The sequence below is a fragment of the Mesorhizobium muleiense genome, from assembly GCF_900099905.1.
Classification (GTDB): domain Bacteria; phylum Pseudomonadota; class Alphaproteobacteria; order Rhizobiales; family Rhizobiaceae; genus Mesorhizobium; species Mesorhizobium muleiense.
On record NZ_FNEE01000034.1, the window covers coordinates 1 to 50638 of the forward strand.

Consider the following 50638-nt stretch of genomic DNA (forward strand, 5'->3'; position numbering starts at 1 on the left):
CCGCAAGTGCAGCCGTTTCCACCTCCGGCGCGCACTGCGCCGGGCTCGATCGCGGCCGCCGCGACTGCTCGGCCAGTCCTGCCTCGCCCTCGCTCCGGTAGCGCAAAAGCAGCTTGTGGCCGCACGTCCGTCCGATACCGAAGCGCCGACACAACGCGCTCACATTCGCCCCCTCTGCGGAGGCGAGCCTCACGAACTCCAACCTCTGTTTCATCGCGCTTTTGTCCTTGAATGGCATCCCGAACCCCTCGCGCGCAATGCGCAAAACTGTTCGCGATGTCTTCGCACACCTGTTCGCGATGTCTCCGGTCCAAACATCCCGCGGAAGGGGAGAAAAATGATCGTGAGCTGTATTCGCCCCCGGCGCCAAGCGTTGGATGTTCACCACCAGCGTCACGACGTGCCGCCGTCCGGCGTCGAAAGCTGGACAAAGGTCAGGCTTCCTTCAAGGTGACCTGGTCGCCCAGCCCGATCTTGCCCGGTTCGATGATTTGGCAGAGCGCGCCGAAGCCGCCCTCGCCATGGCGCGCTATGGTTTGCAGCACTGCCGGCTCGAAGGCGAGATCGCCTTGCGCCAGCGCCGTGAAGGTGCAGCGCGCGCACGGTTCCGAGATCACGATCCGCGCCTTGCCGATCGCCAGCACTTTCCCGATGATCTGCTGCTCGACGAAACCTTCCCGCGAAGCGTCGGTTTCGATCACGATGTTGGGCCGGAACCGTCTGGAATCCACTTGCGAAGGATCCTCAATCAGGCCGGCGAGCCTGTTCATCGAGGGCTGACGTGACGATGTGGATGTCGGCGCGCTGATAGCGTGGCGCGATATGATCCCGGGCTTCCGAGCCGAAGCGGACATGTGGGTGCAGCGCCGCCGGGAAATCGAGGAAGGCCGAAACCAGCTCGCCTGCGAGGCTGGAGCCGGCATCGATCCAGGAGCCGTCCAAGCCGATTTCCGGCCGGTCGCCCTTCAGCCTTGCAACAAGGTTGGGCAGCGGTCGCCAGTGTTTTCGCTTCTCCGGCGCGGCAACAGCGCCGTCGCGCCGGTCGATGATGCCCCAGATCCGATCGCCCGGAATCCCGCCCTGCGCAAGCTCAGTCCCGTCCAGCCGTTCGCCGCCCATCGAACTGATGGGGTATCGCCAGATCTCCTTGATACGGCCAAACGCTGTCATGATTCGGCGACGAGCCATGCCGTCCTCATCGAGCCACTGCCTTGCGTGCGCCCGCGCCATCGGCGAAATGGCGATCGATCAGCATCGCGGCATCGAGAAGGGCGCGTGTGTAGGCGTGGCGCGGTCGATCGAAGACGTCGTCGCGGTCGCCGATCTCGACAATCCTTCCGTCCTGCATGACGGCGACCCGATCGGCAACCTGCTCCACCGCACCCAGATCATGCGAGACGAACAGGCAGGCGAACCCGTAGCGTTCCTGCAACGACCGGATCAGAAGCAGGATCTGTTTCTGCACCGTCATGTCGAGCGCCGAGACCGGCTCGTCGGCGACGACGAAGGCCGGTCGCCTGACGATCGCCCGGGCGATCGCGACGCGCTGGCGCTGGCCGCCCGAAAGCTGATGCGGGAAACGCTCGAGAAGGTCGCGTGTCAGCCCAACTTCCTCGATGACCTCATCCATGCGCGCGGTCCGCCGCTTGCGGTCCAATTCGGTGTCGAGCTTCAGCGGCTCGGTGATGATCTCGGCAATCGACTGGCGAGGGTCGAGCGACGAATAGGGGTCCTGGAAGACGATCTGCATGCCACGACGCTGCGCACGCGCATCAGCGGATCGATCGTTTGCAATCGCCGTGCCAAGAAACGAGATCGTTCCACTGGCCGGCCTGACGAGACCGACAATGGCGCGCCCGAGCGTCGTCTTGCCGGAGCCCGACGCGCCGACCAGCGCCAGGGTTTCGCCGCGCCGGATGGTCAGGTCGACGCCGTCGACGGCGCGCTTCGGCTGCGCGCGCCCAAACAGCCTGGGACGGCCCGGATAGTCGATGACGACATTGCTGATTTCGACCAGGGGCGGGCCGTCGACGGTTTTTCTCGATCCGCCGGCGCTGCGCTTGGGAAGCGCATCCACCAACCGCTTCGTGTAATCGTGCTGCGGTGCGTGAAGCACCTGGGTGCTGCTTCCCTGTTCGACCGCCTTGCCTTCGCACATCACCGTCACGTTGTTCACATAGTGCGACACCATGCCGAGGTCGTGGCTGATCAGCAGGACGGCGGTTCCGTTCTCCCGCGTCAGCTCGACCATCAGGTCAAGCACGTCGCGCTGCACCAGCGTGTCGAGCGCGGTGGTCGGCTCGTCGGCGATCAGCAGGCGCGGCTTGAGCAGCATGACCGATGCGAGCATGATGCGTTGGCGCATGCCGCCGGAGAATTCGTGCGGATAGGCCGCAAGGCATTTGCCGGGATCCTTGATCTGGATCCTCTCCAGCATTGCCAGCGAGCGGTCCTTTATCTCGGCGCGCGACATGGCGCCATGCAGGCGCAGACCCTCCGCCATCTGCTCGCCGATGGTGACGGCGGGATTGAGCGAGACCATCGGCTCCTGGAAAACCATGCCGATCCGCGCACCGCGTATCCGGCGCAGCGCCTTTGCGGCGAGGCCGGTGAGCTCTTGTCCTTCGAAGTGGATGCTGCTGTCCGGCGTCGTGACCAGCGGGGCAGGGAGCAAGCTCACGATCGAGCGGGCCGCCATCGTCTTGCCCGAACCGGATTCCCCGACCAGCGCCAGCATGTCACTGGGGGCGAGGTCGAAATTCAGCCCGTCGACGATCCGCTTTCCCGATGGCCCGACCGAGATCGACAGGTTGCGTACTGAAAGCATCGTGTTGTTGTCCGCGGTCGGCACGAGCATGTTTCCAGGACCTACATTTTCGGGTCGAGCCAGTCGCGCACCGCGTCGCCCAGCATGTTGATGCCGAGCAGCGTGATCGAGATGCAGAGACCCGGCAGGATGATCAGATGCGGCGCCTGGCCGATATAGGGCCGAGCCGTCGACAGCATGTTGCCCCAGCTCGGCGCCGGAGGTGGGACGCCCAGTCCAAGAAAGCTCAGCGCGCTCTCCGACAGGATGATCCAGCCGAACATGGTGGTGGCGAGCACGATGATCGGGGCGACGCAGTTGGGCAGCACGTGCCGCGCCATGGTGATGATCTCGCTGTTGCCCATCACCCGCGAGGCCTCGACATATTCCCGCTCGCGAATGGACATCACCGAGGCCCGCACCACGCGCACCACGATCGGCATGTAGGCAAGCCCGAGCGCAACGATGATACCCTCGCGGCTGGCGCCGATCACCGCTATCAGGCCGAGCGCCAGAAGCAGGCCGGGGAAGGCGAGGAAGGCGTCGTTGACCATCATGACGACGCGATCGACCCAGCCGCGCAGGAAACCGGCGAGAACGCCGAACACGATGCCTAGGATCAAGGCGAAGGCGACTGTCGCAAAAGCGATCCAGGCGCTGGTCCGCGCGCCGCTGGCGAGGCGGCTGAGCACGTCGCGCCCGAACTCGTCGGCACCGAGCAGGTGCTGGGGCGACGGCCCGCTGAGCCGCGACGGCAGATCGAGCTTGAGCGGATCGTAGGGGGCGATCCATGGACCGAACACAGCCAGAAGGATCAATGCCCCGGTGACGGCGACCCCGAAGGTCGCATTGAATTTCAGGCCGGGCCGGCCGCGCGCACGGGCGATCATGCGGCGACCCTCGGATCGAGCAGCGGATAGACGAGGTCGACGAGAAGGTTGACCACGACATAGATGAAGGCGATGAACAGCATCGTTCCCTGAATCACCGGATAGTCGCGGGCATAGATGGCGTCGACCAGCAGCCGGCCGAGGCCGGGAATGGTGAAGACGGTCTCGATGACGACGATGCTGGAAAGCAGGCTGCCGAGCACCAGGCCGATCAGGGTCAAGGTGGGCGCGAAGGCGTTCTTGAAAGCATGGCGCCACATCACAGCGCTTTCGGAAAGTCCCTTTGCCCGCGCATGGGTGATGTATTCCAGCCGCGCCACCTCGATCGTGCTGGCCCTGGCCATGCGCGCGATCGGGCCGGACTCGACGAGCACCAGGGTGACCACGGGCAGGATCACATAGAGAGCGGCTTGCGCGAAGTCGCGGCTGAAGGGCACGTAGCCGACGATCGGCAGCCAGCCGAGATAGAGGCCGAAGATCAGCATCAGCATCAGACCCAGCCAGAAACTGGGGATCGAGAGCAGGATGGTCGAGGTGGCGACGACGGTGATGTCGCCAAGACTGTCCTGTCTCCAGGCGGCCAGCATGCCGGCCGGCACGGCGATGGCGGAGGCGACAAGCACGGCCAGGAGGACGATGATCGAGGAGACGGCAAAACGGTCGAGGATCAGCGGCAGCACCTCTTGCCCGCTGCCGATCGAGCGCCCGAAATCGCCTGTAAGGACGTTGCCGGCCCAGATTAGATATTGCACCACCACAGGCTGGTCGAGCCCCATCTGATGCCGCATGGCTTCGACCTGTCCGGGCTGTGCGAGGTCTCCCAGCATCAGCGTCGCAGGATCACCCGGGATGAAGCGCATCATCACGAAGACCGCAACCGACACCAGGATCAGGGTCGGTATGGCGCTGGCGATGCGGGTCAGGACAAAGCGGACCATCGTTTCTCCTGTGATATCGAAGGTCTCCCCCGTGCCGGCATCGCCTTCTCGGCGCGCTCGCGGACCTCGTCGTCGAGGGTAAGTTCGTAGCGGGTGAATTCGCGGTTCTCGGCCGGCAACGGTGCGATCTCCATGATGCCGGCGGCTGGTTCAAAGACGATCATCGCCACCGTCGCCGAGAGGTTGCCGCCTTTCTTCCTGATCCGCGGACGACAGACGCTGAACGGCGAAGCGAAATCGTCGAACAGGGCTTCCTTCAAATCGTCGATCGTGACGTCCCCATGCCGCGCCGACAGGCGACGGCGCACGCGGTGGTCCCGGTAGAGACTGTCCGGCACGTCGCGAAGCCCCGTTTCGCGCAGCTTCGACAACGCCACCGGGCTCTGCCAGTGATTGGCGTGGACGATCATGTCGTCGTCCGGATAGATGGCGAAGGCCTCGTCCGGCGCGCATTCGAAATCGACCGTGAAGCCCTCGGCGGTGCTGAGCATCATGTTGTTGGAGCCGGATTTCGGTGTCGTCGCCACCACCTTGATGGCGTCGGCGAAATGCTGCGCTTCAAGCGCCCGGCGCCGGATGAAGGGCAGCGGAATTCCGATGTCGCGGTAGTCGCGGTCCGATTCGAGATAGTTCGCGGTGATGCCGATGCCGGCGGCGTTGAAGCCGCTGCGCGCCAGTCCGCCGGCTTCGGTGAAGGTCAGGAGGTCCGGCCCGTCCGTTCGCCGGATGCGCAGCACCACCGAGGTCTCGGCGCATTCGGCCTTCCAGTCCCAGTTCTGGCCATGGATGAGCCTGCCGTCGCGGGTCGCCTCCGGCAAAATCACAGCGCCCGTGCAGCCGTCGGGCTCGTCGTCGGAAATGCCTTTCTCGCGCCGGGCGAGCTGCAGGATTTCGGTGCGCGCGTTGACCAGGACGATCGAGGACAGGTCGAGATTGGCGCCTGACGCGATCCCTTGCATTTCCTCGACGAGATCGGGCGCCCATTGCCGCAAGCGAGGCAGGAAGATTTCGGAAAACCGCGCGACATCGTCCCGCCCGAAGCCGAACCGGTCGAGCTGGCCGGCGTAGAGCGCCACCGAAGCGCCGATGCGCCCGCGCGCCTGTTCGCCATAGGCCATGCCGCGCGCTTTCGGCGCTCCTTCGATCTCGACAAGCGGAAAAGGTGCGACTGTTGTCATCAAGGGAAGCCTCAACTCGTTGAGTTCGGATACTAATGCATTTTGATTGAATGAAAAGCAGGAAAATTCGATAGATTGCCAGTTCGAACTGCGTGGCGCATATCTATAATGCGAAGATGCGTACGCCTGAGGAAGTGCCTATGAGTGAAACGATCATCGACCGGCCGGCGCGCGGCGAGGCGGCCAGTCCGCTGCAGATCGATCTGGCGCGGCGGATCCTGGAGCGGATCAGGGATTCGGGCTGGACGGTTGGAACCCGCGTCTCGGTGCCCGACCTTGCCCGCACCTTCGGCGTCTCGCGTTCTCCGATCAGCGCGGCGTTGGAGCTGCTGGTCGCCCAGGGCATCTTGAGCCCGTTCGAGACGAGGGGGCTGCAATTGGCGCGCGAGGTCGCCGACCTCGACCCTGAAGATATCCTGCCCAGTTCACCGCTCGAGGAGCTTTACCGCAGGATGATGCGCGAGCGCGCGCTCGGCCAGCTGCCGCAGGAGGTGTCCGAGGCGGAACTGATGCCGCGCTATCAGGTGTCGCGCGGCGTCGTGCGCAAGCTTTTGCTCCGCTTTGCCGCCGAAGGGCTGGTGCAGCGCCTGCCGGGGCATGGCTGGCGTTTCGCCGACACACTGGTCGGCGAGGACGCCTACAGGGAAAGCTATGAATTCCGGATGGCCGTCGAATGCGCGGCGCTGCGGTCGCCCATGTTCAATGCGGATCCTCAGCAGTTGGCGCCGGTCCGCCGCGCTCACCAGCGCATCCTGGCGATCGTGTCGACGGGCAAGACGCTGATCGGCGGCGACGAATGGTTCCGGATCAATGCATCCTTTCACGAAGGGCTTGCGGCCTGTTCCGGCAACCGGTTCCTGGCGGATGCGGTGCGCCAGCAGAACAATCTGCGCCGGTTGCAGGAGTCGGCGGGTTTCGAGGAACTGCCGGCGGAACGCATCGAGCAGTCCTGCCGGGAACATCTGGCCATCCTCGATGCCGTCGAGGCGGGCGAGATCGAATGGGCCGAGGCGCTGCTGCGCCAGCATCTAAGGCAGGCATCCGAGTTCGCTTCGCCGCAGCGCTCGATCTGATGCCTGCGATGTTGGCGACGATGAGCATTTCCGCCGTCATTTTCCGCGCCGCCTGATCACCGCTGACAGCACCGAGACGACTGCGACCGCAGCCCGCATGCTGGCCGCTCAGTGAGCCAATGCGCTGACGCCATCCGGCATCCATGCGGGACTGGCCGATCTGGAACGAGCGTCTCCGCTCCGTCAAATGCCGGGATTTTTGGGACCGATTTTCAGCGGCGCATCATTTTCATCCGGATTGGGGACAGGAGCTTCGTCGGGAAGTCTGTCCGGGTCCGGCTCACGCACCGGCTTCGGTTCAGGAAACGGCGGCGGTGTGGGCGCGGGAGTGGGCGTTGGTTCGGGAGTGGGAAGAATGGCCATGGTGTGATTTCCTTCCGCTCGCACTCTGCCTGGCGGGTCGCCGACGTCGGCTGGGATTTTTGATGCCACCCCGATCGGTTTTCGCTCGGGCTGACGCACGCAGAACGACCACGCATGCCTATGGTTCCGACGCGAACTCCGATGATCCACGCAGGCATCGGCATTGGTGGCCGGACGGGGCCGTCAGAAAAGTGATCGAATGGTCCGCGCATGAGGGCCTTGCCGGCGTCGTGGAGCGCCATAATTTCCATTTCAGGGTGGGACGAACTCACCTGCTGAATAGGAGGCGGCCGTGAAGCACCAAACACTTGACCAACTGCATACCGTTGCCGACGTTCACGCTGAAGCAACAGACCTCGTAGCGACTCGAAGCCAGCGTCTCGAACGTTGGGCGAAACTGCTGGAGAAAAATCCCGATCGACGTCTCGAAGCGTTGACCGGCACCGAATACAAGTCCCCTGAGATACGCGAGAAAATGCGTTACAACGACTCGCCTCTCACGGTTGCCTTCGAGGACCCGATCTTTCGCGCGCAAGGCTTGAGAGATGACACTTACGGTGAAGCCAAGCGCTTCTTCGAACTGACCGACTGGCAGCTGCACGAAATCGTCTGCCATTGCCATGTCGGCGCCTCGATACGAGCGCGATGGGCTGCCTCTCGAGTCCGCGCGGCAATGTCCGAGAGGTTTGGTTTCTTCGCCTGGCTGCGAGGAATATTCATGCACTGACGCTTCGGGCATTGACGCTACGGGCATTCACGCTGCCGGCATTTGTGCCAGGGGCCGGCATGTTCGGGTGATGGGGGCGGCGAAGTGATTTCCACGCCTCGCATCAGTGGTCGTTGATGAGCGGATAGGCCGTTTCGGCGGCGATCCGCCATCGGCGAAGCTCGAACCATAGGCTCGATACCACAGGGATGGGCGGATTTCAGTCGGCGGGCGCCCTGTACACGCTCCTAGCCGATGATCCTGAATCCGTTCGGCTCCTGGCCGGCATCGACGTCGTGGGATGTCACGCTGGAGACCGACGCTCCGGTCGGCCCTTTCCACAACCGGTCCAACATGGTCGAAACCGCGCCGTCGGCTCCGACGATCAGTGCGGTTACGGATCCATCCTCCTCATTGCGAACCCATCCGGACAGACCGAGCCTCTCGGCCTCGGTCCGTGTCCACACGCGAAACGAGACGCCTTGCACCCTTCCCATCAGTCTGACGCGTACCGCCTTGCGCCCGTTCTCCATGGTCACCTCCGTGCAGTTGGTTTGTTCACACCTTCAACTCACCAGCGGCGAAAAAGGCTCCGCCATCACATTTACGCATGATCTCGGCAACGGAACCATGCGGCGGCGGCTTTGTTTAAAAGACGGACAGCTGCAGGTTGCTGGGCCTCGGAGCCACGATTTCATGACCAACGATTCTCCAACGGGAGGCGCCATCCCGGCATCCGTTCCGACGATCGATCCGAAAGCGGCGCCGACGCTTCAACACGCCGAGGCCGAGGTCTTTTATACAGAGGCGATCCGCGAACTCGCCGCGACGGACATCCCCTTTCTTGTCGCCGGCACCTACGCGGTGAGCGCCTATACGGGCGTCACGCGCCAGACCAAAGACCTCGACATTTTCTGCAAGGCCGGCGACTTTGCCCGCATCCTCGCCCATTTCAAGCAGGCCGGTTTTGCGGTCGAGATCGTGGACGACCGGTGGCTTGGCAAGGTCTTCAAGAGCACGCATTTCTTTGACGTCATATTCGCATCCGCGAACGGCACCATGCCCGTCGGCGACGAGTGGCTGGAGCATGCTCGGCAGATCGAGCTGCTGGGCAGTCAGGTGCGGATCGTCGGTCCGACCGAGCTTATCTGGTCCAAATGCTTCATCCAGGACAGAGGCCGCCACGACGGCGCCGACATCGCTCACACCATCCTCAAGGCGCAGGATCAGATCGATTGGCGCCGGCTGCTTTCCTACCTCGAAGTTCACTGGGAGGTGCTGCTGATGCAGCTTCTGAATTTCCGCTGGATCTATCCGAGCGAGCGCGATCACATTCCCGCTTGGCTGCTCGACGAATTGCTTGACCGACTCGCCAAGCAGAGGGAGCTGCCTACGCCCCGAATGAAGATCTGCCGCGGGCGCCTGCTTTCGCCGACCGACTACGAGATCGACGTCAAGGAATGGGGCTTTGCCGGAGTCGGCGGAACAGGAGAATTTCGCGATGGCTGAGAGGAACGAAGCTGCCATGGCAACAACCGAGACAGGCCGCACCGTGAGGATTGCGGCTGTCGGCGACCTGCATGTGCGGGAAGACGCGCAGGCCTCCTGCCGTGATCTCTTCGGCGAAGTTTCGCGCGAAGCGGACGTCCTCGTGCTCACTGGCGACCTCACCAATCTCGGCAAGCCGCGTGAGGCCGAAATCCTTGCGGAGGATTTGCGCGCCTGCGCAATCCCGGTCGTCGCCGTGCTCGGCAACCACGACTATGAATCCGGCGCGGTCGAGGACGTCGCCCACATCCTGCGGCAGGCGGGCGTCCATCTTCTTGACGGCCAGACCACGGAAATCAAGGACGTCGGCTTTGTCGGCGTGAAGGGGTTCATTGGCGGTTTTGGATCGCGCATGCTCGGCTCCTTCGGCGAGCCGGCGATCAAGGCGATGGTCGCCGAAAGCGTCAGCGAATCGATGCGCCTCGAAAACGCAATGCGGCAGGTCCGCACCGAGCGCACGCTTGTCGTCCTGCACTACGCTCCGGTGGTCGAGACGGTCGCCGGCGAGCCATTGGAGATTTTTCCGTTCCTGGGCTCGTCGCGCTTGGCGGAGACGATCGACCGGTTCAAGGTCAGCGCCGTGGTGCATGGCCACGCGCATCGCGGCGTCTATGAAGGTCGCACGCCCGGCGGCGCCCCGGTGTATAACGTCGCCATGCACGTGGCGAAGCCGACCGGCCGTCCCTATGCCCTGCTCGAAATCTGAACACCCCGCGCCTGGTCAGCGATCGATCTCGCCGAACACGATATCGAGCGAGCCGATGATCGCGGCGACATCGGCGATCATGTGCCCGCGCGACAGAAAATCCATCGCCTGCAGATGGGCAAAGGACGGCGCCCGGATCTTGCACCGATAGGGAGTATTGCCGCCGTTCGAAACCAGATAGACGCCGAACTCGCCCTTCGGCGCCTCCACCGCGGCATAGACCTCTCCGGCGGGCACGCGAACGCCCTCCGTGTAGAGCTTGAAATGGTGGATCGTCGCTTCCATCGAGCGTTTCATCGTCGCCCGCGGCGGCGGGGTGATCTTGTGGTTCGGAATTGCCACCGGCCCCTGGCCTTCCGGCGATCGCAATTTCTCCAGGCATTGCTTCATGATCCGCACCGACTGGCGCATTTCCTCCATGCGGACCAGGTAGCGGTCGTAACAGTCGCCGTTCTTGCCGATGGGAACGTCGAAATCCATCTCGGGGTAGCATTCATAGGGCTGTGCCTTGCGCAAGTCCCACGCCGCGCCCGACCCGCGCACCATCACGCCGGAGAAGCCCCAGGCCCAGGCGTCTTCCAGCCCGATTGTGCCGATGTCGACATTGCGCTGCTTGAAGATACGGTTTTCGGTGAGCAATTCGTCGAGGTTGCCGCAAACCTTGAGGAACGGATCGCAGAAAGCCCAGATATCGTCCAGGAGCTTCGGAGGCAGGTCCTGGTGCACGCCGCCGACCCTGAAATAATTCGCATGCATGCGGGCGCCGGAGGCGCGCTCGTAAAACACCATCAGCTTCTCGCGCTCGGCAAAACCCCAGAGCGGCGGGGTCAGCGCGCCGATATCCATGGCCTGTGTCGTGACGTTGAGGAGATGCGACAAGAGCCGGCCGATTTCACAAAACAGAACACGGATGAGCTGTCCGCGCCTCGGGACCGAGATTTCCAACAACTTCTCGGCGGCTAGGCAGAACGCATGCTCCTGGTTCATCGGCGCGACATAGTCGAGCCGGTCGAAATAGGGCAGGGCCTGCAGATAGTTCTTGTACTCGATCAGTTTTTCGGTGCCGCGGTGGAGCAGGCCGATATGGGGATCGGCGCGATCGACGACCTCGCCGTCCAGTTCCAGCACCAGCCGCAGCACGCCGTGAGCAGAGGGATGCTGCGGTCCGAAGTTGAGGGTGAAGTTGCGAACTGCGGCTTCGACCATGACGCTGCTCCGCTGTACCGGGTTTCAGGGCCGAAGCCGAGTGCTCCGGCCCGCCACGCCCGGACCACCGATCAGGTGCCCGCCAATCACGTGCCCGCCAATCACGTGGTTGTCTGGATGATCAGAGTCAACATGCCGTCGCCGTCGATGTTGGCGGCAACAACCTGCGACGAATCCAGCCCGTTCGCCGCCAGCACCGATGCCGCCTGTGGCGAGGCATCGATCGAGCTCTGCAGGGTAAGCAGATCTTCAACGCTGGTCTGGGTGATCACGGCCTCGGCTTGCGTCTTGAGTTCCGGCGGCAAATCCTCGAGGGCGACAATGGCAATGCCAGTAAAATTCTGGTCGGTGAAACCTTGATCAGGCAGGGCTTGGTCAGGCAGGGCCTGGTCAGGCGTTTGGTTGGGCGAGCTTGGATCGGGCAGGGCTTCCGGAGCCGGAGGTGCGATCTGGGGAAGCTGCGGGTCGGTGGATTGCGCGTGAATCGGCTGCGCCAGGGCCAATCCCGAAAGGGCGGCAATTGTCGTCAACATGCGCATGATCGTTCCTTCCGTTTTTCGTTTGGCTCGAGGAGGATCACCTGGTGACCACACAACCATTGTCCCGGATTATGGTTCCCGTCCGTCACGGATGGAACGATTCCGACAGGCGTACATTCTCCCCTGATCACACCTTCATCACAGGATCGGCGGGGCGCTGCAGCTTGAGGAGAAAGCCATGAGAATCAGCGAGTGCATGACACGGAAAGTTCAGGTCGCCAGTCCGGACCAGTCCTTGCGGGACGCCGCACGAGTCATGGCCGATCTTGACGCCGGTGTTCTGCCCGTGGGTGAGAATGAGCGGCTGGTCGGCATGATCACGGACCGCGACATTGCCGTCCGTGGCATCGCGGAGGGCAGAGGTCCCGACACCAAGATCAGGGATGTGATGAGCGCGGAGGTACAGTGCTGCTATGACGACCAGGAAGTCGGCGATGTTCTTCAGAATATGCGCGAACTCAAAGTGCGGCGAATGCCGGTGATCAGCCGCGACCGGCGGCTGGTTGGCATTGTCTCGCTCGCGACCTCGCCACGAATGGCGAACCCGCATGGGCCGGCGAAGCGCTGGGCGGCATCTCGCAGCCGGGCGGCGACCATTCGCAGACGGCGCATTGATGCATCATAAACAGATTTGAAGTTCCTGCTCGATCGACGGCATCGGCGTTCAGGAACTTCGAATCCACAACCGTACTGGAGTCACCCCTTTGCGCTATAGGGCCGCACGCCCGGAGGCGCGAGCACTTGGTTTGCGCATGATTCCCAGCGAAAATCGATTTCCGGGGTCACCCTGGCCGACGCTACGCAACGGAGAATCGATCGATGACCCACAGCCATGTTCCGTCGTCCTGGCGGCGGGCGACCTCGGCGGTTACGGTGCCATCGGGAAGACGGGTTGACGTCAGCGCCAGGTCTCCGTTGACAACGGCCGGAGCCTGATCTCCGGCAGCAAATTTTCGGCCCGTTGCGGTGATGTCGGCGAAGAGTGCCCGGATCGCTTCGCGACCACGCGTCAGTCGCCCGTCACCGCTGTCGACGACGGCATGCGGCTCAAAAAGCGCGGCCATGCCGTCGATGTCTCTCACCCATTGCCGGGAGATCAGCAGGCGCTCCAGATCCTGGGGATCACGCGCCGGTTCACGGCTTGGTTCATCGGTCATGGCGAGACTCCTCCGACGCTCGGTAGCAAAGCGTTCGATCCTGCGCCAAGTTTCGTTGGAAGACGAGCCGCGGAAGCTCCGCCATGCTGATCGCAAGGTGGAGCAGCCTGGCGATCATCCTACCCAGCCGAGATCGCGGGTCGCAACGCACCATTCGGCGGCGCGGCGCCGGTGGCTGCGGCCGTTGTTGAGAAAGTCGGCGATCCTTGCCGCCGATTTCGCCGAGGCGAAGGTGAGCAGCCGATCGTGATGGACGACAGGCTCGCCGGTCTCATTGTCCCAGATCTCGAACCGGCAGCTTGGGTTCGGTATGGCTTCGAAACGGATCTTCATATCGATGGCCCCGGTGATCGACGGACCGAGGTTCCGCGACCCGGGCTTACGGATGGCTTACGGGCGTTTTGGATTATGCTTTTGGCAGCGGGCGCGCTCGCTCGATGTCGCCTCGGCTAGTTTGCGTTCGGCGCGAGGCGCTGCGCGACATGGTCGGCGATCGCCAGGCTTGAGGTCAGGCCAGGGCTCTCGATGCCGAACAGATTGACCAGGCCCTCCACGCCGTGCACCGCCGCGTCCTGGATGACGAAGTCGGCATTGGCTTCGCCGGGACCGGAGAGCTTCGGCCGGATGCCGCTATAGGCCGGCTGCAGGCTGCCATCGGCCAGGTCCGGCCAGTATTTGCGGATCTCGTCGTAGAAGCGCTCGCCACGTATTGGATCGACGCGATAGTCGAGTTGATCGGTCCATTCGACGTCAGGCCCGAAGCGGGCGACGCCGTCGAGGTCGAGCGTCAGATGGACGCCGAGCCCGCCGGGTTCGGGCACGGGATAGACCAGCCGCGAGAACGGCGCCCGGCCGGCAACCGAAAAGTAATTGCCCTTGGCGTAGCGAAGTTCTGGCACGAATTGCCGATCGAACCCGTCAAGCGAGCCGGCAAGTGCCGTGGCGCCGAGCCCGGCGGCGTTGATGAAGCGCGCGGTGGCGATTTCAAAGCGCTCGCCGCTGGTGCTGTCGACCGTGTCGAGCACGATGCTACCTTCAACGCGGCCCGAGACGATGCGGGTGTTGAGGCTGAGCGCTGCCCCGTGCTCCTCGGCGTCGCCCAGCAGCGCAAGCATCAGCGCGTGGCTGTCGATGATGCCGGTGGCGGGAGACAAAAGCGCGGCCGTGCCGCGCAGCTTGGGCTCCAGCCTGCGCGCCTCTGCTGCGGTCAAGGGCGTCAAATCGCCCGCGCCGCAAGCAGCGGCATTGGTCAGGATCGAAGCGAGCATCGGCTCCTGTTCGGCATTTGTTGCAACGATGAGCTTGCCGCAGCGCGCATGCGGCACCGCCCGCTCCTGGCAATAACGGTAGAGCCTTTCGCGGCCTGCCACGCAGAGCCGGGCCTTCAGCGATCCGGCCGGATAGTAGATGCCGGCATGGATGACCTCGGAATTACGCGAACTCGTCCCGGTGCCGATGGCGTTCTCGGCCTCGAGGATCAGGGTGTCCATGCCACGCCGCGCCATCTCTCGCGCGATCGCGAGGCCGATGACGCCGGCGCCGGCGACGATGCAGTCGACGTGGTCCACGATCAGGCCACCTCAGCCTTGTTGTTGTGCCTGCTGGTGAGCCGTTCGGGAACCAAGTCTTGGCCTTGCGCACAGCCGGCTTGGCGCAGGTTCCCGCGTTCTGCAGCCCCGAAGCTGAAATTCTGCATGTCTTCCGTCCATCCGCCGGCCCTTCCGAAAGGGCTTGACACCCTTACAAGAAACGGATGCAGCAAACAGCATTAATCCAGAGGCCGATGCGCGCGCCGAACGGCGGCAGGACGCACGTCCCGGCATGCAGGACAGGAGCCATCATGGACGCTCGACCGAATTCCCCCGAAGCCCGCGACATCAGCTACCACATGCACGGCTACACCAATGCCCGCAAGCATGAAGAGGCAGGGCCGCTGGTCATCGAGAAGGGCGACGGCATCTATGTCGAGGATCTCGCCGGCAACCGCTATATCGAGGCGATGGCCGGGCTTTGGAGCGTCGCGGTCGGCTTCTCCGAGAAGCGGCTGGTCGACGCTGCGGTGCGCCAGATGTCCAGGCTGCCTTACTATCACGACTTCGGTTCCAAATCGCATTCGCCGCTGATCGATCTCGCCGAGAAGCTGGTGCAGATGGCGCCGGTGCCGATGAGCAAGGCGTATTTCACCAATTCCGGCTCCGAGGCCAACGATACGGCCATGAAGATGATCTGGTACCGGTCGAATGCGCTCGGCCAGCCGGCGCGCAAGAAGATCATCAGCCGCATTCGCGGCTATCACGGCGTCACCATTGCTTCGGCGAGCCTGACCGGGCTGCCCAACAACCACACTTCCTTCGACCTGCCGATCGCCAATGTGCTGCACACCTCGACGCCGCATCACTGGCGCGAGGCGCTGCCAAATGAGAGCGAAGGAGAGTTTTCGAGCCGGCTTGCTGACGACTTGGAAAAGCTGATCCTGGCCGAAGGACCGGAAACTATCGCTGCCTTCTTCGGCGAGCCGATCATGGGCGCTGGCGGCGTCATCGTGCCGCCGGCCGGCTACTGGGAGAAGATCCAGGCGGTGCTGTCGAAATACGACATCCTGCTCGTCGCCGACGAGGTGATCTGCGGCTTTGGCCGAACCGGCGAAATGTTCGGCTCGCAGACCTTCGGCATCAGGCCCGACATCATGGTGCTGTCGAAGCAGATCTCTTCGTCCTACCTGCCGATCTCGGCCTTGCTGATCAACGAGAAGGTTTTCGAGCCGATTGCCGACGAAAGCAATCGCATCGGCACCTTCGGCCACGGCTTCACCGGCGGCGGCCATCCCGTTGCGGCGGCGGTCGCGCTGGAGAACCTGAAGCTGATCGAGGAGCGCGATCTCGTCGGCAATGCGCGCACGGTCGGCGCGCATATGCAGAAGCGGCTGCGCAAGCTCGCTTCGCACCCGCTTGTCGGCGAGGTGCGCGGCGTCGGCCTGATCGCGGCGGTCGAACTGGTCGGCGACAAGGCGAACAAGACGCCGTGGGAGACGGCCGGCGCGCTGGGCGGGCTCGTCAACGGTTTCATGCAGCAGAACGGCGTCATCTCGCGCAACATGGGCGATGCACTGGCCTTCTGCCCGCCGCTGATCATCACCGAGCCCCAGGTCGATCAGGTGATCGACGCGTTTGAGAGATCGCTTGAAGCCGCGGTCAAGCAGGTCCCGTAATTGGCGCGCGCGTAACGGCGTGATCTCGAGCGACGCAAGCGGCGTTATAAGAAAATTGCGAAAAACTTATAACGCTGCAGGAGAGGATCAGGAATCCTTGTTTGCAGCCAAATCACAGAATGGTTTTGCTCATCAAGATCAGCAAAGCCAATCTCTGCCCGACCTGAGACTTATTTGGCTTTGGCCGGAGGACGCTCGTGATTGGCGAAAGCCGAAGCGACATCCAATCTCCCCCCTTGCGGGGGAGATGTCCGGCAGGACAGAGGGGGGTGGGAAGGATCGCAACTTCGACTTCAGCCTTGCCAACCCAGCTTGAGGGCGTGGCTGCGATCGATTGACAGGTCGGAGGGACAGCACCCCCCTCTGCCTGCCGGCATCTCCCCCGCAAGGGGGGAGATCGGCAGCTTCGGAGGCGGCAATTGCCTTGTTAGTCTTGGTTGTCAACGCGTTGCAGCGAGGTCCGCAACGGCGTCCGGAACGACCACCAGCTTGCCGACAAAATCCTTGGCGATGAAATCCGCCTGGGCGCGGTGGAAATCGGAGAGCTTGTAGACACCGCCGACCAGCGGCCGGATCTTCTTCTCCTCGATGTAGCGGACGATACGACGGAAATCGTGTCGCGTGCCTTGGCTGGAGCCGTGCAGCTGCAATTGCTTGAGATACATGGTGCGCAGATCGAGCTGCACGACCGGGCCGGCAATCGCGCCGGCGGTGGTGTAGCGGCCTTCGGGCCGAAGGATGCGCAACAGGTCATTGAAGATGCCGCCGCCGACGAGGTCGGCAACCACGTCGATCGGCTGGCCGCCGGTCGCGTCGTTCACGGCGGCGGGCAGATCGGCGACGCCACGGGTGATCACCGCCTCGGCGCCGATGTCGAGCACCGCCTGTTCCTTGCCCTTGCCGACGACGGCATAGGGAATGGCGCCGCGCGCCCGCGCCAACTGCACGATGCCGGAGCCGACGCCGCCCGAGGCGCCGGTGACCAGCACGCGCTCGCCGGCCTTCAATGCGGCGCGTTCCAGCATCTGTTCGCCGGTAAGGTAAGCGCAGCAGAAGGTGGCGAGTTCGACGTCGGTCAGGTCGGTGGCGACGACATGGGCATTCTCGGCCGGCACGGTCTGGTACTCGGCATAGCCGCCGTCGCGGCCATGGCCCATATAGTCGATGTCGGCGAGTGAATCATCGTCGCGGTTGTAGATCGAGAAATCGACCATCACCCGCTCACCGATGCGGGCCGAAGAAACACCCTCGCCGACGGCAACGATGTTGCCGACCGTGTCGGTGCCCTGGATACGCGGGAAGGTCAGCGTATTGCCCTGACGCCGCCAGGTCGACACGGCGGCAGCATCTTCCTCCGTGCCGTAGGCGCCCTGGCGCACCCAGACATCGGTGTTGTTCATGCCGCACGCCGTGACCTTGACCAGAATCTCGCCCGGGGCGGGCGAGGGCATTTTCACATCGGTGCGATAGACAAGCTTTTCCGGCCCGCCGTGACCGGTCAGAAGCACGGCGGCCATGGTGGCGGGGAGGGCTTTGGAGGTCATTGATGTTGCTTCCAGATATTCCAGGTTGGCGCTGCCCCTCACCCTTACCCTCTCCCCGTGAACAACGGGGAGAGGGGGGCAGCCGGCGCCGGGTGCTTGACCCTTCTCTACCGAGAAGGTGCCGACAGGCGGATGAGCGGCGGCACCAAGGTCGATAATTAGATGCTGGCAAACACGCCATTCACCGCATCGGCCGTCTTCGACACGACGATGTCCGCCTCTTCGCGGGTGAGGCATAGCGGCGGCGCAAAGCCGAGGATGTCGCCTTGCGGCATGGCGCGGCCGATGACGCCAAGCTCGGCAAGCGCGGTCGCGACCTGCGGCCCGATTTTTTGCGCGGCATCGAAGAACACGCGGTCGTCCCGGTCGGCGACGAATTCGATTGCCGCCAGCATGCCGTCGCCGCGCACCTCGCCGACATTCTTGTGGCCGCCGACGGCTTTCGCCAGTTCGGCGCGGAAATAGGCGCCGGTCTCACCGGCGTTGGTCACCAGGTCCATCTCATCGATCAGTTCCAGGTTGGCGACACCGGCGGCAACGCAGATCGGATGCGCCGAATAGGTCCAGCCATGGCCCAAGCTGCCGAGTTTGTCGGAGCCCTGGACCAGCACCTGCCAGACCTTATCCGAGACGATGACGCCCGACAGCGGCGCATAGGCCGAGGTCAGGCCCTTGGCGATGGTGATCAGGTCGGGTTTGATGCCGTAGTGGTCGGAGCCGAACATGGTGCCCAGCCGGCCGAAGCCGGTGACCACTTCGTCGGCGACCAGCAGCACATCATATTTGTTCAGAACCGCCTGGATCTTTTCCCAGTACAGAGCGGGCGGCGGCACGATGCCGCCGGTGCCGAGGATCGGCTCGCCGATGAAGGCGGCGACCGTGTCCGGGCCCTCGGCCAGGATCATCTCTTCGAGCTTGTCGGCACAGTGCTGGGAAAACTGTTCCTCGCTCATCGAGCGGTCGGCGCGGCGGAAATAGTAGGGCGCTTCGGTGTGCAGGATCGGCGCGCGCGGCAGGTCGAAGGCGTTGTGGAACAGGTCGAGCCCGGTCAGCGATCCGGTCATGACGCCAGAGCCGTGATAGCCGCGCCAGCGTGAGATGATCTTCTTCTTCTCGGGACGGCCGAGCACGTTGTTGTAGTACCAGATCAGCTTGATGTTGGTTTCGTTGGCGTCGGAGCCGGAGAGGCCGAAATAGACCCTCGACATGCCTTGCGGGGCGCGGTCGATGATCATCTTGGAAAGGGTGATCGACGCCTCGGTGCCGTGGCCGACATAGGCATGATAATAGGCAAGGTTCCTGGCCTGGGCGGCGATGGCGTCTGATATCTTCTGGCGGCCATAGCCGACATTGACGCAATAGAGGCCGGCGAAGGCATCGATGCTCTTGCGGCCGTTATTGTCCCAGATGGTGACGCCTTCGCCCCCGGCGATGATGCGGGTCGGCGATTCACCCCGCGCATGCGTGCCCATATGGGTCGAGGGATGGAAGAAGTGGTCGCGGTCCCAGGCGGCGAGTTCGTTGGACTGGTCGAGCATTTTTTTGACTCCTTGGAGAAAGATGGTCCCGACGCGGCCTAAGGTGTGTCGAGATTCAGGTCAGGCCGAGTGGACAATGGTGGCTTCAGAGAACCGGAGCGAAGCGTACTTTTTCGTACGTGAGCACCGGAAGCGCAGGACGCCGCCATTTGCAGACCGGCATCACCTGAATCTCGATACACCTTACGCCACGTCCAGGCAGAGATATCTGAGATCGGTAAAGGCTTCGAGCCCGTGGCGCGAGCCCTCGCGGCCGATGCCGGACTGTTTGACGCCGCCGAATGGAACCGGCGCGCCGGTGATCTTGACGCGGTTGATGGCGACCATACCGTAGTCGAGTGCACGGCCCATGCGCAATTGGCGGCCGCCGTTCTCGGTGACGACATAGGCGACGAGCCCGTATTCGGTGGCGTTGGCGCGGGCGATGACCTCGTCCTCGCTGTCGAAGGGCGTCACCGCGGCGACCGGACCAAAAGTTTCCTCGCGCATGATCAGCGCATCGTCGGTGACATCGGCGAGCAGGGTCGGCCGGTAGAACAGCGGTCCGGCCGGATGTCTGCCGCCGCCGGTTAGGCAGCGCGCGCCATGGGCGAGCGCATCGGCGACCTGCTCCTCGACCTTCTTGACGCCGCGCTCGTGCATCAACGGCCCGATGTCGATGTCATCGGCCAGGCCATTGCCGGTCCGCAGTGCCTCGATGCGCCTGGCGAAGGCGGCGCAGAAACGATCATAAATCGGGCGCTGGACATAGATGCGGTTGGCGGCAAGGCAATCCTGGCCGGAAGTGGCGAATTTGGCGTCGACGGCTGTCGTCACCGCCTTGTCGAGATCGGCGTCGGCAAAGACGATCAGCGGCGCGTGGCCGCCAAGCTCCATGACCAGCCGCTTGATCGTCGGCGCACTTTGCGCGGCGATAAGCCTGCCGATCTCGGTCGAGCCGGTGAAGCTCATGGCGCGGACGCGCGGATCTTCGCACATCCGCCCAACGATGGTCGAGGCCTTGCCGGTGAGAACGTTGAAGACGCCAGCAGGCAGGCCGGCGCGTTCGCCGAGCTCGGCCAGCGCCAGTGCCGACAGCGGCGTTTCCGACGAAGGATGCGCGACGATGGTGCAGCCGGCGGCAAGCGCGGCCGCCGCCTTGCGGGTCAGCATGGCCGCCGGAAAATTCCATGGCGTGACGACGCCGACGACGCCGAGCGGTTCGCGCCGCACCATCATCTCGGCGTTTGGCAAATGGCTGGTGACGCTTTCGGCGTTGAGGCGCTTTCCCTCTTCGGCATACCACTCGACGAAGGAGGCGGCGTAGTCGATCTCGCCAAGCGATTCCTTGAGAGGCTTGCCCTGTTCGAGCGTCATCAACAGCGCCAGATCGTCCTTGGCGGCGATGATCAGGTCGAACCATTTTCGCAGGATTCTTGCGCGTTCCTGTGGGAGAGCGGCGCGCCAGGCGGGAAAGGCGCGCGACGCCGCGTCGATCGCCTTGCTCGTCTGCCTGGCATCGAGCGCGGCAACCCAGGCAACGGTGGCGCCTGTGGCAGGGTCGGTCACCCCAAAACTCTCGGCGGCTTCACTCGCCGTCCACTGGCCGTCGACATAGGCGAGTTGGCGCAGCAGCCGGCGGTCGGCGAGCCGGTCAAGCGCTTCGTGGCGTTGTGGGCGAGCAAAATGCGCGGACATGTTCGAGGTCTCCCGGTTTCGGAGTGATGCGAAGAGACTATGCGCGCGGCGCAGACAGAGAGGCTGTTTCGGAGCGCACGCGTAGAGAGATTGTCTCTATTGGACTGCTCGGGCAGACAATCTGTTCAGCTTATAGGCTGGGCTATCTCATCGAGGAAGTGCCCCCTCACCCGGATTGCCAACCGAATTGCAAAGGGCAATTCGGGGCAATCCGACCTCTCCCCCGAGGGGAGAGGAGATCGCAGCGCTGGCACCTTTCTCTTCTCCCCGCCGGGGAGAAGGTGGCCGCGAAGCGGCCGGATGAGGGGGTTCTTTGCGATTTGCCAGGCCTCACGACTGTGCCGGCAACAGATCGGCAACCGGCAAGGCGACCTCCTCCTTCACCGTCTTGGTGACGATGTAGGTGAAATAACGGTCGATGCCGATCTCGCGTTCGAGCAGGGCGTCGACCAGCCGCTGGTAGGCGTCGATGTCGCGCGCCATCACTTTCAGCAGATAGTCGACGCCGCCGCCTACCGACCAGCAGGCGACGATTTCGGGGACGTCGCGGATGACGCGCTCGAAACGGTCGAAATCGGCCTGGCGGTGGCTGGCCAGCGTCACCTCCATCAGGACGGTGGCGACCGGCGCGACGGCGCGCATTGCAACCTTGGCGTGATAGCCGGAGACGATGCCGGCCCTTTCCAGCTTGCGCAACCGCATCCAGCACGGCGTCGGCGACAGGCCGACCTTGTCGGCGAGCGCCAGCTTGGTGATGCGCCCGTCGCGCTGAACCGCGTCGAGGATTTTCAGGTCGATCTGATCCAGTTTCAATGCGGCCATGAGCGTCCACTTTTTTCCGCGACACCATGACGGCGCATTATTTCGATTGTCAATTGCACTGATTTCGATCTCTAATATGTCATGACATTGTGGCGTCCAGATCCCGCGCTTATCCGGCGGCCGGCCTATCAATCGCTCGCCGACCAGTTCGCGCGCGCCATTCATGACGGACGGCTGGCCAACGGCGCGCGGCTGCCGACGCATCGCCGGCTGGCCGACGATTTGAAGCTTTCGGTGCAGACAGTCAGCCGCGCCTATGAGGAACTGATCCGCCGGGGCCTGGTCTCCGGCGAGATCGGCCGCGGCAGCTTCGTGCAGACGCAGCGCCGCGAGCCGGAACCGCCCTATCTGCCGGAGCGCCTTGGCGAGGTCATCGACCTGTCGATCCTGAAGCCGGTCTGCGAGCCGATGCATCTGGAGCGGCTGAAGCAGGCGCTGGGCTGGCTCGCCGAGAACCTGCCGTCGACCTCGGCGCTGTCGTTCCGGCCGAACATGGTGTTTCCGCGCCACCGTGCAGTGGCGGTCGAATGGCTGCGGCTGTGCGGTCTCGACGTGTCGGCGCAGAATGTCAGCCTGACCAACGGCGCCACGGCCGGCATGACGGTGGCGCTGATGAGCGTGGCGCCGCCGGGTTCGACCGTCGCCACCGAGGCGATCGGCCATCACACGCTGATCCCGCTGGCGCGCTATCTCGGCTTCAACCTTGAGGGTCTGCCGATCGACGACAACGGCCTGATCCCGGAGGCGCTCGACGAGGCGTGCCGGCTTTCCGACATCCGCGCCGTGTTCGTGCAGCCCTCGGTGATCAATCCGACTGCAACATTGATGAATGCCGCGCGGCGCGAGCAGATCGCTGCGGTGGCGCGCAGGCACGACATCGCCATCATCGAGAACGACGTGCTCGGGCCGCTCGTCGAGGGCCGTCCGCCGCCGGTCGCCGCCTTCGCGCCCGAGCGCACGCTCTACGTCACCTCCTTCACCAAGATCGTGCTGCCAGGCCTGCGCATCGGTTATCTCGCGGCGCCCGACCGCTATGTCGCTGCCGTCGCCAACCGGCATCTCGTCTCCAACTGGATGGCGACGCCGATGGTGGCGGAGATCGCGACAAAATGGGTGACCGACGGCACGGCGATGGAACTCGTCCGCTGGCAACGGTCGGCGCTGCGGCGGCGGCAGGAGATTGCCGCCCAGGTGCTTGCCGGGGTCGACTACCGCGTCCATCGTGACGGGCTGCATCTGTGGCTGGAACTGCCCGGCGACCGCGCCGAGGAGGGCTTCGTCTCACAGGCCCGCCTGCAGGGCGTGGCGATCGCACCAGGCACATCGTTTCGCATTTCGGCGGCGCCCTGGCAGCCGGCAGTGCGCATCTCGCTGGGCTCGACCACCGAGGGGGAACTGCGCGCAGGCCTCAGTGTTGTCACTAAACTTCTGCTCGGCGACCCGGAGCATCTGCTGCTGGCGATCTAGGCAAGCATTGCCGCGAAATTCTGCGGAGTCAGAAACATTGTCATGAGTTTATTTTCCTGATTGACATGATTTGGCGCGTTCCGCATCGTTAAGGCACAGCTTCTCCAGCACGGGGAAATTCTTTGTCCGCGCCCATCATCAAGATCAACGCCATTTCGAAAAGCTTCGGCACCTTCAAGGTGCTGGACGGACTGTCGATGCAGGTCATGCCGCGCGAGAAGCTGGCGCTAATCGGCCCATCCGGCTCCGGCAAGACGACGATCCTGCGCATCCTGATGACGCTGGAGAGGATCGACAGCGGCCACATCCAGATCGACGGCGAGCAGCTTTACCACATGGAGCGCAACGGCCAGTTGCTGCCCGCCGACGAACGGCATCTGGCAAGAATGCGCCAGAAGATCGGCATGGTCTTCCAGCTGTTCAACCTGTTTCCGCACAAGAGCGTCATCGACAACGTCACGCTGGCGCCGATCCTGACCAAGGGCATGCCGCGCGCCGCCGCCGAAAAGCGGGCCATGGAACTGCTCGACATGGTCGGCATGGCCGACAAGGCGAAAGCGATGCCGGCGCAGCTTTCCGGCGGCCAGAAGCAGCGCGTTGCCATCGCTCGCGCCTTGGCGCTGCAGCCCAGGATCATGCTGTTCGACGAGGTGACATCGGCGCTCGATCCGGAACTGGTCGAGGAGGTGCTGAACGTGTTGTGGCGGCTCTGCTCGGAGACCGACATGACCATGCTGCTGGTCACCCACGAAATGGGTTTTGCCCATGATTTCGCCGACCGGGTTCTGTTCTTCGACCGCGGCAAGATCGTCGAGGAAGGCAAGCCGGACGAGATTTTTCGCAACCCCAAGCAGGAGCGTACGCAAGCTTTCCTGAAGAAGATCATCGCGGCCGGACATCGCGTCTGACTGCCATGCCCCGGGCGGCAACGCCGTCCTCCAGGGCGGCGAAGCCGTCCCGCATACTCAAGAACGACCAAACCAAAAGAGAAACAAGGAGTTGGGAACAATGAAGAAACTTGGCATTCTGGCCGGCGTGGCCGGTGTTGCACTGACCGCAATTCTGGCCGCTTCGACCGCGGGGTCGGCCGACGACAGCAAGCTCGAAGAGCTCAAGGCACAGGGCTTCGCCCGTGTCGCCATCGCCAACGAGCCGCCCTATACGGCGGTTGCGGCCGACGGCAAGGTTTCGGGTGCGGCACCCGATGTGGCCCGTGAAATCTTCAAGCGTCTTGGTGTCAACGACATCGTCGCCTCGATCTCGGAATATGGCGCGATGATCCCCGGCCTGCAGGCCGGCCGTTTCGACGTCGTCACCGCCGGCCTGTTCATGAAACCGGAGCGCTGCGCGGCGGTCGCTTATTCGGAGCCGGTGCTGTGCGACGCCGAGGCAATGCTGGTCAAGAAGGGCAACCCGAAGGGCTTCAAGAGCTATGAGGATGTCGCCAAGGATGCCACCGCAACGATCGGGGCGCCGGGCGGCGGCACCGAGGAGAAGCTGGCGCTCACTGCCGGCGTGCCGCGTGACCGCGTCATCGTCGTGCCGGATGGCCAGAGCGGCCTGAAGATGCTGCAGGACGGCCGCATCGACGCCTATTCCCTGCCGGTGCTGTCGATCAACGATCTGGTCAAGAAGGCCAACGATCCGAACCTCGAAGTCGTCGCCCCGGTGGTCGGCGCGCCGGTCTATTGCGACGGCGCGGCGTTCAAGAAGGGCGATGAGGCGCTGCGCGACGCCTATGACGTCGAATTGGCCAAGCTGAAGGAGTCCGGCGAATTCGCCAAGATCATCGAGCCCTACGGTTTTTCGGCCGCGGCGGCGATGTCGACGAGCCGCGACAAGCTCTGCTCGGCAAAATAGGCGCCTTTTTCCTTCTCCCCGTTCACGGGGAGAAGGTGTCACGAAGTGACGGATGAGGGGCAGCGCCAGTTCTGCCAAATTGGCTCTGCCCCTCATCTGCCTGCCGGCATCTTCTCCCCGTGAACAGGGAGAAGATGCCAAGACTATAACTGTAAAACGCTGGAAATTCGAACTTCATGACCCAATGGTCCGGCTATTTCGGCCTGATATTGCAGGGAGCGCTTGTTACCATCGAGCTGACGCTGATGGGGTCGGTGCTTGCCCTGATCATGGCCTTTCTCGCCGGGTTGGGGCGGCTGTCGCGTTTTTTCGCCATTCGGGCGCTGGCCACCGCCTATATCGAATTCTTCCGCGGCACCTCGATCTTCGTGCAGCTGTTCTGGGCCTATTTCGTGCTGCCGTTCGTCGGCATTTCGCTGACGCCGCTGCAGGCCGGCGTGCTGGCGCTTGGCCTCAATGTCGGCGCCTATGGCGCGGAGGTGGTGCGCGGCGCCATCCAGTCGATCGGCCGCGAACAGTACGAGGCCTGCATCGCGGTCAATCTCGGCCGCTGGCAAGCCATGCGCCATGTCATCCTGCCGCAGGCGCTGCTGGTCATGCTGCCGACCTTCGGCAACAACGCCATCGAATTGCTCAAGGCCACCGCCGTCGTTTCGCTGATCTCGCTCACCGACCTGACCTTCCAGGCGCAGGTGGTGCGCTCGCAGACCGGGAACACGCTGGTGCCGTTCACCACCATTCTCGTCATCTATTTCACCCTTGCGCTGATTATTTCCTGGGGTGTGCGTTCGCTGGAACGCCGCATGGCCCGCGGCCTCGACGGGGTGCGCGTCTGATGGATCGGGCCTCGTAATGGAGTGGGATTGGAATTTCGTCTGGGAGATCATGCCGACCCTGATCGAGGGCGTGAAGATCACCATCCTGGCGACGCTGCTCGGCTCGGTCCTGGCCGCGATCGTGGGGTTGGCCATCGCGCTGGCGCGGCGCTCGCCGAACAAGGGCTTGTCGCGCAGCGTCGGCTTCCTCGCCGAGTTCATCCGCGGCACGCCGCTTTTGGTGCAGCTGTATTTCATCTTCTACGTGCTGCCGGACATCGGTATCCTGCTGCCGCCGCTGGTGGCGGGCGTCATCGGCCTCGGGCTGCATTACGGCACCTACACGGCCGAGGTCTATCGCGCCGGCATCGACAATGTGCCGCGCGGTCAGTGGGAAGCCGCCAAGGCCTGCAATCTCAACGCCAGGCAGACCTGGACCCACATCATCATGCCGCAGGCTATCCCGCCGATGATCCCGGCGCTTGCCAACTACTTCATCGCCATGTTCAAGGAGACGCCGCTGCTGTCGGCGATCACCGTGCTGGAACTGATGAACCAGGCCAAGAGCGTCGCCAACACCTACTACCGCTATGTCGAGCCGATGACCTTGGTCGGTGCGTTCTTCCTCGTCATCAGCCTGTTCTCGGTCGTGCTGCTGCGCTGGCTGGAACGTCGCTACGGACGCATTGAAAAATGACAGTTCCTTCGACCAAACCGTTGGCAAGGAGCGCATGGTGACCGCTCCAGTCGACATCCGCTTGCACTCGACACGGCCGGCGCTCGACGCGCGTCCGCTGGAAAAGCGCGTCGGCCTGATCATCCTTGCCACCGACCATACGACCGAACCGGATTTTCGTCGCATGGTGGCAAGCGACCGGATCGGCGTCTATGTCGCGCGCATCCCCTATGCCAATCCGACGACGCCGGACAATTTGCGCAAGATGCAGCCGTCGCTGACGGCGGGCGCCGCGCTCATCCTGCCCGATGAGCCGCTCGACGCGGTCTGCTATTCCTGCACCTCGGCCTCGGTCGTCATCGGCGATGCCGAGATCGAGGCGGCGGTGCAGGCGGCCAAGCCCGGCGTACCCGTGGTTACGCCGCCGATGGCAGGGCTGCGCGGCTTGAAAGCGCTGGGCGCCAGGACGATCAGTATTCTTACTCCCTACACGGTCGAGACCAGCCGGCCGATGGCCGCCTATTTCGCGGCGCACGGGTTCGAGATCGCCAGCTTCACCTGTCTCGGCCTCGACGACGACCGCGAGATGGCGCGGATTGCACCGGCCACGCTGGTCGATCTGGCAGCCAATACGACCGACGCGCAAGCGGACGCACTGTTCGTCTCCTGCACGGCGCTGCGGGCAGCACTTGCCGTCGTCGGCATGGAAGAGGCGATCGGCCGTCCGGTCGTGACCAGCAACCAGGCAACCGCCTGGAACTGCCTGCGGCTTTGCGGCGACGACGAGCCGCGCGCCGAATTCGGCCGTCTGATGACGCTGCCTTTGGGACAATGAGGCCATGACACCTGCGCCCATCACCCTCGCCGATATCCAGTCAGCCCGCGAGCGCGTCGCAGGCAAGGTCGAGCGCACGCCGACCGTGCTTTCCCCGAGTCTTTCCGGGCACTTGGGCGCGCCTGTTTATCTCAAGCTCGAACATCGGCAGACCACCGGCAGCTTCAAGCTGCGTGGCGCCTCGAACGCCATCGCGTCGCTGAACGCCGAGGAGAAGGCGCGCGGCGTGGTCGCCGCCTCGACCGGCAATCACGGCCGGGCGCTGGCTCATGCGGCAAAGCTCGAAGGCATGCGCGCGACGATCTGCATGTCGCGACTGGTGCCGCAGAACAAGCTCGACGAAATCCGCCGGCTCGGTGCCGAGATCCGCATCGTCGGCAACAGCCAGGACGATGCGCAGCAGGAGGTCGACCGGCTGGTCGCGGAAGACGGTCTGATCATGCTGCCGCCCTTCGACCATCCTGATATCATCGCCGGGCAAGGCACGCTCGGGCTGGAAATCATCGAGCAGGTTGCGGACGCCGCCCTGGTGCTGGTGCCGCTGTCCGGCGGCGGGCTGGCGGCGGGTGTCGCCGCTGCCGTGAAGGGCGTCAGCCCCGGCACGAAGGTCATCGGCGTTTCGATGACGCGGGGTGCGGCGATGAAGGCAAGCCTCGATGCCGGACATCCGGTTCTGGTCGAGGAACTGCCGACGCTGGCGGATTCGCTCGGCGGCGGTGTCGGCCTCGACAACCGGCTGACCTTCTCGATGTGCCGCGACCTGCTCGACGATGTTATCCTGCTCAGCGAGGACGAGATCGCCGCCGGCATCCGCCACGCCTATGAACAGGAGCGCGAGATCGTCGAAGGCGCCGGCGCGGTTTGCATCGCCGCCGTGCTTGCCGGCAAGGCCAGGGCGAGCGGCCCCACTGTGCTCGTTCTGTCGGGCCGCAACATCGACATGACGCTGCACAGGAAAGTCGTTTGTGGCGAAGCAATTGAGGAGAGCGCCGCATGAGCCGGATGACGATACTGACCGAAGCCGAATTGCGCGCGATCGTGAAGCTCGATCTCGATGCCGTCGCCTGCGTCGAAAATGCGTTCCGCGCGCTTGCCACCTTGCCGGTGGCGATGCCGCCGATCCTGCGGCTCGACATTCCCGAGCATCGCGGCGAGGTCGACGTCAAGACCGCCTACGTGCCTGGCATCGACGGTTTTGCCATCAAGATCAGTCCCGGCTTCTTCGACAATCCGAAGCTCGGCCTGCCCAGCGTCAACGGCATGATGGTGCTGCTGTCGTCAAAAACCGGGCTGGTCGAGGCGCTGCTGCTCGACAATGGTTATTTGACCGATGTCCGCACGGCGGCGGCCGGTGCGGTCGCAGCGAAACATCTTTCGCGAGCCGACGCTTCGATCGCCGCGATCTTCGGCGCCGGCGTCCAGGCTGGACTGCAGCTCGAGGCGCTTATGCTGGTGCGGCCGATCGCCGAGGCCCGGATCTGGGCCAGGGATCCCGCCAAGGCCGAAGCCGCGGCGGATGCATTGCGTGAAAGACTGGGCATCGTCGTGCGCGCCGAGCCCGACGCGGCCACGGCGGCGGCCGGCGCCGACATCATCGTCACCACGACGCCGTCGACCGAACCGCTGATCAAGGCCGGCTTCGTCTCCGCCGGCCAGCACATCACCGCGATGGGCTCGGACGCCGAGCACAAGAACGAGATCGCGCCGGCGATCCTGCGCATGGCCGATCTCTACGTCGCCGACAGCGCGAAACAGACGCGGCTGCTTGGCGAATTGCATCATGCCATCGCGACGGGGGTGATGGCAGCCGAAGCCGAGATCACAGAGCTCGGCCAGATCATCGCCGGCGATAGACATGGCCGCCGTTCGGACAGCGACATCACCATTGCCGACCTCACCGGCACCGGCGTGCAGGACACTGCGATCGCCACGCTCGCCCGCGACCGTGCCCAGGCGGCCAACACCGGGACGATTTTCGAAAGCTGATACCGGCCGCAAGGCCCAACAAACGAGGACCAAGAGCAATGCAGCCCAATCTAAAATTCTCGCGCGGCGAATATGAGGATCGCCTCGCCAAGACCCGGAAGGCCATGGCAGCAAAGGGCGTCGATCTGCTTGTTGTCAGCGATCCGTCCAACATGGCCTGGCTGACCGGCTATGACGGCTGGTCGTTCTACGTGCACCAGGCCGTCATCGTGCCGCCGTCGGGCGAACCGGTGTGGTACGGGCGCGGCCAGGACGCCAACGGCGCCAAGCGCACCGCCTATCTCGCGCACGACAACATCGTTGGCTATGCCGACCATTATGTGCAGTCGACCGAACGCCACCCGATGGATTTTCTGTCGCAGGTGCTGGCCGATCGCGGCTGGGGCAAGCTCAGCATCGGCGTCGAGATGGACAATTACTGGTTCTCGGCCGCTGCCTTCGCATCGCTGCAGAAACACCTGCCCAATGCCCGCTTCGTCGACGCCACAGCACTCGTCAACTGGCAGCGCGCGGTGAAGAGCCCGACCGAAATCGACTATATGCGCAAGGCCGCCCGCATCGTCGAAGCGATGCACCAGCGCATCGTCGACAAGATCGAAGTCGGGATGCGCAAATGCGATCTGGTCGCCGAGATCTATGATGCCGGCACCCGCGGCGTCGACGGGCCAGAGGGAAAGATTGGCGGCGACTACCCGGCGATCGTGCCGCTGCTGCCGTCGGGCGCCGATGCGTCGGCGCCGCATCTGACCTGGGACGACCGGCCGATGAAATCGGGCGAGGGCACCTTCTTCGAGATCGCCGGCTGCTATAACCGTTACCATTGTCCGCTTTCGCGGACTGTGTTCCTCGGTAAACCCACGCAGGAATTCCTCGATGCCGAAAAGGCGACGCTGGAAGGCATGGAGGCCGGGCTTGCGGCGGCAAAGCCCGGCAATACCTGCGAGGACATCGCCAACGCCTTCTTCGCGGTGCTGAAGAGATACGGTATCGTCAAGGACAACCGCACCGGCTATCCGATCGGGCTTTCCTATCCGCCGGATTGGGGCGAGCGCACGATGAGCCTGCGCCCCGGCGACCGCACCGAGCTGAAGCCCGGCATGACCTTCCATTTCATGACCGGCCTGTGGCTGGAGACGATGGGGCTCGAGATCACCGAATCCATCCTGATCACCGAGACCGGCGTCGAGTGCCTGGCCAATGTGCCGCGCAAGCTGGTGGTGAAGAATTGAGCCCGATGTCCAGCCTTCGCCCGTCGCCAATCACGCCGACCGTCGATTTCGACCGCGACGGCGTGCAGCACGGCTTCCTGCGGCTGCCGTACAGCCGCGACGATTCGGCCTGGGGATCGGTGATGATCCCGATCTGCGTGATCCGCAACGGCAGCGGGCCGAGCGCATTGCTCACCGGCGGCAATCATGGCGACGAATATGAGGGGCCGCTGGCGCTCTACGATCTCGCCCGCACGCTCGATCTCAAGCAAGTCAGCGGCACGGTCATCATCGTGCCGGCAATGAACTATCCGGCGTTCCGCGCCGGCACCCGCACCTCGCCGATCGACAAGGGCAATCTGAACCGCAGCTTTCCCGGCCGGCCCGACGGCACGGTGACCGAGAAGATCGCCGATTATTTTCAACGTGAGTTGCTCCCCCGTGCAGACATCGCGCTCGACTTCCACTCCGGCGGCAAGACGCTCGACTTCGTGCCGTTCTGCGCCGCCCATATCCGGCCCGACAAGGAGTTGGAGGCGAAGGGCTTCGCCGCGGTGGAGGCGTTCTCGGCGCCGTGGTCGATGAAGATGCTGGAGATCGATGCGGTCGGCATGTTCGACACTGCCGCCGAAGAGATGGGCAAGCTGTTCATCACCACCGAGCTTGGCGGCGGTGGGACTTCGCGCGCGGAAACGGTGCGGATCGCCCGTCGCGGCGTGCTCAATGTGCTGCGCCATGCCGGCATCGTCGCCGGTGCGGTCGAGATGCAGCCGACCCGCTGGCTGGACATGCCTTCGGGCGATTGCTTCTCGTTCGCCGAGGACGACGGGATGATCGAAACGATGATCGATCTCGGCGAGCCTGTCGAACAGGGCCAGGTCCTGGCGCGCATCCACTCCATTGGCCGCACCGGTGCCGCACCTCAGGAGATCAGGGCAAGGATGTCGGGTCTACTGGCTGCCCGCCATTTCCCCGGACTGGTCAAGGCGGGCGACTGCACCGCCGTGGTCGCCGTGCTGGTCGATTGAAGGCAAGGCAATCGAAACTGCTTGCGACAATGCTACTCGATCAGCAGCAAGCCGCGTTTCTTGTCGCCATCGCTATCGATTGTGTCCATGGCTGAGAACAGGCGCTCACGCTCGACCAGCCAAGGCTTGTAGTCCTCGTTTACATCGAGGACGAAGACCATGTCCTCGGCCTCCAGATATCCTCCGACCGGGGAAAAATGGCCAGCACCGGCGCCGAAAATCTTCTCGCGGGTGAAGTTGACGATGTAACGGCGGTCGGGATCGTTGGCGCGCTTCATGTGCTCGCGAAACGCATCGGCGCTCAGATTCCGAAGCACCGAAACCTTCCGCTTGGTGTTCGTTCGAGCGACCTCGGCAAGCTCGTCCAGCGTGAGGCCAATGACGCAAAAACCGGTCCAGCACATTCCCGTTCCCGCGAGGACTTCGGCTTCGGTTGTCTCCTCCTCGCCGATGGAGCGGAATGTGTTTGCGACACTTGCCGGGCCGCACCTTGATCCGTTTGATTGCCATGTGACGTCGGCATTGAAGGTGGCAGCCACGGGCAGCTTCCAGCCGCTGTCGATCAATTCAGGGGTGCGGGTAACCGACGACGGGATTGCGTCTTGCGAAACTCTGGACTGGCCGGCAATCAAAAGTGCGGCGCCGCCCAGCACGCCGACGACGGCGATCACAATCACACCGAAAGCGAGACGGCGCTTCATTGCTGAATCTCGGAGCAGGCAGCAACGGGAGAATGAACAAAAGGCACCGCAACGTCAATCGGCGCCGCACCCGGCCAGTCGCAATCTGGTCCTGCAGCAACCGTAACCGGCCGCTTACCAAGCCGGCTGCCGCCGCTCATCGCCGTGAGCGCTGGGTCTGGGAGAGTATGGATCGGGCAGGGAACTTCGCCGGTGAAAGAGCGGGGTCGTTTCGTTAGCGCCAATAGCTGCTGCGCCTGCAAACCTCAGGCTTCCAGAGACGACCCAAATTACGACTTGCTCGGCGTAGGCGTCGCTAAAGGCGAAACCTAACGAAGCCCAAGGAAGCTGAGTATCGCAATTACGATAACGACGGCCCCGACCAGCCAGATGATATTGTTCATGACAGCTCTCCTTCTCTTTGCCGCGAGCCTTGTGGCAGCTCGCGATAATTATGGCGAACGCCCTCACGGCATTCTCGTTCCAAAACTGAGCCTTAAGCCGCCAATTACTCTTTGGACTGGAGGCCCGCGCCTCTGGAGGAGCGCGGGCCGACCGGGGGCCCGATCAAGCAGCCAATATCCGGGAGATACTCGCTGTCATCCTACAATCGTTAGTATTCGCTAATGTTCCATCGATCAGCAAAAAGACAGTGCCCGGAGAGGGTCGGACGCAGCGGCGCCCCGGCCCGAAGCGCGGGCACTTCGGTGGACGCCTCGGTGATGGAGCCTATGTTCCTAGTGGCCGGCGAACCGGCAACACACAGGCTGAACCTCGGGATGAAATCAGTTCTCAGAAACGTTCATCAACAACACTCAATGCCTGTTGCCCGACACCTGGTGCCGATGACCAAGCAACCTCCGGTGGTGGTCCTGAAAAATACCGTGCGCGACGCCGAGGAGACCGAATATGCCGGCCAAAGCGTATATTAACCGGATCGCGACAGCGGTGCCGGAGCACGAGGTTCATCAATTCTATCTGCGTTTCGCCGCCTCCATGCTTGCGGCCGATCGCCGAAGAATTTTCGAACGCATGGTTGACGTTGCCGGCATCGAGCACCGCTATTCCTGCTTTGCACCTGCCGGCGACCCCGAAGGACCATCAGCAGATCTGGCCGGGAGGTTCATCCGGGGCGCTTTTCCTGGAACGGCCGAGAGAATGGCAATGTTCTGTCATGCCGCACCTGTTCTCGCGCGAAAAGCCGTCGACGGATTGGAGCTTGGTGGCGGCGCTTCCCGCATCACCCATCTCATCGTCACCACCTGCACCGGTTTTTCAGCACCAGGCATCGACCTGGAGCTGGTTGCGCGATGCGGCCTGCCGGACACGGTCGAACGCACGATGATCGGTTTCATGGGCTGCTATGCGGCGATCAACGGCCTCAAGCTTGCCCGCCACATCGTCCGCTCCGATCCGCAGGCCAGGGTCCTGCTGGTCAATATCGAACTCTGCACGATGCATCTGCGGGAAACCAGCGAACTGGAAAAGCTGCTGTCGTTCTGCCTCTGGGGCGATGGCTGTGCGGCTGCGCTCGTCACCGCCGAGCCGCACGGCATCGAGCTCGAAAGCTTCTACGGCATCGTGGCGGACGAGCGGCGGGATCTGATGAGCTGGAGCATTAGTGACCACGGTTTCGAAATGGTTCTTTCCGGCCAGGTCCCGGCAGCAATCCATGACGCGTTGCGGAGCAATCACGACGCCATCCTCGGTGGTCGGCCGACCGAGGCGATCGAACTCTGGGCCGTGCACCCGGGGGGACGTTCGGTGCTCGACGCCGTCGAACGGGCCCTGGAACTCGCGCCCACCGCGCTGGAGCCATCGCGCGAGGTGTTGCGCCGATATGGAAACATGTCGTCGGCGACCGTCATGTTCGTGATGAAAGAGATGTTGAAGGCGCCACCAGGAATGCTCGGCTGCGGCATGTCATTCGGACCCGGGCTGGCGGCCGAAACCATGCTTTTCCGAACGGCGTCATGAGCAGCCTGGAGCACCGCCAGCTTGCGCCGGAAATCCTCGACGGGCTTGCGGGCGACGATCCGCGAGCGCTTGCGGCGCGGCGCGATCTCCGTCGCATCAACGCGCTGATGTTTCAGGCCAGGATCATGGCGTCGCTGCTGCAGAAGTTCGTGCCAGGGCCGCCGCACCGGATTCTGGAGATCGGCGCTGGCGATGGCTCCTTCATGCTGGCGTTGGCGCGGCGCATGGCCGGGCATTGGCCTGGGGTCGAACTGGTAATGCTCGACCGCGTCGACCTCATCACCGCGCAATTGCGTGGTGATTTCGACAGGCTGGGATGGACGGTCGAAGGCGTCGCCGCCGATGTCTTCGACTGGGCGAGAAAGAATGAGGGCACGCGGTTCGACGCGATCACCGTCAATCTGTTTCTGCATCATTTCGACGATGCCGGGCTCGTGCGTCTGTTTTCGCTGATGGCGCCCAAGGCCCCGCTGCTGTTGGCGACAGAGCCGTTGCGGACCAAACTGGCATTGGCCGCGACCCGTCTTCTCCCGGCGATCGGCGCCAATGACGTCACACGAAACGACGCGGCTCAAAGTGTGCGTGCCGGCTTTCGCGGCAACGAGCTTTCCGGTCTCTGGCTCGCGGCAAACGGCAAACCGGTCGAGGAACGGCGCGCCGGCCTTTTTTCCCACATTTTCGTCGGCGCCAGCGCCGGTCATGTCCTATGACGCGATTGTCGACCCATGACGCGATCATCATAGGCGCCGGCCCGGCGGGCACGTCCGTCGCGCTGACGCTTGCCCGGCGCGGATGGGCCGTGGCTATTGTGGAAAAGAGCGTGTTCCCGCGCCGCAAGGTCTGCGGCGAATATATATCGGCAAGCAATCTTGCGCTTCTGGACCAGCTGGAGATCGGCGATGCCTGGCGTGCCAATGCCGGCCCCGAAATCCGCCGCGTCGGCTTGTTTTCCGGCGAGACCTGCGCCGAGGCGCCAATGCCTCCTGCAAGAGATGGGCCTCCCGCAGAGGATGGGCCTCCTGCAAAAGACGGACCTCCCGCAAAAGATGGGCGCCGCGCGAAAAAAGATGGTTTCGGCCGGGCGCTCGGCCGGGATGTTTTCGACTGTCTGCTTTTGCAGGCGGCGCGATCGGCGGGCGTCGAGATCTTTCAGCCTTGCCGCGCCGTCGCCATCGACCCAGATGGCGAGGCGCAATTGGTGCGAATTCAAGCCGGAAACGAAACGACGATGTTGCGCGCGCCGGTGATTGTCGCCGCACACGGCTCCTGGGAGCCAGGACCGCTCCCCAGCCAGCTCGGAAAGACCAACCGCCCTTCGGACCTGTTCGGCTTCAAGGCGCATTTCACCGGGTCGTCCCTGGCGCCTGATTTGATGCCCCTGCTGATATTTCCTGGCGGTTATGGCGGCATGGTTTCGGCGGATCATGGCCGGCTGTCGATCTCGTGCTGCATTCGGCGCGATATGCTCGCACAGTTGCGCAAACACCCCGGCCACCAGAGCCATTTGTCGGCCGCCGAGGCGGTCTCCCGTCATCTGATGGAATCATGTCGGGGCGTGAGGGATGCACTAGAGTCAGCTGACGTCGACGGGCCGTGGCTTGCCGCAGGTCCGATCCGGCCGGGAATTCGCTCCGGCTACGAACGCGACATCTTTCGCGTCGGCAATGCAGCCGGAGAGTCTCACCCTCTCATCGCCGAGGGCATCTCAATGGCGCTCCAGTCCGGCTGGCTGCTGGCTTGCGAACTCTCTTGCGCGCCAGACGGCCGCGCAGGGCGGGAGATGGCCGGCAGACGCTACGAGGCGGCCTGGAAAAGTCTGTTTTCAACGCGGGTCTACGCCGCCGCCGCACTTGCCGGGATTGCCGTTAGTCCAGGCAGCGCAACCTGGATGGCGGCGATTGTCCGGAATTTCCCACAAGCGCTGACCTTAGGCGCGCAACTGAGCGGGAAGACAAAGCCGGTTCCCGGCTTTGTCTGACAGGTGGTGCGGCGCGTTCGTCCGCTCCCAAGGGTAGTCGCGACCTCAACAGCGCTAGCTCACTTGGGGCAATTCTCCATGTCCGCAGTTGCAGTGCCACTGGCGGAGTTTGTATTCGCATCGGCGCCTGCGGTTTCCTTGCACCGATCACCCATGCCGTCGCCGCCGTCGGTTGTTGAACCGGTTACGTTCGGATCGGCAGGAGTTGCATTATCGGTGCCGGGAGCCATGGTGCCAGTGCCTGTCCCGGTGGCCGCTCCCGGATCGGTGGTGCCGGATCCAGTGCCGTCTGATTGCGCCATCGCGGAAGTGGCAAGGGCGATGCTGAGTACGGTTGCAGAAAGAATTTTTTTCATCATGGTGGCTCTCCATTGGAGTTGCATCGCTGGGCGCGATCATGATTATCCAACGAGCTTTTTTTGGAGTTGTTCCGTCAGACAGAAATCGTGATCGACGGGTCGGGGCCGATGGCAATCCAAGCAGCAATGCTGGCGAACGGACGCGGCGCAGACCCTGGGATCATGCCGTTACGCCAGCCAAAGAATGCAACGGCTCAGGATAAAGCCGATCCGTAGTGATCCTTCGCGCCCCCTCTGTCCTGCCGGACATCTCCCCCGCAAGGGGGGAGATTGGCAGCTTTGGCGCACCGCTCGCTCCTGCAACTGTGGCGGTTCGCGAAGGCGCTGGTGACGGCCGATCTCCCCCCAAGTGGGGGAGATGTCCGGCAGGACAGAGAGGGGCGCCTCGCTCCGCCTTCAACGGTTCTGCACTGTCGTGACGCTCTGGTCGCTGCAGATCGGCCCCGTTCAAGGCTCGTCGATATCCTGCTTCGAGGGGTTGCGCGAGAGGGCGCGTTCCTCTTCGTCGTCCGGCAGAGCCTCGTCGCTCTCCTGGTATGGATTGTCGTCGTCTTCCTCGGGCAGTTCAGCCTCTTTCTCTAGTTCGTAGCGGATGTCGGCGTTTCCCGGCACGCTGTCTGGAAGAATTTTACCGCCTTTGATCGCGTCCCAATCCTGCTGTTCGATGGTCGGGCCTTCGGGCGAAACGTCGGGTTTTTTGCGCGGTGCCATCAGAGCTCTCCTCTGCATTGGTTGCTCATACGCCTAACTCCGCGGACCGCTGCGTAGTTCCTCCACTGACCGTTGTGCGGGTTGCGCAATGCCGGCCAGCGAGCGATCAGGAACTTGCGCGACTTCTAATATAAAGGCAGACTTGGAAACGGGTGGAGGGAAAACGGCTCAAAAACAATCGGGAGGAAAGCCATGGATAGCATGAGCCTCACCACGCTTGATCGCGGCAAGACGACGGTCGATGCCGCGGCCCTGGAGGCGCTTTCGGCACAATTGCGCGGCACCGTGCTGAGGGAAGGCGACGCCGCCTATGACGAGGCACGCAGCATCTGGAACGCCATGATCGACCGGCGGCCCGGGCTGATCGTGCGCTGCGCCGGTGCCGCCGACGTTATCGCCGCCGTCAATTTTGCCAGGGAAAACAGGCTGCTCGTCGCCGTTCGCGGCGGCGGCCACAACATCGCCGGCAGCGCCGTCTGCGACGGCGGCCTGATGATCGATCTGTCGCCGATGAAGTCGGTGCGGGTCGATCCGGCGACGCGGCGGGCATGGGTGGAACCTGGCGCGACGCTCGCCGATGTCGACGCGGAGACACAGGCCTTCAGATTGGCGGTGCCGACCGGCATCAACTCGACCACCGGCATTTCGGGCCTGACGCTGGGCGGCGGCTTCGGTTGGATCACGCGGAAATTCGGCCTGACCATCGACAATCTTCTCTGCGCCGATGTGGTTACCGCCGACGGCAAGCTGCTGCGCGCCAGCCAGACCGAAAATCCGGACCTGTTCTGGGCGCTGCGCGGTGGCGGCGGCAATTTCGGCATCGTCACGGCCTTCGAGTTCAAGCTCCACCAGGTCGGTCCGCAGGTGCTGTCGGGGCTTGTCGTTCATCCCTTCGCCGATGCCGAAAACGTGTTGCGGGAATACCGAGCGGCGCTCGAAGCAGCGCCCAATGAGTTGACCTGCTGGGCGGTCATGCGGCAGGCGCCGCCGCTGCCGTTCCTGCCGGCCGAATGGCATGGCAAGGAGGTGCTGGTCCTGGCCATGTGCTATTGCGGCGACCTTCAGGAGGGCGAGAAGGCGACACAGAGGCTTCGCGCCATCGGCACACCGATTGCAGACGTGGTCGGTCCCAACCCGTTCACCGGCTGGCAGCAGGGATTCGATCCGTTGCTGACGCCTGGCGCCCGCAACTACTGGAAGAGCCACGACTTCACCGAGCTTTCCGACACCGCGGTCGAGGTCGTCACGGCGGCGATACCCAGGCTTCCCGGCCCCGAATGCGAGATTTTCATCGGCCATGTCGGCGGTGCCGCGGGCCGGGTGACAGCGGATGCAACGGCGTTTCCGCAACGCAGCGCGCATTACGTCATGAATGTCCACGCCCGCTGGCGCGAACCCGAAATGGACCAGGCCTGCATCGACTGGGCGCGGGGTCTCTATGAAGCAGCCAAGCCCTATGCCGCCGGCACGGCCTATGTGAACTTCATGCCCGGGGACGAGGTCGACAGGGTCGAAGCAGCCTATGGCGGCAACTATCGGCGGTTGTTGGAAATCAAGCAGCGATATGATCCGCTGAACCTGTTCCGCATGAACCAGAATTTGCGGCCGATGGAAGCGCAGCGCGCCGCATAGGCTGCGCAGGCATGACAAGGCCCGCGCCTCCGACGGAGGACGCGGGCCTCATTTTCGGGTCATGCGCTAGAGCGGTTCGCTGAACCGCTCTAGCTATTTGTTTTTTGCGCAATTCCGGGCGGAAACCGTTGCACACTTTGCCTGGAATTGTTCTAGGCAGGTATCAAGATCGCAATGCGATGTACGCCGACCACGGCACTTGTGTTGGTGGAACCGTCGGTCTTGCCCTTGGCGCAAGTGTACATGTCGCCTTCTCTAAGTTTGAATTCCTTGTCCGCTTTCTTGATCGTGAATTCGCCGGCAGCGATCGTGCAGACCATGTCGTTGTCCATGACCTCTTCAGGAGCCACTGCTCCGGGCTGAAAGACAATGTCGACAATTGAGATGCTCTTGTAAGCGGGAATGTCGGAGGTCCCAGTGCCGACCTCCACCAGTCTGACGCCGGGCGCAATCTCCTTGCCTTCATTCGGGCCGTACTCCTTGGCCGTTGCGGATCTCGCCAAAGCGAATAGAGGCGCTACCGCGGCGGCAGCGACGCCGAGCGCTATTGCAGACCTGCGATTCATGGTTTCCATCGCATCCTCCCTTTTGTTGGTCGCGCACAAATGTGCATGACTAAGGTATATTAGCACAAACGAATTTACCTGTAAGGCAGCGCCGGCAACGCAGCCTGCGCGCAGACGATCACGGGTGATGCGACGCTTTCGAACTCGAAACAGCCTTTAACTGAGGCCCGCCCAGGCACGGCCTAGTCCTTTCGGTTTCTTGACTCGGCCGGCAAAAACGGGCAGCAAAGCCTGATACAGAGGGCATTTCCGCTATTTTCATAGTTTTGGAGGGAGCCTTTTTTGACATAGACCTTCGCCTGATCGGCGATCGGTAGAGGGATTGGTTAACCAAGTTTGTCCATCTTTTGATTCAATCGGCAACAGACGTGAAGCGTGCCGGGGGGCACCAGGCGACTGTGATTGTGACGGCTGCGAGCCCGCATGCCGCAAGGCCGATTGAGGTTTGGTTGTATGGCGTTGATGCGTTTGAATAACCGGGGTGACAATCCTGATAGTGGATTGCCCTCGATGAGGCCCGGCCTGCGCTGGGTCGCGATTCCCGTTGTTGGCGCTGCGATCGCGCTGTGGTCGGCTGCGACCGTGGCCGGCCTCCATTCGGTGGGAACTTCGCTCACCGCCGCCTCCAGCAGTCTTCCGCAAAACCTGCTCGCGCCGCGCTCCATGGCGCTCGCCGATCCCCGACACACACTTGTCAACCCACGGGCCAATTCGTGGGCGCCGTCACTGGCAAGCCGGCAGCGTCAGGCGTCGCTGCTCGGCCGATGCAATGCCGACTGCGCGCACGCCGCCGCGAGCTTCGAGCATGAAGGCAAGGTAGCGCGTCTCAAGCCGTTAGCGCGGCCGGATGCTGTGCAGCTTGTCGCCGAAATCTCACCGCAATCGCGCTTCGACAGCGTGGTGGCGAAAGCGGCGCTGTCGCCGCAAAAGATTGCTGCTGCCTTTGCCCGCGCCTCCGGCGGGGCCGCGCCGTTTGCGGTCGTCAGTCTGCCAACGGACCAGCGCTTTGCGGAGCCGGTGCGCCTGGCCGATCAGCATGGTCCCGCATCAGTGCGCTTCGGGCCCGAGATTGCGGAAATCGACCGATCCTCCCGGCTGGCGCTGGCGCTTGCGAATGCATTGCCGGAAGCGATGATCGACGTGCTGCCGCAGGCGACGACGGCCGATCATGCTGCCACGCGAGAGGGCGAGGTGCAGATGGCGTCGCTGCCGCCGCAGGACACAATGCCCGGGAGCGTTCCCTTGCCGACTTGGCGTCCGCAGGCGGAAATCGACCAGTCAGACGAGGCGCCCGAGGTCGAGGCACCCGAGGTTAGGGCACCCAAGGCCAATGCGCCCAAGGTCCAGGCATCGAAGGCCGCCAAAGCCCAGTCTCAGCCATCCAAAGCCAACAGGGTGGAGACCGCCGCCGCGCCGCAGGTCGAGATGCCCCGGGCGCCAGCCTTGTCGCCGAGGAGTTCGTCACCGGCGGCGAAACCAAGCATGCAAGAGGACATGCAGGGCAGCCCGGGCATGCAGGGCAGCCGGGGCATGCAAAGCAGCCAGGGCAAGCCGGCCAAGCGGTCGAAGGCCGCAGACACGCTGGCCTATGCCAAACCCGACAGCCCGGCGGGCGGCGGCGGGGTCTTCGGCAACCTGTTCACCAAGCCCGGCAGCGGCGTCGCCGTCTACGACATCTCGGCGAAAACCGTCTATATGCCGGACGGCTCGCGGCTCGAGGCGCATTCGGGACTGGGCTCGATGGCCGACCAGGCGCGCTACGCCAACCGGAAGAATGCCGGCCCGACGCCGCCCCACACCTACGATCTGAGGCTGCGTGAATCGCGCTTCCATGGGGTGGAGGCGCTGCGTCTCACTCCTATCGACGGCAAGAACAAATTTGGCCGCGACGGCTTTCTTGCGCACACCTACTTGCTGCGCGGCCGCCTCGGGGAATCGAGCGGCTGCGTCGTCTTCAAGGACTACGCCAGCTTCCTCGCCGCGTTCAAGAAGGGCAAGATCAAACGCCTCGTCGTGCGCGGCTAAGGAAGCCGCTGATGTAGCGCTCCTTCGCGCCCCCCTCTGTCCTGCCGGACAGAGGGGGGCGCTGTCCCGCCGACTTCCAGCCAATTGTCAGCAGTCAGCCTCGAAACCGTTTTCAATCCCGGCCGAGGATACTATGACTGACCGGACCGGGGCGGCTTCAACCGATCAAGAGGATGTCATGACGATACGCGCTGTCGTTTGGGGCGAGAATATCCATGAGCGGACCAATCAGGTGGTGGCGGGGATCTACCCCGAGGGCATGCATGCAACGATCGCCGACGCGCTGAAGCTCGACCCCGAAATTTCCGTATCGTGGGCGACGCTTGAGCAACCGGAGCATGGCCTGCCGGCCGACCGTCTGACGCAAACCGATGTGCTCGTGTGGTGGGGACACAAGGACCATGGCGCTGTCGCCGACGAAGTCGTCGAACGCGTGGCTCGCCGCGTCTGGCAAGGCATGGGGCTGATCGTGCTTCATTCCGGCCATTTCTCGAAGATCTTCAAGCTGCTGATGGGCACGCCCTGCACGCTGAAATGGCGCGAGGCCGGCGAGCGCGAGCGGCTCTGGGTAACGAGCCCCAACCACCCGATCGCTGCGGGGATCGGCGAGTATTTCGAGCTTGAGAACGAGGAGATGTATGGCGAGCAGTTCGCCGTGCCGGAACCGCTGGAAACGGTGTTCATCTCCTGGTTCCAGGGCGGCGAAGTGTTCCGGTCGGGGCTGACCTATCGCCGCGGCGCCGGCAACATCTTCTATTTCAGGCCCGGCCACGAGACCTATCCGACGTATCACGACGCGCATGTCCAAAAGGTGCTGCGCAATGCGGTGAAATGGGCGCACAACCCGCAGGGCGCGCATCCAGCCATCCTCGACGCGCCGAACGTGCCGGTGGAAAAGGCGCTCGAGCCGATCGTCGAGCGCGGCGGAAAGCTCCATGCCGCGGGCGAAGCCGGTTTTCGCTAGACCGCTATCGCGAAGCTTCGGTTCTGAAAAATCCATGATCGAACAAGAAGATAAGGCCTCATCCTAAGGATAAGAATCATGCGTCTCCTGATACTCGGCACCGGCTGGATGGCGGAGGAACACGCCAGGCAGTTCAGCAGGATCGAAGGCGTCGAACTGGTCGGCGCCGTCGATCTGGACCGCGCGCGTGTCGACAAGTTTTCGGACAGCTACTCAATCCCCAACCGGTTCGAGTCGCTGGAAGACGCGCTCGCATGGGACAAGTTCGACGCGGTGGCGAACGTGACGCCAGACCGCATCCACCATCCGACGACCATGATGCTGATCGCGGCGGGCAAGCCGGTGCTGTGCGAGAAACCGCTGGCCGAAAATTACCAGCGGGCCAGTGAAATGGCCGATGCCGCCGAGCAAGCCGGCATCATCAACATGGTCAACCTGACCTATCGCAACGTCGCCCCGCTGCAGCGGGCGCGCGCCATGGTGCTTGCCGGCGAGATCGGCACGGTCAGGCACGTCGAAGCGTCCTATCTGCAGAGTTGGCTGGTTTCCAAGTTCTGGGGCGACTGGCGTACGGATCCGAAATGGCTGTGGCGGCTGTCGCGCGGCCACGGCTCCAATGGCGTGCTGGGCGATGTCGGCATCCATATCCTCGATTTCGCCAGCTATGGCGCGGCGCTCGACATCGACCATGTGTTCTGCCGCCTCAGGTCCTTCGACAAGGCGCCCGGCAACCGGATCGGCGAGTATGAGCTCGACGCCAATGACAGCTTCACCATGGCGCTGGATTTCAGCAACGGCGCCTTCGGCGTCGTCCATGCCAGCCGCTGGGCAACCGGTCATCTCAACGAATTGCGGCTGCGCATCTATGGCGACAAGGGTGGTATCGAGGTCGTGCACAATCTGACCGACTCGGAACTGAAAGCGTGCATGGGCGAGGACATCGAGAACGCAAAATGGCAGGTTCTCGATGCTGGAACGGTGCCGACCAACTACCAGCGCTTCGTCGATGCGGTGCGAAACCGCGTCCAGGCCGAACCGTCGTTCCGCCACGCGGCCGAATTGCAGAAGGTGCTCGACCTTGCCGTCGTCTCCGACGAGAAGAGGGCTGAGCTCAGGACCCATGCCGAAACCCATTGATGTTCGCTGAAAGGGGCCAGCCATGGTCACGCGTCGCGCCCAATGTTCCTGCGGTCAGCTGTCAGCCACCTGTTCGGGCGAGCCTGTACGCGTCTCTGTCTGCCATTGCCTGGCTTGCAAGCGGCGCACCGGCAGCGCGTTCAGCTTCAATGCGCGGTTTGCGGAGAATGATGTGTCGATCCAGGGACGAGCGGCGGAGTTCACGCGCGTTGGCGACGAAGGCGGCCGTGTCATCTATAGTTTCTGCCCGGATTGCGGCACCACTGTCCATTACCGGATCGATGTCCAGCCCGGTCTGATCGCCATTCCGGTGGGGGCTTTCGCCGACCCATCGTTCCCGCCGCCCTTCCTGTCCTTCTATCACGACAGCCGGCGCTGCGAGTGGGTCGAGGTCCGCACTGAGCCTCTGGCGACGTTCGGCTGAAGCCATCGGCCACCTTCGGCTGACGTTTTTGGACGGTTCAGCCTGCTGATCCAGGGCGAGCCAACGATCGCTTGTTCGATGAACTGGAACCGTCCACACTCTCCACGCATTCGATGGACTGTGAACACGATGACTTCCAACAATGATCCGGGCAACAATGATCCGGGTGGATCACCGGCAGGCTGGACGATCAAGCTCGGAGAGTCGCCTATAGTCGGTACAGCTATCCACAGCGGCACCGACGTTGGCAGGGCTTGTCGATCGCTCATGTGTCTCTCCGATCCCGACCGGCGTAGAGAAGAGGACCCGTTCACCGAGCGTTTCATCGCCGATTTTCCTACCCAGATCATCGTTCATCGGTCACGCTTCCAAGTGGATCTGAACCGTGCGCGAGACGCTGCGGTCTACCGGTCGCCGGACCAGTCCTGGGGCCTGAAAGTCTGGCGAGAGCAGCCGGACGAGGACATCGTTACGGAGTCTCTCTCCTTTCACGACGCCTTCTACAGTGAGCTGAACCGTGTCCTTGCCGGTATCGAGAAGCGCCATGGCAGGTTCGTTCTCATCGACGTCCATAGTTATAATCACCGGCGCGACGGACGGGAGGCTATGCCTACGTCCCGTGACGTCGCGCCCGACATCAACATCGGTACGTCTTCCATGGACCGCGAGCGCTGGGCACCGGTCGTCGACGCTTTCATCGAGACGCTTCGCGGCCAGCGTCTCAACGGCGAGCCGATCGATGTGCGCGAGAATGTGTCCTTCCAGGGCAAGGGCGAACAGACCCGTTTCGTCCATGCCAATTTTCCGGAAACCGGGTGTGCCATCGCCGTCGAGTTCAAGAAGATTTTCATGAACGAATGGAGTGGCGAACCCGACTGGGGAACAATCGAGCGGCTGCGCGCCATGCTGGCGTTTACGGTGCCCGTCCTGGAATCGGCGCTGCGGGCCATGCGATGAAGCCCAAGCTCGTTGAGCCCGCGCCTCCATTGGCGCAAATCGAATCGGACCTGGACGCGCTTTTGCGGGACGGCAAGCCAATCCGCCGCGATTTCGGCAATGGCAACCGTTTGCACATGGATCGGCCGCTGCCCTTTCTGTGTGTCCATGTTGGGTCGCATCAGGATGCGGCATTCCATGCCGTCTCCGCCAACGCGTCCTATCTGATCGCGGCCGACATCGGCCCCGCCCGCGAGGCCGCGCGGCTGGTGGTGCGAAGGCTGCGCGATCACTGCGGCGCCTTCCTCATGCTGGACATCGGCGAGTTGGCCGAAGACCGGTTCCTGACCGAGGATGTTCCGTTCCTGCCGCCCTTCGAGATTGCGCTGGCCTGCGGCGACACGGCGGCGGAGAAGGCGGCACTGAAGCGCTTCGCCACCGCTGCGTCCGCACGCGAAGCAAAATACCGCACGCCCCGCGTCGACGAACTCAACCCCACGACACGCGCCGAAGCACGGCTTCTGGATGATCTCGGTGATGCGGCGTGCTTGACGGTACGCTTCGCACCGATTTACCGGGTGCCTGGCACCAAGCGCGTCTACCCCGAACTCCACGACCTTGTCGTCGCCAACATGGTCGATTCCGCGCTTCAGGCCGTCAGCGCCTTCCTGAAGGCATCAAGGCTGGAACAGCCGGCAACCCATCGTTCGCTGGGGCGGCGCGCCTATATCGACGCGGTGGTGCGCGCTGATCGGGCGATCGACAACGTCGCGTCGACATTCGATTTTCTGCTTGCCGTCACACCGATCAATGCCGAACCAGCCTGGCTGGAATTCCAGGCAGGCGCCTTCGAGCGTGTGCCCGTGCTGCTCTACAGGCCGCTCGAGTTCGAGGTCGCCGGCCAGAAACGGAAGCTCTATTCGGTCTCGCTTGATCATCTGGAAGATCCGCTGCTGACCACGCTGCTCTCGCAAAAGCAGCAGGAGCTCGATCTCCAGCTGTCGATGCTCGCGGCGCGCGAAACGCCCCGCTTCGTCGAACTCGGACGAGCTCTCTATGGTAGCGTCGAGCCGAGCCTGGCGGCGCGAGCACGCGCCATTCTCGAAAAGGCGCCTAGCGTTGCGTCGGCCACCCGGCAGAAGGGCCTGGGCGCCGACGCTGTCGCCGCGGCCGCGCGAGACATGATTGCCGGCTACCGGGCAGCCTATCCCGAATTCGATGCCTCCGTGGAGATCCGCGGCGACCTGCCGGCCGGCCTCCTCGTCTCTCGAAACCGGCTGCTGGTTTCACGCGATACCAACCTTCCACCGGAGCGTCTGACTGCGCTGCTCAGTCACGAGATCGGTGTCCATCTGCTGACCTATTTCAACGGCGATGCGCAGGGGCTCGCCATTTTCCGCAACGGACTCGCCGGCTATGAGGGCATGCAGGAGGGACTGGCCGTGCTGGCGGAATATCTGGTCGGCGGCATGACCGCAGCGCGGTTGAGGCTGATCGCGGCCAGGGTTATCGCCTGTCAGGCGATGCTCGACGGAGCAACATTCGAGGAGACCTTCCGCATCCTCCACAGGGATTTCGGTCTCGATGATCGCGGCGCCTTCAACGTCGTTCTGCGTGTCTATCGAGGCGGTGGCCTTGCAAAGGACGCCATCTATCTGCGGGGCATGGTGCAGATCCTCGATCATCTGAAGGACGGCGGCAGCCTCACGCCGTTCTGGATCGGCAAGATCTCCGCCGCGCATTTCGGAGCGATCCAAGAACTCAACGCGCGCGGCTTGCTGCGGGCGCCGCGCCTCGAGCCCGCGTTCCTCTCTTCCGACGCGGCGCGTCCGCGTCTCAAGAAAGCGATGGCGGGAATCGGTCCGATCGATATGGTTGAAACTTGAGCGGGGTCTCCTCGATGCGCATTGCGTTCTTTGTCAATTCCATTGAGAGCGAGACGCCCGCCTACACGACGACAGCGTTGGCGCTGGCCGCCGTCCAGCGCGGCCATTCCGTTGTCTATGTTGAACCAGGCGACTTCATACTGCGTCCGGATGACGGTCTGGCTGTCAGTGTAGCGGTTCTGCCGGATGCTTCCTACAAGACGTCCGACAGGCTGCATGCTGCCCTGAAGGATGCAGCGAAGCAGAAAAAGACTTTGGCGATAAGCGATATCGACATTGTGTTTCTGCGCAACGATCCATCGCTGGACGCCACCGATCGGCCATGGGCCGCCAACGCAGGCGTTATGTTCGGGCGGCTCGCGGCGGCTCGCGGCGCGATTGTCGTCAACGATCCGGATGGCCTGGGACAGGCGCAGAGCAAGCTCTACCTTCAGTCTTTTCCCGAGGCGGTCAGGCCGGCTACCCTGATATCGCGCAGCATTACCGAGATCCGCGCATTTATCGACAAACACTCGAAGGGCTGCATCGTCAAGCCACTCCAAGGATCGGGTGGCAAGAACGTCTTCCATATTGCAACGCCCACCGATTCCAACCTCAACCAGATTTTCGAAGCGGCCAGCGGTGACGGCTATCTCATCGCGCAGGTCTACATTCCGGAGGCCAAGGCTGGTGACGTGCGTCTTTTCCTGATGAACGGTCTGCCGCTGGTGCGCGACGGTAATTACGCAGCCTTTCGCCGGCTTCCAGCCAAGGGCGACGTCCGGTCCAACATCCATGCCGCCGGAACAGCCCGCAAAGTCAAGGTAACAGGCACGATGTTGGACATTGCCGAGATGGTGCGCCCCAAATTGATCAATGACGGCATGTTTCTGGTTGGGCTCGACATCGTCGGGGACAAGCTTCTGGAGATCAACGTCTTCACGCCAGGCGGGCTGACACGGCTCGCCGTCATGTACAAGACGGATTTTGCCACAAGCGTCATCATTGCGCTGGAGGAGAAGCGGACGCTGCGGCAAGCCTATGGAACGGCCATGACAAATTCGCGGCTGGCGACGCTCTGAGGGATGCAGGCAGGCCGGCTAGCAGGCCAACTAGGACGGCAAGTGGGTTGAGGTTCGCACTGAGCCTCTGGCGACATTCGGCTGAAGACGCCGGCCGGCTCTTTCCAGACTAGGGCAGAATCCAATCACTCTGAACGACCGAGTTCAATCCTTGTCTGCCCTTCGTTCGGAGAACTTCTACGGCAAGTTCTGACCCCAAGCCGACCTTCATCAACCCGTTTTGCTACCCGATAGCCGACATTCGCGGCAACCAGCACTGATGACCCGATGCGGACATTCCGTATATGGTGAGAGAGCATCCAGCGCAGAAGGGGCGCGTTAATGGGCGATGAGATCCAGCTCTTTGGAGCCATTGCGGTCCGGCCGGCAGTCCTCCCTATCATCGCGTCGTTCGAAACGGCGACTGGGCTCAGCGTAGCGAACAAGTGGGAACTCAACCCGACGGTGAAGGCTCAGATCGAACGAGGACAGCCCTTCGACTTGGTCATCACCAATCCGAATCTAGTTCGGGACCTGACTGCAACCGGATGGGTGCTGGCGGGGAGCCAAGTGCCATTTGGCCGGATCAGCATGGGCGTGGCGGCAAAGGCGGGCGGCCGTGCGTTCCGCGTCGACTCCATCGAAGCGTTCGAGCACGCCCTGAAGAATGCCAAGTCGATCGCCTACGCTAGCGACGGAACCAGCGGTGGCTACTTCACCGGCCTCCTCGAACGGCTGGGACTGGCGGCTGAGGTGAGGCCAAAACTAGTGCCTATATTGGGAGGGCAGACGGCGACCAGCGTGGCTCGTGGCGAAGCCGAGTTGGCAGTTGTTCCGGTAACCTCCATCCTCGCTGCCGCCCCTGACGTTATTCTCATTGGTCCTTTCCCTGTGCAACTCCAGAGCCACGTCGACTTCGACCTCGCCATAAGTGCCGCCACGAACACAGGCGCCGCTAGACAGTTGCTGAACTTCCTGTCCTCGCCCGACCTTGATGAGTCCCTCGCGGCCACAGGCATCGAACGGCGTCCTAAGCAGACCTAATCCGGCATTGAGCGACGTCCGCATATGGCGCTACCGAGCCGGCCAAGGCATTCGCCTAAGCCGCGCAGGCAAAGAGCGTTCAACATCTCAGCCGGGTGGAACGCGGAAAAGCAGCCCATGCATCGAACAGCCTCTTTGCGGAGGCCGTTCGCGTTCAGTGATGTATCGCGGCTGCAGGTCGCCCGGTTCAATGCGAAATGGTATGCTCGTCACATTGCGGCGACAGCATGGCGTGGCGATCCTTGCGGCCCTTGCCTTGTTCGACGCGGATCAGCATGCGCGCCGAGTCGATGTCGGTCACCTTGAGCGCCGCCACCTCGGAAACCCGCAGCCCGGCGCCATAGGCCGTGCCGAGCGCCGCCTTGTATTTCGGCCCCGGCGCCGCTTCGAGCAGCCGCGCTACCTCCTCGGCGCTCAGCACCAGCGGCAGCTTGCGTGGCTGGTGGACTATCGCGAGACGACGAGAGAGATTGGGTCGATCGACGTTCCGTGCCCGCATCAAGAAGCCGAGTCATGATTCTTGCAACGGGTGAAGCGATCAAAGCCCGACCCGCGCGCTGGCACGCTAGGTTGCGCAGTTTGCCGGAAGGAATAATCGCTTGCGGCCGAGGAGTATGAAACGTGCGGTGCCCCCGCCGCAGCGACAGCCTTCGCTATTCCTTCTTGTCGACCAGCGCCCGTAGTGCCGAGACGTCATGCAGCAATAACCTGCTGCCGCGCTTTTCGATCAGGCCTCTCTTGGCGAGGTCGCTCATTTCGCGCGAGACCGCTTCCCTGTGCGTGCTCATCGTTGCCGCCAGCTCGGAATGCGTCGGTGCCGGGCTTATGGACACCTCGCCGTCCACGAGTGCGGCTTTCTCCGCCCGATGCAGGAGCTCGACGATCAGCCGTTTTCGCACGACCAGAGTGCTGTATTCGAATACCCGCTCGGTCATGCGCCGGAGCTGGGCAGACAGATGCTCAAGCAGCATCCAGGCAAAAGTCGGGTGGGTCATCACGATATCCCGGAATGCTGTGCCGGACAGCCGTGCAGCGCGGGTTGCCTCCAGCGCGACTACGCTGGCAGAGCGTGCAATCCCGTCAATGCCTCCGAGCTCCCCGAAAATATCACCCGGTTCGACATCGCGATACGCTATCTCCCTGCCGTCCGCTGAAACCAGTGTCACGCGAGCCCGTCCTTCCAGCAGGAAGAAGACATCGCGACCAGTGTCGCCGTGGGAAATGATTAGCTCGTTGTGTCGATAGCTGCGCTCGTGCCACCGTTTGGTCAGCGCGGCGAGGTCGGCATCGCAAAGTCTTGAGATGAAGGCCGGAGAGCCTGTCACAACAGCCTCTTGTTCAATCAGGTGTACTTCATCTTACTCCCTATCCAAGGAAATTTGATGGCCGCAGGCCCCGCTTTCCGGAAAGCAAAACTGGGAGCGGATTTTTCCAATGTTTTCCCCGGTGTGGGAATTCCCACAGCCGAGCCTGGTTCGACTGGCATATCCTTGTTTGCAACATCC

General features: G+C 63.2%; 51 protein-coding genes and 1 pseudogene. 28 read left to right on the top strand and 24 right to left on the bottom strand.

All coding sequences use genetic code 11. The features are described from left to right. The 7 genes from BLT09_RS31230 to BLT09_RS31260 all read right to left on the bottom strand — a co-directional run. Positions 1-214, bottom strand: a 214-nt coding sequence (locus tag BLT09_RS31230) for a helix-turn-helix domain-containing protein (RefSeq protein WP_167366586.1), incomplete at its 3' end; no start/stop codon positions are given. Positions 215-434: 220 nt separating this feature from the next. After that, on the bottom strand, positions 435-731 hold the full coding sequence (locus tag BLT09_RS31235; protein WP_236473063.1) for an MOSC domain-containing protein: 297 nt from the start codon (positions 729-731) through the stop codon (positions 435-437). A gap of 13 nt (positions 732-744) precedes the next feature. Beyond that, positions 745-1188, bottom strand: a complete 444-nt coding sequence (locus BLT09_RS31240; RefSeq protein WP_167366588.1) for an MOSC N-terminal beta barrel domain-containing protein — start codon at positions 1186-1188, stop codon at positions 745-747. Between the two features lie 7 nt (positions 1189-1195). Beyond that, positions 1196-2827 (bottom strand): ABC transporter ATP-binding protein, encoded by a 1632-nt coding sequence (locus BLT09_RS31245; RefSeq protein ID WP_236473067.1) that lies wholly within the window; start codon positions 2825-2827, stop codon positions 1196-1198. Positions 2828-2868: 41 nt separating this feature from the next. Next, the gene (locus BLT09_RS31250; protein WP_091600350.1) at positions 2869-3696 is read right to left on the bottom strand and encodes an ABC transporter permease; all 828 of its coding nucleotides are present in this window, start codon (positions 3694-3696) and stop codon (positions 2869-2871) included. Then, positions 3693-4634 carry an ABC transporter permease gene (locus BLT09_RS31255; protein WP_091600351.1) on the bottom strand — a complete coding sequence of 314 codons (942 nt, stop codon included), beginning with the start codon at positions 4632-4634 and terminating at the stop codon, positions 3693-3695. The genes BLT09_RS31250 and BLT09_RS31255 overlap by 4 nt, the downstream gene beginning before the upstream one ends. After that, positions 4616-5812 carry a C45 family autoproteolytic acyltransferase/hydrolase gene (locus tag BLT09_RS31260; protein WP_091600352.1) on the bottom strand — a complete coding sequence of 399 codons (1197 nt, stop codon included), beginning with the start codon at positions 5810-5812 and terminating at the stop codon, positions 4616-4618. The genes BLT09_RS31255 and BLT09_RS31260 overlap by 19 nt, the downstream gene beginning before the upstream one ends. 140 nt (positions 5813-5952) lie before the next feature. On the opposite strand from BLT09_RS31260, the gene BLT09_RS31265 reads away from it, so the two are divergent. After that, complete coding sequence (locus BLT09_RS31265) at positions 5953-6885, top strand: GntR family transcriptional regulator (protein ID WP_167366589.1); 933 nt, start codon at positions 5953-5955, stop codon at positions 6883-6885. Positions 6886-7068: 183 nt separating this feature from the next. Here the strand turns inward: BLT09_RS31265 and BLT09_RS31270 are convergent, their stop codons facing one another. Then, the gene (locus BLT09_RS31270) at positions 7069-7248 is read right to left on the bottom strand and encodes a hypothetical protein (protein ID WP_077374092.1); all 180 of its coding nucleotides are present in this window, start codon (positions 7246-7248) and stop codon (positions 7069-7071) included. Positions 7249-7540: 292 nt separating this feature from the next. Between BLT09_RS31270 and BLT09_RS31275 the strand changes: the two genes are divergently transcribed. Next, on the top strand, positions 7541-7975 hold the full coding sequence (locus BLT09_RS31275) for a hypothetical protein (RefSeq protein ID WP_091600354.1): 435 nt from the start codon (positions 7541-7543) through the stop codon (positions 7973-7975). A gap of 227 nt (positions 7976-8202) precedes the next feature. Here the strand turns inward: BLT09_RS31275 and BLT09_RS31280 are convergent, their stop codons facing one another. Further along, positions 8203-8487 (bottom strand): acylphosphatase, encoded by a 285-nt coding sequence (locus BLT09_RS31280; RefSeq protein WP_091600355.1) that lies wholly within the window; start codon positions 8485-8487, stop codon positions 8203-8205. Between the two features lie 163 nt (positions 8488-8650). Here BLT09_RS31280 and BLT09_RS31285 point away from each other — a divergent pair, with 163 nt between their 5' ends. Both BLT09_RS31285 and BLT09_RS31290 read left to right on the top strand, forming a co-directional pair. Next, a complete protein-coding gene (locus BLT09_RS31285) occupies positions 8651-9463 on the top strand; it encodes a nucleotidyltransferase family protein (RefSeq protein WP_091600389.1) in 813 nt (270 codons plus the stop codon). Beyond that, positions 9456-10208 (top strand): metallophosphoesterase family protein, encoded by a 753-nt coding sequence (locus BLT09_RS31290; protein WP_091600356.1) that lies wholly within the window; start codon positions 9456-9458, stop codon positions 10206-10208. Before BLT09_RS31285 ends, BLT09_RS31290 begins: the two co-directional genes overlap by 8 nt. Positions 10209-10223: 15 nt before the next feature. On the opposite strand, the gene BLT09_RS31295 is transcribed toward BLT09_RS31290, so the two are convergent. Next, a complete protein-coding gene (locus BLT09_RS31295; RefSeq protein ID WP_091600357.1) occupies positions 10224-11414 on the bottom strand; it encodes an NADH-quinone oxidoreductase subunit D in 1191 nt (396 codons plus the stop codon). A 101-nt stretch (positions 11415-11515) separates the two neighbouring features. After that, entirely contained in the window at positions 11516-11953 is a 438-nt protein-coding gene (locus BLT09_RS31300; protein WP_091600358.1) for a hypothetical protein, read from the bottom strand. Between the two features lie 178 nt (positions 11954-12131). Between BLT09_RS31300 and BLT09_RS31305 the strand changes: the two are divergent. Beyond that, positions 12132-12568 (top strand): annotated as a pseudogene (locus BLT09_RS31305) (CBS domain-containing protein). A 182-nt stretch (positions 12569-12750) separates the two neighbouring features. Here BLT09_RS31305 and BLT09_RS31310 read toward each other — a convergent pair. The 3 genes from BLT09_RS31310 to BLT09_RS31320 all read right to left on the bottom strand — a co-directional run bounded on the left by BLT09_RS31310 (position 12751) and on the right by BLT09_RS31320 (position 14678). Beyond that, positions 12751-13110, bottom strand: a complete 360-nt coding sequence (locus BLT09_RS31310; RefSeq protein WP_091600359.1) for a YybH family protein — start codon at positions 13108-13110, stop codon at positions 12751-12753. 114 nt (positions 13111-13224) lie between these two features. After that, a complete protein-coding gene (locus tag BLT09_RS31315; protein WP_091600360.1) occupies positions 13225-13443 on the bottom strand; it encodes a hypothetical protein in 219 nt (72 codons plus the stop codon). Positions 13444-13559: 116 nt separating this feature from the next. Further along, entirely contained in the window at positions 13560-14678 is a 1119-nt protein-coding gene (locus tag BLT09_RS31320) for an NAD(P)/FAD-dependent oxidoreductase (RefSeq protein ID WP_091600361.1), read from the bottom strand. A 272-nt stretch (positions 14679-14950) separates the two neighbouring features. Here BLT09_RS31320 and BLT09_RS31325 point away from each other — a divergent pair, with 272 nt between their 5' ends. Beyond that, on the top strand, positions 14951-16318 hold the full coding sequence (locus BLT09_RS31325) for an aspartate aminotransferase family protein (protein ID WP_091600390.1): 1368 nt from the start codon (positions 14951-14953) through the stop codon (positions 16316-16318). A gap of 440 nt (positions 16319-16758) precedes the next feature. Here BLT09_RS31325 and BLT09_RS31330 read toward each other — a convergent pair whose 3' ends face one another. From BLT09_RS31330 to BLT09_RS31345, 4 genes are all read right to left on the bottom strand, one after another. Beyond that, on the bottom strand, positions 16759-17862 hold the full coding sequence (locus BLT09_RS31330) for an alcohol dehydrogenase family protein (protein WP_091600362.1): 1104 nt from the start codon (positions 17860-17862) through the stop codon (positions 16759-16761). A 158-nt stretch (positions 17863-18020) separates the two neighbouring features. Next, entirely contained in the window at positions 18021-19400 is a 1380-nt protein-coding gene (locus tag BLT09_RS31335) for an aspartate aminotransferase family protein (RefSeq protein WP_091600363.1), read from the bottom strand. Between the two features lie 183 nt (positions 19401-19583). Then, a complete protein-coding gene (locus BLT09_RS31340; RefSeq protein ID WP_091600364.1) occupies positions 19584-21077 on the bottom strand; it encodes an NAD-dependent succinate-semialdehyde dehydrogenase in 1494 nt (497 codons plus the stop codon). A gap of 330 nt (positions 21078-21407) precedes the next feature. Further along, positions 21408-21890, bottom strand: a complete 483-nt coding sequence (locus tag BLT09_RS31345) for an Lrp/AsnC family transcriptional regulator (RefSeq protein ID WP_167366592.1) — start codon at positions 21888-21890, stop codon at positions 21408-21410. Between the two features lie 90 nt (positions 21891-21980). Between BLT09_RS31345 and ehuR the strand changes: the two genes are divergently transcribed. The 10 genes from ehuR to doeB all read left to right on the top strand — a co-directional run bounded on the left by ehuR (position 21981) and on the right by doeB (position 31774). After that, entirely contained in the window at positions 21981-23366 is a 1386-nt protein-coding gene (ehuR, locus tag BLT09_RS31350) for a MocR-like ectoine utilization transcription factor EhuR (RefSeq protein WP_023797845.1), read from the top strand. Positions 23367-23488: 122 nt separating this feature from the next. Next, positions 23489-24274, top strand: coding sequence for an ectoine/hydroxyectoine ABC transporter ATP-binding protein EhuA (gene ehuA, locus BLT09_RS31355; RefSeq protein WP_091600366.1), 786 nt, complete (start codon positions 23489-23491; stop codon positions 24272-24274). Between the two features lie 100 nt (positions 24275-24374). After that, complete coding sequence (gene ehuB / locus BLT09_RS31360) at positions 24375-25226, top strand: ectoine/hydroxyectoine ABC transporter substrate-binding protein EhuB (RefSeq protein ID WP_023797848.1); 852 nt, start codon at positions 24375-24377, stop codon at positions 25224-25226. 176 nt (positions 25227-25402) lie between these two features. Then, positions 25403-26062, top strand: a complete 660-nt coding sequence (ehuC, locus tag BLT09_RS31365) for an ectoine/hydroxyectoine ABC transporter permease subunit EhuC (RefSeq protein ID WP_091600367.1) — start codon at positions 25403-25405, stop codon at positions 26060-26062. A gap of 16 nt (positions 26063-26078) precedes the next feature. Next, a complete protein-coding gene (gene ehuD / locus BLT09_RS31370; RefSeq protein ID WP_091600368.1) occupies positions 26079-26738 on the top strand; it encodes an ectoine/hydroxyectoine ABC transporter permease subunit EhuD in 660 nt (219 codons plus the stop codon). A 34-nt stretch (positions 26739-26772) separates the two neighbouring features. Next, the gene (gene eutA / locus BLT09_RS31375) at positions 26773-27552 is read left to right on the top strand and encodes an ectoine utilization protein EutA (protein WP_091600391.1); all 780 of its coding nucleotides are present in this window, start codon (positions 26773-26775) and stop codon (positions 27550-27552) included. Between the two features lie 4 nt (positions 27553-27556). Next, on the top strand, positions 27557-28549 hold the full coding sequence (gene eutB / locus BLT09_RS31380) for a hydroxyectoine utilization dehydratase EutB (protein WP_091600369.1): 993 nt from the start codon (positions 27557-27559) through the stop codon (positions 28547-28549). Then, entirely contained in the window at positions 28546-29538 is a 993-nt protein-coding gene (gene eutC / locus BLT09_RS31385; protein WP_091600370.1) for an ectoine utilization protein EutC, read from the top strand. Before eutB ends, eutC begins: the two co-directional genes overlap by 4 nt. A 38-nt stretch (positions 29539-29576) precedes the next feature. Continuing rightward, positions 29577-30767 carry an ectoine hydrolase DoeA gene (gene doeA, locus BLT09_RS31390; protein WP_091600371.1) on the top strand — a complete coding sequence of 397 codons (1191 nt, stop codon included), beginning with the start codon at positions 29577-29579 and terminating at the stop codon, positions 30765-30767. A gap of 5 nt (positions 30768-30772) precedes the next feature. Next, entirely contained in the window at positions 30773-31774 is a 1002-nt protein-coding gene (gene doeB, locus BLT09_RS31395; RefSeq protein ID WP_091600372.1) for a N(2)-acetyl-L-2,4-diaminobutanoate deacetylase DoeB, read from the top strand. 32 nt (positions 31775-31806) lie between these two features. On the opposite strand, the gene BLT09_RS31400 is transcribed toward doeB, so the two are convergent. After that, positions 31807-32475, bottom strand: coding sequence for a phytochelatin synthase family protein (locus tag BLT09_RS31400; RefSeq protein ID WP_091600373.1), 669 nt, complete (start codon positions 32473-32475; stop codon positions 31807-31809). A gap of 888 nt (positions 32476-33363) precedes the next feature. On the opposite strand from BLT09_RS31400, the gene BLT09_RS31405 reads away from it, so the two are divergent. Genes BLT09_RS31405 through BLT09_RS31415 form a run of 3 tightly spaced genes read left to right on the top strand, consistent with a single transcriptional unit; the run spans position 33364 to position 36409 of the window. Continuing rightward, positions 33364-34431 carry a type III polyketide synthase gene (locus BLT09_RS31405; RefSeq protein ID WP_091600374.1) on the top strand — a complete coding sequence of 356 codons (1068 nt, stop codon included), beginning with the start codon at positions 33364-33366 and terminating at the stop codon, positions 34429-34431. Then, positions 34428-35141 carry a methyltransferase domain-containing protein gene (locus BLT09_RS31410; protein ID WP_091600375.1) on the top strand — a complete coding sequence of 238 codons (714 nt, stop codon included), beginning with the start codon at positions 34428-34430 and terminating at the stop codon, positions 35139-35141. The genes BLT09_RS31405 and BLT09_RS31410 overlap by 4 nt, the downstream gene beginning before the upstream one ends. Continuing rightward, positions 35138-36409, top strand: coding sequence for an NAD(P)/FAD-dependent oxidoreductase (locus BLT09_RS31415; RefSeq protein ID WP_091600376.1), 1272 nt, complete (start codon positions 35138-35140; stop codon positions 36407-36409). Before BLT09_RS31410 ends, BLT09_RS31415 begins: the two co-directional genes overlap by 4 nt. Positions 36410-36468: 59 nt before the next feature. Here BLT09_RS31415 and BLT09_RS31420 read toward each other — a convergent pair whose 3' ends face one another. Beyond that, positions 36469-36768: a hypothetical protein gene (locus BLT09_RS31420; protein ID WP_091600377.1), complete on the bottom strand. Its 300-nt coding sequence runs from the start codon at positions 36766-36768 to the stop codon at positions 36469-36471. Between the two features lie 447 nt (positions 36769-37215). Beyond that, entirely contained in the window at positions 37216-37479 is a 264-nt protein-coding gene (locus tag BLT09_RS31430; RefSeq protein WP_091600379.1) for a hypothetical protein, read from the bottom strand. A gap of 192 nt (positions 37480-37671) precedes the next feature. Here BLT09_RS31430 and BLT09_RS31435 point away from each other — a divergent pair, with 192 nt between their 5' ends. Beyond that, complete coding sequence (locus tag BLT09_RS31435) at positions 37672-39111, top strand: FAD-binding oxidoreductase (protein WP_091600380.1); 1440 nt, start codon at positions 37672-37674, stop codon at positions 39109-39111. Between the two features lie 152 nt (positions 39112-39263). Here the strand turns inward: BLT09_RS31435 and BLT09_RS31440 are convergent, their stop codons facing one another. Then, positions 39264-39686: a cupin domain-containing protein gene (locus BLT09_RS31440; RefSeq protein ID WP_091600381.1), complete on the bottom strand. Its 423-nt coding sequence runs from the start codon at positions 39684-39686 to the stop codon at positions 39264-39266. Positions 39687-40187: 501 nt separating this feature from the next. Here BLT09_RS31440 and BLT09_RS31445 point away from each other — a divergent pair. The 8 genes from BLT09_RS31445 (at position 40188) to BLT09_RS31480 (ending at position 49133) form a co-directional block, all read left to right on the top strand. Further along, positions 40188-41702, top strand: a complete 1515-nt coding sequence (locus BLT09_RS31445; RefSeq protein ID WP_091600382.1) for a tlde1 domain-containing protein — start codon at positions 40188-40190, stop codon at positions 41700-41702. A 178-nt stretch (positions 41703-41880) separates the two neighbouring features. Continuing rightward, positions 41881-42666, top strand: coding sequence for a ThuA domain-containing protein (locus BLT09_RS31450; RefSeq protein ID WP_091600392.1), 786 nt, complete (start codon positions 41881-41883; stop codon positions 42664-42666). Positions 42667-42744: 78 nt separating this feature from the next. Then, entirely contained in the window at positions 42745-43803 is a 1059-nt protein-coding gene (locus BLT09_RS31455; RefSeq protein ID WP_091600383.1) for a Gfo/Idh/MocA family protein, read from the top strand. Between the two features lie 22 nt (positions 43804-43825). Beyond that, positions 43826-44227, top strand: a complete 402-nt coding sequence (locus BLT09_RS31460; RefSeq protein WP_027155694.1) for a GFA family protein — start codon at positions 43826-43828, stop codon at positions 44225-44227. A gap of 129 nt (positions 44228-44356) precedes the next feature. Next, complete coding sequence (locus BLT09_RS31465; protein ID WP_091600384.1) at positions 44357-45184, top strand: N-formylglutamate amidohydrolase; 828 nt, start codon at positions 44357-44359, stop codon at positions 45182-45184. Then, complete coding sequence (locus BLT09_RS31470; protein WP_091600385.1) at positions 45181-47049, top strand: flavohemoglobin expression-modulating QEGLA motif protein; 1869 nt, start codon at positions 45181-45183, stop codon at positions 47047-47049. Before BLT09_RS31465 ends, BLT09_RS31470 begins: the two co-directional genes overlap by 4 nt. Before the next feature lie 14 nt (positions 47050-47063). Continuing rightward, a complete protein-coding gene (locus tag BLT09_RS31475) occupies positions 47064-48110 on the top strand; it encodes a glutathione synthetase (RefSeq protein ID WP_091600386.1) in 1047 nt (348 codons plus the stop codon). 321 nt (positions 48111-48431) lie between these two features. Next, the gene (locus BLT09_RS31480; protein ID WP_091600387.1) at positions 48432-49133 is read left to right on the top strand and encodes a molybdate ABC transporter substrate-binding protein; all 702 of its coding nucleotides are present in this window, start codon (positions 48432-48434) and stop codon (positions 49131-49133) included. A 187-nt stretch (positions 49134-49320) separates the two neighbouring features. Here the strand turns inward: BLT09_RS31480 and BLT09_RS31485 are convergent, their stop codons facing one another. Both BLT09_RS31485 and BLT09_RS31490 read right to left on the bottom strand, forming a co-directional pair. After that, positions 49321-49632: a tyrosine-type recombinase/integrase gene (locus BLT09_RS31485; protein WP_413468393.1), complete on the bottom strand. Its 312-nt coding sequence runs from the start codon at positions 49630-49632 to the stop codon at positions 49321-49323. A 154-nt stretch (positions 49633-49786) separates the two neighbouring features. Continuing rightward, positions 49787-50458, bottom strand: a complete 672-nt coding sequence (locus tag BLT09_RS31490; RefSeq protein WP_091600388.1) for a Crp/Fnr family transcriptional regulator — start codon at positions 50456-50458, stop codon at positions 49787-49789. Positions 50459-50638 lie beyond the last annotated feature (180 nt).

What these genes read in the sequence shown, in the direction of transcription:
- BLT09_RS31340 (WP_091600364.1), bottom strand. Translation starts at nt 21,077, where the DNA reads ATGTCCGCGCATTTTGCTCGCCCACAACGCCACGAAGCGCTTGACCGG.
- doeB (WP_091600372.1), top strand. Translation starts at nt 30,773, where the DNA reads ATGTCCAGCCTTCGCCCGTCGCCAATCACGCCGACCGTCGATTTCGAC.
- BLT09_RS31325 (WP_091600390.1), top strand. Translation starts at nt 14,951, where the DNA reads ATGGACGCTCGACCGAATTCCCCCGAAGCCCGCGACATCAGCTACCAC.
- BLT09_RS31450 (WP_091600392.1), top strand. Translation starts at nt 41,881, where the DNA reads ATGACGATACGCGCTGTCGTTTGGGGCGAGAATATCCATGAGCGGACC.
- BLT09_RS31335 (WP_091600363.1), bottom strand. Translation starts at nt 19,400, where the DNA reads ATGCTCGACCAGTCCAACGAACTCGCCGCCTGGGACCGCGACCACTTC.
- BLT09_RS31435 (WP_091600380.1), top strand. Translation starts at nt 37,672, where the DNA reads ATGGATAGCATGAGCCTCACCACGCTTGATCGCGGCAAGACGACGGTC.
- BLT09_RS31260 (WP_091600352.1), bottom strand. Translation starts at nt 5,812, where the DNA reads ATGACAACAGTCGCACCTTTTCCGCTTGTCGAGATCGAAGGAGCGCCG.
- BLT09_RS31465 (WP_091600384.1), top strand. Translation starts at nt 44,357, where the DNA reads ATGACTTCCAACAATGATCCGGGCAACAATGATCCGGGTGGATCACCG.
- BLT09_RS31330 (WP_091600362.1), bottom strand. Translation starts at nt 17,862, where the DNA reads ATGACCTCCAAAGCCCTCCCCGCCACCATGGCCGCCGTGCTTCTGACC.
- BLT09_RS31300 (WP_091600358.1), bottom strand. Translation starts at nt 11,953, where the DNA reads ATGCGCATGTTGACGACAATTGCCGCCCTTTCGGGATTGGCCCTGGCG.
- BLT09_RS31455 (WP_091600383.1), top strand. Translation starts at nt 42,745, where the DNA reads ATGCGTCTCCTGATACTCGGCACCGGCTGGATGGCGGAGGAACACGCC.
- BLT09_RS31420 (WP_091600377.1), bottom strand. Translation starts at nt 36,768, where the DNA reads ATGATGAAAAAAATTCTTTCTGCAACCGTACTCAGCATCGCCCTTGCC.
- BLT09_RS31240 (WP_167366588.1), bottom strand. Translation starts at nt 1,188, where the DNA reads ATGGCTCGTCGCCGAATCATGACAGCGTTTGGCCGTATCAAGGAGATC.
- BLT09_RS31285 (WP_091600389.1), top strand. Translation starts at nt 8,651, where the DNA reads ATGACCAACGATTCTCCAACGGGAGGCGCCATCCCGGCATCCGTTCCG.
- doeA (WP_091600371.1), top strand. Translation starts at nt 29,577, where the DNA reads ATGCAGCCCAATCTAAAATTCTCGCGCGGCGAATATGAGGATCGCCTC.
- BLT09_RS31475 (WP_091600386.1), top strand. Translation starts at nt 47,064, where the DNA reads ATGCGCATTGCGTTCTTTGTCAATTCCATTGAGAGCGAGACGCCCGCC.
- BLT09_RS31270 (WP_077374092.1), bottom strand. Translation starts at nt 7,248, where the DNA reads ATGGCCATTCTTCCCACTCCCGAACCAACGCCCACTCCCGCGCCCACA.
- ehuD (WP_091600368.1), top strand. Translation starts at nt 26,079, where the DNA reads ATGGAGTGGGATTGGAATTTCGTCTGGGAGATCATGCCGACCCTGATC.
- BLT09_RS31280 (WP_091600355.1), bottom strand. Translation starts at nt 8,487, where the DNA reads ATGGAGAACGGGCGCAAGGCGGTACGCGTCAGACTGATGGGAAGGGTG.
- ehuB (WP_023797848.1), top strand. Translation starts at nt 24,375, where the DNA reads ATGAAGAAACTTGGCATTCTGGCCGGCGTGGCCGGTGTTGCACTGACC.
- BLT09_RS31445 (WP_091600382.1), top strand. Translation starts at nt 40,188, where the DNA reads ATGAGGCCCGGCCTGCGCTGGGTCGCGATTCCCGTTGTTGGCGCTGCG.
- BLT09_RS31290 (WP_091600356.1), top strand. Translation starts at nt 9,456, where the DNA reads ATGGCTGAGAGGAACGAAGCTGCCATGGCAACAACCGAGACAGGCCGC.
- BLT09_RS31480 (WP_091600387.1), top strand. Translation starts at nt 48,432, where the DNA reads ATGGGCGATGAGATCCAGCTCTTTGGAGCCATTGCGGTCCGGCCGGCA.
- BLT09_RS31315 (WP_091600360.1), bottom strand. Translation starts at nt 13,443, where the DNA reads ATGAAGATCCGTTTCGAAGCCATACCGAACCCAAGCTGCCGGTTCGAG.
- eutA (WP_091600391.1), top strand. Translation starts at nt 26,773, where the DNA reads ATGGTGACCGCTCCAGTCGACATCCGCTTGCACTCGACACGGCCGGCG.
- eutB (WP_091600369.1), top strand. Translation starts at nt 27,557, where the DNA reads ATGACACCTGCGCCCATCACCCTCGCCGATATCCAGTCAGCCCGCGAG.
- BLT09_RS31400 (WP_091600373.1), bottom strand. Translation starts at nt 32,475, where the DNA reads ATGAAGCGCCGTCTCGCTTTCGGTGTGATTGTGATCGCCGTCGTCGGC.
- BLT09_RS31485 (WP_413468393.1), bottom strand. Translation starts at nt 49,632, where the DNA reads ATGCGGGCACGGAACGTCGATCGACCCAATCTCTCTCGTCGTCTCGCG.
- BLT09_RS31440 (WP_091600381.1), bottom strand. Translation starts at nt 39,686, where the DNA reads ATGGAAACCATGAATCGCAGGTCTGCAATAGCGCTCGGCGTCGCTGCC.
- BLT09_RS31265 (WP_167366589.1), top strand. Translation starts at nt 5,953, where the DNA reads ATGAGTGAAACGATCATCGACCGGCCGGCGCGCGGCGAGGCGGCCAGT.
- BLT09_RS31295 (WP_091600357.1), bottom strand. Translation starts at nt 11,414, where the DNA reads ATGGTCGAAGCCGCAGTTCGCAACTTCACCCTCAACTTCGGACCGCAG.
- ehuC (WP_091600367.1), top strand. Translation starts at nt 25,403, where the DNA reads ATGACCCAATGGTCCGGCTATTTCGGCCTGATATTGCAGGGAGCGCTT.
- BLT09_RS31250 (WP_091600350.1), bottom strand. Translation starts at nt 3,696, where the DNA reads ATGATCGCCCGTGCGCGCGGCCGGCCCGGCCTGAAATTCAATGCGACC.
- eutC (WP_091600370.1), top strand. Translation starts at nt 28,546, where the DNA reads ATGAGCCGGATGACGATACTGACCGAAGCCGAATTGCGCGCGATCGTG.
- BLT09_RS31245 (WP_236473067.1), bottom strand. Translation starts at nt 2,827, where the DNA reads ATGCTTTCAGTACGCAACCTGTCGATCTCGGTCGGGCCATCGGGAAAG.
- BLT09_RS31405 (WP_091600374.1), top strand. Translation starts at nt 33,364, where the DNA reads ATGCCGGCCAAAGCGTATATTAACCGGATCGCGACAGCGGTGCCGGAG.
- BLT09_RS31255 (WP_091600351.1), bottom strand. Translation starts at nt 4,634, where the DNA reads ATGGTCCGCTTTGTCCTGACCCGCATCGCCAGCGCCATACCGACCCTG.
- BLT09_RS31410 (WP_091600375.1), top strand. Translation starts at nt 34,428, where the DNA reads ATGAGCAGCCTGGAGCACCGCCAGCTTGCGCCGGAAATCCTCGACGGG.
- BLT09_RS31460 (WP_027155694.1), top strand. Translation starts at nt 43,826, where the DNA reads ATGGTCACGCGTCGCGCCCAATGTTCCTGCGGTCAGCTGTCAGCCACC.
- BLT09_RS31470 (WP_091600385.1), top strand. Translation starts at nt 45,181, where the DNA reads ATGAAGCCCAAGCTCGTTGAGCCCGCGCCTCCATTGGCGCAAATCGAA.
- BLT09_RS31415 (WP_091600376.1), top strand. Translation starts at nt 35,138, where the DNA reads ATGACGCGATTGTCGACCCATGACGCGATCATCATAGGCGCCGGCCCG.
- BLT09_RS31430 (WP_091600379.1), bottom strand. Translation starts at nt 37,479, where the DNA reads ATGGCACCGCGCAAAAAACCCGACGTTTCGCCCGAAGGCCCGACCATC.
- ehuR (WP_023797845.1), top strand. Translation starts at nt 21,981, where the DNA reads ATGACATTGTGGCGTCCAGATCCCGCGCTTATCCGGCGGCCGGCCTAT.
- BLT09_RS31310 (WP_091600359.1), bottom strand. Translation starts at nt 13,110, where the DNA reads ATGACCGATGAACCAAGCCGTGAACCGGCGCGTGATCCCCAGGATCTG.